The sequence below is a fragment of the Streptomyces sp. NPDC057623 genome (assembly GCF_042800355.1).
GTDB lineage: Bacteria > Actinomycetota > Actinomycetes > Streptomycetales > Streptomycetaceae > Streptomyces.
On record NZ_JBHVGZ010000022.1, the window covers coordinates 42,421 to 92,510 of the forward strand.

The 50,090-nt window shown below is 71.2% G+C and carries 51 protein-coding genes and 1 pseudogene; 31 read left to right on the forward strand and 21 right to left on the reverse strand.

Going from position 1 to position 50,090, the window contains the following annotated elements; all coding sequences use genetic code 11:
* Positions 1-372: 372 nt before the first annotated feature.
* Together ACFU95_RS22850 and ACFU95_RS22855 are read left to right on the forward strand one after the other, a co-directional pair.
* Positions 373-660 (forward strand): DUF3040 domain-containing protein, encoded by a 288-nt coding sequence (locus ACFU95_RS22850; protein ID WP_383830552.1) that lies wholly within the window; start codon positions 373-375, stop codon positions 658-660.
* Positions 661-1,181: 521 nt separating this feature from the next.
* Complete coding sequence (locus ACFU95_RS22855; protein WP_383830554.1) at positions 1,182-2,399, forward strand: cation:proton antiporter; 1,218 nt, start codon at positions 1,182-1,184, stop codon at positions 2,397-2,399.
* Between the two features lie 71 nt (positions 2,400-2,470).
* On the opposite strand, the gene ACFU95_RS22860 is transcribed toward ACFU95_RS22855, so the two are convergent.
* Positions 2,471-2,956 (reverse strand): cation:proton antiporter regulatory subunit, encoded by a 486-nt coding sequence (locus ACFU95_RS22860; RefSeq protein WP_383830557.1) that lies wholly within the window; start codon positions 2,954-2,956, stop codon positions 2,471-2,473.
* Positions 2,957-3,151: 195 nt separating this feature from the next.
* Here ACFU95_RS22860 and ACFU95_RS22865 point away from each other — a divergent pair, with 195 nt between their 5' ends.
* Positions 3,152-3,595 carry a hypothetical protein gene (locus ACFU95_RS22865; RefSeq protein WP_383830560.1) on the forward strand — a complete coding sequence of 148 codons (444 nt, stop codon included), beginning with the start codon at positions 3,152-3,154 and terminating at the stop codon, positions 3,593-3,595.
* Between the two features lie 298 nt (positions 3,596-3,893).
* Here ACFU95_RS22865 and ACFU95_RS22870 read toward each other — a convergent pair whose 3' ends face one another.
* From ACFU95_RS22870 to ACFU95_RS22885, 4 genes are all read right to left on the reverse strand, one after another.
* Complete coding sequence (locus tag ACFU95_RS22870; protein ID WP_383830812.1) at positions 3,894-5,447, reverse strand: MFS transporter; 1,554 nt, start codon at positions 5,445-5,447, stop codon at positions 3,894-3,896.
* Positions 5,448-5,524: 77 nt separating this feature from the next.
* The gene (locus tag ACFU95_RS22875; RefSeq protein ID WP_383830563.1) at positions 5,525-5,983 is read right to left on the reverse strand and encodes an alpha/beta fold hydrolase; all 459 of its coding nucleotides are present in this window, start codon (positions 5,981-5,983) and stop codon (positions 5,525-5,527) included.
* A 63-nt stretch (positions 5,984-6,046) separates the two neighbouring features.
* Positions 6,047-6,700, reverse strand: coding sequence for a response regulator (locus ACFU95_RS22880; RefSeq protein ID WP_383830566.1), 654 nt, complete (start codon positions 6,698-6,700; stop codon positions 6,047-6,049).
* A complete protein-coding gene (locus ACFU95_RS22885) occupies positions 6,697-7,668 on the reverse strand; it encodes a histidine kinase (RefSeq protein ID WP_383830568.1) in 972 nt (323 codons plus the stop codon). Before ACFU95_RS22885 ends, ACFU95_RS22880 begins: the two co-directional genes overlap by 4 nt.
* Before the next feature lie 273 nt (positions 7,669-7,941).
* Between ACFU95_RS22885 and ACFU95_RS22890 the strand changes: the two genes are divergently transcribed.
* Both ACFU95_RS22890 and ACFU95_RS22895 read left to right on the forward strand, forming a co-directional pair.
* Positions 7,942-8,412 (forward strand): cation:proton antiporter regulatory subunit, encoded by a 471-nt coding sequence (locus ACFU95_RS22890; RefSeq protein WP_383830571.1) that lies wholly within the window; start codon positions 7,942-7,944, stop codon positions 8,410-8,412.
* 3 nt (positions 8,413-8,415) lie between these two features.
* Positions 8,416-9,663 (forward strand): cation:proton antiporter, encoded by a 1,248-nt coding sequence (locus tag ACFU95_RS22895; RefSeq protein WP_383830574.1) that lies wholly within the window; start codon positions 8,416-8,418, stop codon positions 9,661-9,663.
* A gap of 27 nt (positions 9,664-9,690) precedes the next feature.
* On the opposite strand, the gene ACFU95_RS22900 is transcribed toward ACFU95_RS22895, so the two are convergent.
* Positions 9,691-10,974, reverse strand: a complete 1,284-nt coding sequence (locus tag ACFU95_RS22900) for a serine hydrolase domain-containing protein (RefSeq protein WP_383830576.1) — start codon at positions 10,972-10,974, stop codon at positions 9,691-9,693.
* 236 nt (positions 10,975-11,210) lie between these two features.
* Between ACFU95_RS22900 and ACFU95_RS22905 the strand changes: the two genes are divergently transcribed.
* Together ACFU95_RS22905 and ACFU95_RS22910 are read left to right on the forward strand one after the other, a co-directional pair.
* On the forward strand, positions 11,211-11,918 hold the full coding sequence (locus ACFU95_RS22905; RefSeq protein ID WP_383830579.1) for a YoaK family protein: 708 nt from the start codon (positions 11,211-11,213) through the stop codon (positions 11,916-11,918).
* Positions 11,919-12,031: 113 nt separating this feature from the next.
* Entirely contained in the window at positions 12,032-13,504 is a 1,473-nt protein-coding gene (locus ACFU95_RS22910; protein ID WP_383830582.1) for an aminotransferase class I/II-fold pyridoxal phosphate-dependent enzyme, read from the forward strand.
* Positions 13,505-13,568: 64 nt separating this feature from the next.
* Here the strand turns inward: ACFU95_RS22910 and ACFU95_RS22915 are convergent, their stop codons facing one another.
* The gene (locus tag ACFU95_RS22915) at positions 13,569-14,969 is read right to left on the reverse strand and encodes an MFS transporter (protein ID WP_383830585.1); all 1,401 of its coding nucleotides are present in this window, start codon (positions 14,967-14,969) and stop codon (positions 13,569-13,571) included.
* Between the two features lie 105 nt (positions 14,970-15,074).
* Here ACFU95_RS22915 and ACFU95_RS22920 point away from each other — a divergent pair, with 105 nt between their 5' ends.
* Entirely contained in the window at positions 15,075-15,290 is a 216-nt protein-coding gene (locus tag ACFU95_RS22920; protein ID WP_030052320.1) for a hypothetical protein, read from the forward strand.
* 59 nt (positions 15,291-15,349) lie between these two features.
* Here the strand turns inward: ACFU95_RS22920 and ACFU95_RS22925 are convergent, their stop codons facing one another.
* Entirely contained in the window at positions 15,350-16,285 is a 936-nt protein-coding gene (locus ACFU95_RS22925; protein WP_383830588.1) for an RNA polymerase sigma-70 factor, read from the reverse strand.
* A gap of 205 nt (positions 16,286-16,490) precedes the next feature.
* On the opposite strand from ACFU95_RS22925, the gene ACFU95_RS22930 reads away from it, so the two are divergent.
* The 3 genes and pseudogenes from ACFU95_RS22930 to ACFU95_RS22940 all read left to right on the forward strand — a co-directional run.
* A complete protein-coding gene (locus tag ACFU95_RS22930; RefSeq protein WP_383830591.1) occupies positions 16,491-16,976 on the forward strand; it encodes a carboxymuconolactone decarboxylase family protein in 486 nt (161 codons plus the stop codon).
* A gap of 192 nt (positions 16,977-17,168) precedes the next feature.
* Positions 17,169-18,470, forward strand: coding sequence for a DUF418 domain-containing protein (locus ACFU95_RS22935; RefSeq protein ID WP_383830594.1), 1,302 nt, complete (start codon positions 17,169-17,171; stop codon positions 18,468-18,470).
* Positions 18,471-18,580: 110 nt separating this feature from the next.
* Positions 18,581-18,948, forward strand: a pseudogene (locus ACFU95_RS22940) (FAD-dependent monooxygenase); the annotation flags it as partial.
* A 49-nt stretch (positions 18,949-18,997) separates the two neighbouring features.
* Here ACFU95_RS22940 and ACFU95_RS22945 read toward each other — a convergent pair.
* From ACFU95_RS22945 to ACFU95_RS22955, 3 genes are all read right to left on the reverse strand, one after another.
* A complete protein-coding gene (locus tag ACFU95_RS22945; protein WP_383830596.1) occupies positions 18,998-19,447 on the reverse strand; it encodes a hypothetical protein in 450 nt (149 codons plus the stop codon).
* A 129-nt stretch (positions 19,448-19,576) separates the two neighbouring features.
* Positions 19,577-20,668 (reverse strand): serine hydrolase domain-containing protein, encoded by a 1,092-nt coding sequence (locus ACFU95_RS22950; RefSeq protein ID WP_383830599.1) that lies wholly within the window; start codon positions 20,666-20,668, stop codon positions 19,577-19,579.
* Positions 20,665-21,183: an ArsR/SmtB family transcription factor gene (locus ACFU95_RS22955; protein WP_383830602.1), complete on the reverse strand. Its 519-nt coding sequence runs from the start codon at positions 21,181-21,183 to the stop codon at positions 20,665-20,667. Before ACFU95_RS22955 ends, ACFU95_RS22950 begins: the two co-directional genes overlap by 4 nt.
* A 98-nt stretch (positions 21,184-21,281) precedes the next feature.
* Here ACFU95_RS22955 and ACFU95_RS22960 point away from each other — a divergent pair, with 98 nt between their 5' ends.
* Together ACFU95_RS22960 and ACFU95_RS22965 are read left to right on the forward strand one after the other, a co-directional pair.
* Positions 21,282-21,866 carry a short chain dehydrogenase gene (locus ACFU95_RS22960; protein ID WP_383830605.1) on the forward strand — a complete coding sequence of 195 codons (585 nt, stop codon included), beginning with the start codon at positions 21,282-21,284 and terminating at the stop codon, positions 21,864-21,866.
* A gap of 181 nt (positions 21,867-22,047) precedes the next feature.
* Complete coding sequence (locus ACFU95_RS22965) at positions 22,048-22,407, forward strand: GNAT family N-acetyltransferase (RefSeq protein WP_383830608.1); 360 nt, start codon at positions 22,048-22,050, stop codon at positions 22,405-22,407.
* Positions 22,408-22,499: 92 nt separating this feature from the next.
* Here the strand turns inward: ACFU95_RS22965 and ACFU95_RS22970 are convergent, their stop codons facing one another.
* Positions 22,500-24,545 carry a spermidine synthase gene (locus ACFU95_RS22970; RefSeq protein WP_383830611.1) on the reverse strand — a complete coding sequence of 682 codons (2,046 nt, stop codon included), beginning with the start codon at positions 24,543-24,545 and terminating at the stop codon, positions 22,500-22,502.
* A gap of 351 nt (positions 24,546-24,896) precedes the next feature.
* Between ACFU95_RS22970 and ACFU95_RS22975 the strand changes: the two genes are divergently transcribed.
* On the forward strand, positions 24,897-25,445 hold the full coding sequence (locus tag ACFU95_RS22975; RefSeq protein ID WP_383830614.1) for a DUF1062 domain-containing protein: 549 nt from the start codon (positions 24,897-24,899) through the stop codon (positions 25,443-25,445).
* Between the two features lie 119 nt (positions 25,446-25,564).
* On the opposite strand, the gene ACFU95_RS22980 is transcribed toward ACFU95_RS22975, so the two are convergent.
* Entirely contained in the window at positions 25,565-26,068 is a 504-nt protein-coding gene (locus ACFU95_RS22980; RefSeq protein ID WP_383830617.1) for a PaaI family thioesterase, read from the reverse strand.
* Between the two features lie 92 nt (positions 26,069-26,160).
* On the opposite strand from ACFU95_RS22980, the gene ACFU95_RS22985 reads away from it, so the two are divergent.
* Positions 26,161-26,628, forward strand: a complete 468-nt coding sequence (locus ACFU95_RS22985) for a winged helix-turn-helix transcriptional regulator (protein ID WP_383830620.1) — start codon at positions 26,161-26,163, stop codon at positions 26,626-26,628.
* 213 nt (positions 26,629-26,841) lie between these two features.
* Here the strand turns inward: ACFU95_RS22985 and ACFU95_RS22990 are convergent, their stop codons facing one another.
* The gene (locus tag ACFU95_RS22990; protein ID WP_383830623.1) at positions 26,842-27,309 is read right to left on the reverse strand and encodes a MarR family transcriptional regulator; all 468 of its coding nucleotides are present in this window, start codon (positions 27,307-27,309) and stop codon (positions 26,842-26,844) included.
* A gap of 132 nt (positions 27,310-27,441) precedes the next feature.
* On the opposite strand from ACFU95_RS22990, the gene ACFU95_RS22995 reads away from it, so the two are divergent.
* The 3 genes from ACFU95_RS22995 (at position 27,442) to ACFU95_RS23005 (ending at position 29,470) form a co-directional block, all read left to right on the forward strand.
* Entirely contained in the window at positions 27,442-28,224 is a 783-nt protein-coding gene (locus ACFU95_RS22995) for an ArsR family transcriptional regulator (protein ID WP_383830626.1), read from the forward strand.
* Positions 28,221-28,598 carry a VOC family protein gene (locus ACFU95_RS23000; protein ID WP_383830629.1) on the forward strand — a complete coding sequence of 126 codons (378 nt, stop codon included), beginning with the start codon at positions 28,221-28,223 and terminating at the stop codon, positions 28,596-28,598. Before ACFU95_RS22995 ends, ACFU95_RS23000 begins: the two co-directional genes overlap by 4 nt.
* A 98-nt stretch (positions 28,599-28,696) precedes the next feature.
* Entirely contained in the window at positions 28,697-29,470 is a 774-nt protein-coding gene (locus tag ACFU95_RS23005) for a DinB family protein (RefSeq protein ID WP_383830632.1), read from the forward strand.
* Here the strand turns inward: ACFU95_RS23005 and ACFU95_RS23010 are convergent.
* Positions 29,392-30,009 (reverse strand): TOPRIM nucleotidyl transferase/hydrolase domain-containing protein, encoded by a 618-nt coding sequence (locus tag ACFU95_RS23010; protein WP_383830635.1) that lies wholly within the window; start codon positions 30,007-30,009, stop codon positions 29,392-29,394. The genes ACFU95_RS23005 and ACFU95_RS23010 overlap by 79 nt on opposite strands.
* 194 nt (positions 30,010-30,203) lie before the next feature.
* Between ACFU95_RS23010 and ACFU95_RS23015 the strand changes: the two genes are divergently transcribed.
* The 3 genes from ACFU95_RS23015 to ACFU95_RS23025 all read left to right on the forward strand — a co-directional run bounded on the left by ACFU95_RS23015 (position 30,204) and on the right by ACFU95_RS23025 (position 33,627).
* Positions 30,204-31,622 carry an MFS transporter gene (locus tag ACFU95_RS23015; protein WP_383830637.1) on the forward strand — a complete coding sequence of 473 codons (1,419 nt, stop codon included), beginning with the start codon at positions 30,204-30,206 and terminating at the stop codon, positions 31,620-31,622.
* A complete protein-coding gene (locus ACFU95_RS23020; RefSeq protein ID WP_383830640.1) occupies positions 31,619-32,791 on the forward strand; it encodes a PP2C family protein-serine/threonine phosphatase in 1,173 nt (390 codons plus the stop codon). The genes ACFU95_RS23015 and ACFU95_RS23020 overlap by 4 nt, the downstream gene beginning before the upstream one ends.
* Positions 32,792-32,964: 173 nt before the next feature.
* On the forward strand, positions 32,965-33,627 hold the full coding sequence (locus ACFU95_RS23025; protein WP_383830643.1) for a hypothetical protein: 663 nt from the start codon (positions 32,965-32,967) through the stop codon (positions 33,625-33,627).
* A gap of 69 nt (positions 33,628-33,696) precedes the next feature.
* On the opposite strand, the gene ACFU95_RS23030 is transcribed toward ACFU95_RS23025, so the two are convergent.
* Positions 33,697-35,289 carry an alpha/beta hydrolase gene (locus ACFU95_RS23030; protein ID WP_383830646.1) on the reverse strand — a complete coding sequence of 531 codons (1,593 nt, stop codon included), beginning with the start codon at positions 35,287-35,289 and terminating at the stop codon, positions 33,697-33,699.
* A gap of 301 nt (positions 35,290-35,590) precedes the next feature.
* On the opposite strand from ACFU95_RS23030, the gene ACFU95_RS23035 reads away from it, so the two are divergent.
* From ACFU95_RS23035 to ACFU95_RS23050, 4 genes are all read left to right on the forward strand, one after another.
* Positions 35,591-36,385 carry an SDR family NAD(P)-dependent oxidoreductase gene (locus ACFU95_RS23035; protein ID WP_383830649.1) on the forward strand — a complete coding sequence of 265 codons (795 nt, stop codon included), beginning with the start codon at positions 35,591-35,593 and terminating at the stop codon, positions 36,383-36,385.
* Positions 36,386-36,797: 412 nt separating this feature from the next.
* A complete protein-coding gene (locus tag ACFU95_RS23040) occupies positions 36,798-37,892 on the forward strand; it encodes a glutamate--cysteine ligase (RefSeq protein ID WP_383830652.1) in 1,095 nt (364 codons plus the stop codon).
* Positions 37,893-37,996: 104 nt separating this feature from the next.
* A complete protein-coding gene (locus ACFU95_RS23045; RefSeq protein ID WP_383830815.1) occupies positions 37,997-39,136 on the forward strand; it encodes a GDSL-type esterase/lipase family protein in 1,140 nt (379 codons plus the stop codon).
* Between the two features lie 86 nt (positions 39,137-39,222).
* Positions 39,223-40,323, forward strand: a complete 1,101-nt coding sequence (locus tag ACFU95_RS23050) for an AI-2E family transporter (RefSeq protein ID WP_383830655.1) — start codon at positions 39,223-39,225, stop codon at positions 40,321-40,323.
* 114 nt (positions 40,324-40,437) lie between these two features.
* Here the strand turns inward: ACFU95_RS23050 and ACFU95_RS23055 are convergent, their stop codons facing one another.
* Positions 40,438-41,247 (reverse strand): calcium-binding protein, encoded by an 810-nt coding sequence (locus ACFU95_RS23055; protein ID WP_383830657.1) that lies wholly within the window; start codon positions 41,245-41,247, stop codon positions 40,438-40,440.
* Positions 41,248-41,535: 288 nt separating this feature from the next.
* On the opposite strand from ACFU95_RS23055, the gene ACFU95_RS23060 reads away from it, so the two are divergent.
* Positions 41,536-43,152: a phospholipase D family protein gene (locus ACFU95_RS23060; RefSeq protein ID WP_383830660.1), complete on the forward strand. Its 1,617-nt coding sequence runs from the start codon at positions 41,536-41,538 to the stop codon at positions 43,150-43,152.
* 23 nt (positions 43,153-43,175) lie between these two features.
* Here ACFU95_RS23060 and ACFU95_RS23065 read toward each other — a convergent pair whose 3' ends face one another.
* From ACFU95_RS23065 to ACFU95_RS23080, 4 genes are all read right to left on the reverse strand, one after another.
* On the reverse strand, positions 43,176-43,886 hold the full coding sequence (locus tag ACFU95_RS23065; RefSeq protein ID WP_383830663.1) for a YoaK family protein: 711 nt from the start codon (positions 43,884-43,886) through the stop codon (positions 43,176-43,178).
* A 44-nt stretch (positions 43,887-43,930) separates the two neighbouring features.
* Positions 43,931-44,323: a VOC family protein gene (locus tag ACFU95_RS23070; protein WP_383830665.1), complete on the reverse strand. Its 393-nt coding sequence runs from the start codon at positions 44,321-44,323 to the stop codon at positions 43,931-43,933.
* Positions 44,320-44,640 (reverse strand): ArsR/SmtB family transcription factor, encoded by a 321-nt coding sequence (locus ACFU95_RS23075; protein WP_383830668.1) that lies wholly within the window; start codon positions 44,638-44,640, stop codon positions 44,320-44,322. Before ACFU95_RS23075 ends, ACFU95_RS23070 begins: the two co-directional genes overlap by 4 nt.
* A gap of 71 nt (positions 44,641-44,711) precedes the next feature.
* A complete protein-coding gene (locus ACFU95_RS23080; RefSeq protein ID WP_383830671.1) occupies positions 44,712-45,146 on the reverse strand; it encodes a hypothetical protein in 435 nt (144 codons plus the stop codon).
* Between the two features lie 246 nt (positions 45,147-45,392).
* Between ACFU95_RS23080 and ACFU95_RS23085 the strand changes: the two genes are divergently transcribed.
* From ACFU95_RS23085 to ACFU95_RS23105, 5 genes are all read left to right on the forward strand, one after another.
* Entirely contained in the window at positions 45,393-46,100 is a 708-nt protein-coding gene (locus ACFU95_RS23085; protein WP_383830818.1) for an FAD binding domain-containing protein, read from the forward strand.
* A 193-nt stretch (positions 46,101-46,293) separates the two neighbouring features.
* Positions 46,294-46,803, forward strand: a complete 510-nt coding sequence (locus ACFU95_RS23090; RefSeq protein ID WP_383830674.1) for an SRPBCC family protein — start codon at positions 46,294-46,296, stop codon at positions 46,801-46,803.
* Positions 46,796-48,415 carry a phytoene desaturase family protein gene (locus ACFU95_RS23095; RefSeq protein ID WP_383830677.1) on the forward strand — a complete coding sequence of 540 codons (1,620 nt, stop codon included), beginning with the start codon at positions 46,796-46,798 and terminating at the stop codon, positions 48,413-48,415. The genes ACFU95_RS23090 and ACFU95_RS23095 overlap by 8 nt, the downstream gene beginning before the upstream one ends.
* Positions 48,416-48,478: 63 nt before the next feature.
* Positions 48,479-49,360 carry an SDR family oxidoreductase gene (locus tag ACFU95_RS23100; RefSeq protein WP_383830680.1) on the forward strand — a complete coding sequence of 294 codons (882 nt, stop codon included), beginning with the start codon at positions 48,479-48,481 and terminating at the stop codon, positions 49,358-49,360.
* Positions 49,361-49,387: 27 nt separating this feature from the next.
* Positions 49,388-49,873: an MSMEG_6728 family protein gene (locus ACFU95_RS23105; protein ID WP_383830683.1), complete on the forward strand. Its 486-nt coding sequence runs from the start codon at positions 49,388-49,390 to the stop codon at positions 49,871-49,873.
* Positions 49,874-50,090 lie beyond the last annotated feature (217 nt).

The following is a 50,090-nucleotide window of genomic DNA, read 5'->3' on the forward strand; positions in this document are numbered from 1 at the left end:
ACCCCCTTCTTCCCCTTTCCCTCCACCCGCAGATGCCTGGGTGGCTGAGCGAAACCAGGACGTTCTTTGGGTCTTTTTGTCCCAGGGCCGCCGCATGCCGTCGGCAGGGTTCGTGCAGGTCCTCCGTCGAGCGTTTGTGCGTGTCCGCAGCCAGGAAGGATGACTGGAGGGCGTGATGGGCGGGAGTGGGCGGGAGAGGCGATGCCGGGCTGTGCTGGGAACCGGTGACGCGCTACCGACCGGCAGACGCGTGGTACGCCGACAGCCTGCCCGACCGTGCACGACGCCCGGCGTCAAAGAAACCACCCATGGCCCATCGGCCCACCGTCTCACCCGTCCCCGGACGGTGACGGGTCCCGGGAAGGAGGAGCCATGCCCCAGTCCGACGACGAGCGTCTGGTCGCTCTCGAAGCACGACTCGCACGGGACGATCCCCGGTTCGCCGAGGCGCTGCGCGCCGGACGCCCCGCCCCGCCCCGCGAGTACCGCCGTACCGGCGCCTGGTGGATGCTGCTGACCGCCGTGGCCGTACTGGCCACCGGCATCGCGCTGGCCGACGGCCTGCTCATTGCCACGGGCCTGGTCCTCGCCGGTATCGCCGTGCAGTTGCTCGACCCGCATCGCGAGCGACCGGAGCGCCGCCTGCCGCCCTACCTCTGAGCCCCTCCGCATGACGGCAAATCAATGTCCGTACGATTATCAGCTGTTGGGGTGCGCTAGAATTTTTTACCGAGCCCTTACGCTCCGCTGAGCGAGGGTTCGCTCAGTCGTTGGGTGGTCGTCGCCGGTTTCCGGCGGACGTGATGGGGGGCGTGAGATGAGCCGAGCCATCTCTGTGCGCGTCAACGTCCCTGTGCGCGTCGAGAACGCCGCCCGCGACGGCGTTCCTGATACCGACAGCGCCGCCGACCCGAACAGGCGCTCCGCGCTCTGACGAGCGCCCCACCCGAGCCCGCTGCCAGGGCTCGGCCCCGTCGCACCGCCCGCTGAGCCGTTGAGCTCAGCCCCGGGAGACGAACCTCAGCACCGTCTCGCCGAGAGACGCCGCCAAACCGACCGGCGCCGGCGAGTGTGCGCGTACCGGCGACAGCACCCAAGGGCCCGTCCGGAGCTCAAGCCCGGCTGCCTGCACCCGCAAAAGGCACAGACGCCGCCGAACCGATCACGGAGGTCCGACGCCCGTGCACAACACCGCTGCCATGCTCATCGAACTCGGAGCGATCATCCTCGTCCTGGGGTTGCTGGGCCGCCTCGCCGGCCGGGTGGGCTTCTCGCCCATACCCCTGTACCTGCTCGCCGGACTCGCCTTCGGCCACGGCGGCTTCATTCCCCTCCAGGCCAGTGAGGAGTTCGTCGCGACCGGCGCCGAGATCGGCGTCATCCTGCTGCTGCTCCTGCTCGGCCTGGAGTACAGCGCCTCGGAACTGGTCGCCACCCTCAAGACCCAATACCCCTCCGGCGCGGTCGACTTCGTCCTCAACGCCGCGCCGGGCGCCGCGATGGCCCTGCTGCTGGGCTGGGGCCCGATCGCCGCCGTCGCCCTGGCCGGTGTCACCTGGATCTCCTCGTCCGGCGTCATCGCCAAGGTTCTCGGCGACCTGCGCCGGCTCGGCAACCGGGAGACCCCGGTCGTGCTGGGCGTGCTGGTCCTGGAGGACCTCTCCATGGCCGTCTACCTGCCGATCCTCACCGCCCTGCTGGCCGGGGTGAGTCTGGCGGGCGGCGCGGTGACTCTGCTGATCGCACTGGGCACGGTCGGCGGCGTGCTGTACGTGGCTCTGCGGCACGGACGCCTGATCAGCCGCGCGGTCTCCTCGGACAGCGCCGAGATGCTGTTGCTGGTCGTGTTCGGACTCACGCTGCTCGTCGCGGGCATCGCCCAGCAGCTCCAGGTCTCGGCCGCCGTGGGCGCGTTCCTGGTCGGCATCGCGCTGTCCGGCGAGGTCGCCGAAGGCGCGGGCAACCTCCTCACCCCGCTGCGGGACCTGTTCGCCGCGGTGTTCTTCGTCTTCTTCGGCCTGCACACCAACCCCGCGGACATCCCGCCCGTACTGGCGCCCGCCCTCGCGCTGGCCGTCGTCACGACCCTGACGAAGATCGCCACCGGCTACTGGGCCGCCCGCCGTGCCGGGATCTCGTCCAAGGGGCGCTGGCGGGCCGGTGGAACCCTGGTGGCGCGGGGCGAGTTCTCCATCGTCATCGCCGGACTCGCCGTCGGCGTCGAACCGCGCATCGGCTCGCTGGCCACCGCCTACGTCCTGATCCTGGTCGTCCTCGGCCCGCTCGCCGCCCGCTGGACCGAGCCCCTGGCCCGCCGCCTCTCCCGCCGCCCGGCCCGCGAGTCGCCGGACGCGACCACGGTGGCCGAGCCCAACGAGGTCGCGCATGCGAACGGTTGAGCCGCGCGGCGCGGGGCGGGCCGGCGCGCAGCCGGACCTCCACCGCCGCTCGGCCGCGCCGGGCCGGTCGGTCACTCCAGGGCGAGGATCCCGGCGGCCGCGTCCACGCCCTCGCGGGTGCCGATCACGATCAGGGTGTCGCCGCCCGCCAGCCGGAAGTCCGGCCCGGGGGAGGGGATCGCCTCGGCGCGTCGTAGGACGGCCACGATGGACACGCCGGTCTCGGTGCGCATCCGGGTGTCGCCCAGCACCCGCCCGTTCCAGTGCGAGACCGACGACAGCTCGATCCGCTCGGCCACCAGGCCCAGTTCGGTGGTGGACAGCAGGCTCGGGCTGTGGTGCGCCGGCATCAGCGCGTCGATGAGGGCCTCCGCCTCTCCCGAGGTCATCCGCACCGACATCGCGCACTCGTCCGGATCGTCCTGCCGGTACGCGTTCAGCGTCCGCGCCCCGTCCCGGTGCGCGACGACCGACAGAAGACGCCGCTCCCGGGTCGTGAGGTCGTAACGGACCCCGATCCCCGGCAACGGCGTACTGCTCAGACGCGGAACGCCCACGACTGTCCCCCTGTCCGGTTCGCGTGTTTCTTCGGACAACCTTTGATGACACCCTAACGAGCGACCGGAGTTGACCGCCGGGAAGGTGGCCGTGGGCCGCCTGGGACAATGCCTGGGCCAGGATCCACGGCGCCGATGCCGGGGGTCGGAGCCCCGCCTCCGTCCGCATCGGAGAGATGGGGAGGAAACGTCAGCATGATCGAGTGGGTGTCCCTCAGCAGCGGTGCCAGGCCGGTCCCACGGCCCGTTGCCACCCCGCTGGTGTGGGCCGGAGCCTTCGGCGGGGCCCTGGTGCTGGTGGCGGTCCTCAACTTCCTCGTGGGCACCGACCGCCCCGGGCTCGCCCTGGCCGTGCTGTCGCTGCTCGCCGCCCTGCTGGGCCTGTGCGCGCGCTTCACCGCGGCCCCCGGCACCGCCCTGCTGTGCTGGCTGTTCCTCAACGGCTTCGCCATCCCGCCCGCCGGCATCCTCACCTGGGTCGCGCACCGCGACACGTTCTGGCTGACCTGCCTGCTCGTCGCCGCCCTCGTCGGCACGGCCCTGGCGCGCCTGCTCCACGCCCGCGCCGCCTACCGCCGCCTCACCGCCGACACCGGGCCCAGGCCACTGGAGCCCGGCGACATGCCGTACGACACCTGACCGGGACGGCGTCCCGTACGCACCGCGAAACCCGCTCGCGAAGCCGTCCGGCCGATGTGAGTGACCCGGCGAACTCGCTCCACCCACCCCGTGGGAACGCCCGCCCATGTCGCCTACTACCTGGCGGCTCCCTCGGGCGGTCGAAAGCGGCCAAGTCCAGGATGTCTGCGGCTGGTTCTACGAGAGCGGCGGTCGTGTTGCCAGGATCGGTAGCCCTGAGGGGCTCACCCCTCTGGTGCGTCGCGTCCGCAGCTGAGTCCGCGGCGACAGCGCCCGCCCGGGGGCCCGCGTCTGGCGGTCATGCCCCTGTTCGTTGGTCGGGCCGGTCCGCGAACGTCTTGGAGTCCTCCGGGTTCTCGGGCGTCACCGCGCGGCCGCCGGGATGGCGCAGGGCGCACAGGAAGCCGATGCCCAGGGCGATGGCCATGCCGTAGAACACCCACTGGTTGGCCTCGGCGAAGTCCATGCGCACCGCGCTCATCGCGTCCCGCATCGTCGTGGCGACAGGGCCCGTGCCCGTGGGCGAGCCGGCGTCGCCGTTGCCCGTGATGGACTCGGTGATGTCACGCGCGACGTCGTCCGCCACGTTCGGGGGCAGACCGCGGCCTTCCAGGGTGTTCACCACGTTGGTGTTGGTGACATGCGTCAGCACGGTGCCGAGGACGGCCAGGCCCACGCTGGCCGCGAAGTTGCGCACGGTCTGGGTGATGCCCGTGACCTCCCCGTAGGACGCGCCGATGGACCGGTTGACGGCGTCCGTGGAGGCGGGTGCCAGGATGAAGCCGATGCCCGCACCGGCCAGGGCGGCGTACGGCCACTGGTCGTGCATGCTCAGATCGGTGAGTTCGCCCGCCCACAGGGCGAACCCGACACACCCCAGGACGGTGCCGATCTTCAGAGCCGGACGGGCACCCTGCTTGTCGAGGATCCTTCCGCCCCACTGCGAGGCGATCGCGAAGCCCGCGAAGAAGTACAGCAGGAACAGCGCGGCCTGGTTGGGGGAGGCGCTCAGACACACCTGGGCGTAGACGGAGGCGAAGAAGAACAGCGGTACGAAGGCCAGCATCGAGAAGAACAGCACCGCCGCGTCCACGGTGAACGCCCTGTCCCGGAAGACCCGCAGATCGATCAGCGGATGGCGCACGCGCCGCTCGTATCCGACGAACACGCCCAGCACCGCGAGACCGCCCGCGATACAGGCCCAGGTCGCCGCGCTGTCCCAGCCCCACGACCACGCCTGCTGAAAGCCGAGGACGCTCAGGCCCATGCCGACGGCGATGAGCACGGCACCGCGGACGTCGAGGGTGCCGGTGCGCCGCCGGTCCGAGACGTGGGCGAACGCCGTGAGGACCAGCGCCACGACTGCCACGGGCACGTTGACCCAGAACACGGCGCGCCAGGTCCAGTTGGTGAGCCAGCCGCCCAGGAGCGGCCCTATGGCGGTCAGCGCGCCGGAGAGCCCGAAGAACAGGGCGAGGGCACGTCCGCGTCGGTCGGGTGGGAACACCGCGACCACCACGGCCAGCGCCGCGGGGAAGAGCAGAGCCGCCCCGAGGCCCTGGGTGGCCCGGAAGGCGATCAGCCAGCCCTGGGCCGCGTCACCCTTGGGGACACAGCCGCACAGCACCGACGAGACGACGAACACCAGCGTGCCGATCACGACCACCCGGCGCGGCCCGTAGAGGTCCGCGAGGCGGCCGCCCAGGGCGAAGAACGCGGCCAGGGCGAGCAGGTAGGCGTTGACGACCCACTGCATGCCGGAGGCGGACAGGCCCAGTTCACGGACGATGTCGGGGGCGGCGATGGCGACGATGGTCTGGTCGATGAACGTCATCGCGACCGCGAACATCATCGCCGTGAGCGCCACCGTCTGTCGCGGTGCCGACCGGGGTGAGGACGCGGTGTCGCCATGCCGCAGGTTCGTGTCACTCACCCGTCCAGTCTGCGCCCGACCGGACGACGCCGCATCACCAGCGGGCCGGGCCCGCGCAGTGGCCGCAGCCGGCCTTGCCGGCCCCTTGCCTCGACCTGGCGCCAGCGTTCGCTCGGCGCGCGCTCGACCATCCAGGCCCAGAAGTCCGTCATGGCGCGAAAGCAGGCGTCCACGCGACCGATCGTGCTCATGAGGACCAGGCTGCGCACGAGTTGGGGGTGACGGAGCGCCAACTCCTGGGCGATGAAGCTGCCTCCCGAGAATCCGGCCACGTGGGCGGCCGGTATGCCGAGCGCACGCAGCGGCGCGGCGGCGTCGTCGGCAGGCTCCTCGGGCGACGGCGTGCGCCCGGCGCCGCGGTTGTCGAAGGCGGTGAGCCGGTAGCGGTCCGCGAGTCCGTCGAGCTGCGCCTGCCACGCTTCGGCCGGGTATCCGAGCCCCGCGATGAGCAGCACGTCGGGACCCTGGCCCCGGCGCTCGACCCAGAGGTCGACACCCTCGGCTGCGCGGACCCGGCCCTACGGCTCGATGAGGCCGACGCGGATGGCGTAGCGGGTGAGTTCCAGGCGGTCGCGCAGGCCCAGTTTCTGGAGCAGGTTGGCGCGGTGCCGTTCGACCGTCTTGACGCTGATGACGAGAAGACGGGCGATCTCCTTGGAGGAGTGTCCCTCGGCGACCAGTTTGAGGATCTCCTCCTCACGTTCGGTGATGGGGCGCGCGGGCAGCCGGTCGCCCGCGCGGGCGCGGTCGAGGTAGGTGCGGATGAGGGCGGACTCCGCGCCCGGGTAGATGAAGGGTTCGTCGCGCAGCGCGGCACGGCAGGCTTCGACCAGGTCGCGGTCGGCGACGGATTTCGGGACGTAACCCGAGGCCCCGGCCTTGAGCGCTTCGAAGAAGAACTGCTCGTTGTCGTACATCGTCAGCATCAGCGTGCGCAGTTCGGGGCGGCTGCGGGAGAGCTCGCGGGCGGCCTGGAGACCGGTCTGACGGGGCATCGCGATGTCGAGGATGGCCAGGTCGATGTCGGTGCTGCGGGCCAGGGCCGTCGCCTGCGCGCCGTCGGATGCCTCGGCCACGACGGTCAGGTCCGGCTCGGCGTCGAGGATGAGGCGGACCCCGCGGCGGACGAGCGCGTGGTCGTCGGCGAGCAGGATGCGGGCCGGTGCCGTCATCGCGTGTGCTCCCGGGGACGGTGGCCGGCGGTGCTGTCGGTCACGTGCAGTCGTATCTCGGTTCCGCCGCGCGGGCCTCGGCCGACGGTGAGGTCGCCTCCGATGAGGAGGGCGCGTTCCCGCATGCCGCTGATGCCGGCGCCCTCGGCGGCGGTCCCGATTCCCCTGCCGTCGTCGCGGACCAGCAGAGCCACCCGGGCGTCCGGCAGGGGGGCCAGGCGGACTTCGACGCGCGTGGCACCCGAGTGGCGTGCGGTGTTGGTGAGCCCTTCCTGGGCGATGCGGTAGAGGACGAGCTCGGTGGCCGGGGCGAGGGGCGGCAGGCCCGGCGCGATCCGGGCCGTCGCACTCAGCCGGGAGGTCGTGAACTCGGTCGTCAGGGCACGCAGGGCGCTGTGCAGGCCGAGCTCCTCCAGCACACCGGGGCGCAGCCGGCGGGCGATACGGCGGATCTCCTCCAGGCCCGCGCGGGTGGTCTCCTGCGCCTGGCGGAGGTCGGCCCGCACCGTGGCGGGGGCGTGATCGGCAGCGTGCTTGAGCTGGAGCAGGACGGCGGTGAGGGTCTGCCCCACCTCGTCGTGGAGCTCCTGGGCGAGACGTTGCCGCTCGGCTTCCTGCGCGGACAGGGCCCTGCCGGAACTGGTGGCCCGTTCGGCCTCCAGCCTGGCGAGCATGGCGTTGAAGGTCTTGGTGAGCTCGGCGATCTCGCCGGGGCCGGTCACGGTCGTACGGCTGCCGGGCCTGAGCAGATCGGCGGTCGCCATGGCGCGGGTCAGCCGGGCCAGCGGCGCGAGTCCGAGCCTCAGCAGCAGGGCGTTCGCGATCAGCATCACCACGAGCCCGGCGAGCAGGACCAGCGCCTCGCCGAACAGGACCGGGGTGGAGACGGTGACCGGACCGAGCAGCAGCAGGACCGCGGCGACGAACACCGCCGCGTTGAGCAGGAAGATCCGCCAGTACAACGTCATGATCGCGTTCCCTTCCCGGTGACCCTCACCTCCACTGTCTCCTGCCGGCCCGCCCCGGTCCCACGCGGGTACGACCTGCGGCGGCGCCCACGGGCCCCCGCACCACCCTGACCGCTGGTGCCGGGGCACGTCCATCCGTGCTGACACCCATGTTCCCGGCCCGTTCGCACCTGGCACGATGACCTTCGCGGCGGCGGAACCGGCAGGCCGGTCCGCCGTGCGCGCACCACGGTCGCGACGAACAAGGAGGGAGGGGTTGTGCCTGCTCCGCGGATGAGCACCACACCCTTGCCGGGTATCGGTGTCCAGTACGACCTCACCACGCGGGAACATCGCCATCTGTCGGTGATCGCGCACCGGGACGGAACCCGGACGGTGAACGTCTACCGGCCCGACGACCCGGACGCGTGTGCGCAGTCGCTGCATCTGACCGAGCCGGAGACGGCCTCCCTGATCGATGCGCTGGCCCCGTCCCACCACAGCCCGAACCTGCTGTCCACGACCGACCTGGGACTGGTGGCGGAGCGCATAGAGCTGTCCGCGGCCTCCTACTGGAACGGGCGGGTCCTGGGGGACACCAGGATGCGCACCGAGACCGGCGCCTCGCTCGTCGCGGTGCTCCGGCGCGCGCAGGCGATCCCTTCGCCGACCCCTGACTTCCGGCTGGCCGGCGGCGACATCCTGATCGTGATCGGCACCCGCGAGGGTGTGGAGGCGGCCGCCGAGATACTCGGGCGGGACTGAGCGATGCACTCCTCCGCGATCTTCCTGATCGAGTTCGGCGCGATCATCCTCGGACTGGGGCTCCTCGGCCGGCTGGCCGGGCGGCTGAAGTTCTCCCCGATACCCCTCTACCTGCTGGCCGGACTCGCGTTCGGCGAGGGCGGCCTGCTCCCGCTGGGCACCAGCGAGGAGTTCGTCGCGATCGGCGCCGAGATCGGCGTCATCCTGCTGCTGCTCATGCTCGGCCTCGAGTACACGGCCAGCGACCTCGTCTCCAACCTCAAGACCCAGTACCCGGCCGGTCTCGTCGACGCCGCGCTGAACGCGCTGCCGGGTGCCCTCATGGCCCTGCTGCTGGGCTGGGGGCCGGTCGCGGCCGTCGTCCTGGCCGGCGTCACCTGGATCTCCTCCTCGGGCGTCATCGCGAAGGTCCTCGGCGACCTCGGACGGCTCGGCAACCGCGAGACCCCGGTCATCCTCAGCATTCTGGTCCTCGAAGACCTCTCCATGGCCGTCTACCTGCCGATCCTCACCGCCCTGCTCGCCGGAGCCGGGCTCGCTGCGGGCAGCCTCACCCTGGCCATCGCCCTGGGCGTGGCCGGCGTCGTCCTGCTGCTGGCCGTGCGCTACGGGCGCCACATCTCCCGCTTCGTCTCCAGCGACGACCCCGAGAAGCTGCTGCTCGTCGTCCTCGGCCTGACCCTGCTGGTCGCCGGGATCGCCCAGCAGCTGCAGGTCTCGGCTGCCGTGGGCGCGTTCCTGGTCGGCATCGCGCTGTCCGGCGAGGTCGCCGAGGGGGCGCACAACCTTCTGGCGCCGCTGCGGGACCTGTTCGCCGCGGTGTTCTTCGTCTTCTTCGGCCTGCACACGGACCCCGCGAGCATCCCGCCCGTGCTGCTGCCGGCCCTCGCGCTGGCCGTGGTCACGGCTGCCACGAAGATCACCTCCGGCTACTGGGCCGCCAAGCGCGCGGGAGTGGGTCTCAAGGGCCGCTGGCGGGCCGGTGGCACGCTGGTGGCCCGCGGTGAGTTCTCCATCGTCATCGCCGGCCTCGCCGTCACCGCGGGCATCGAGCCCTCCCTGGGCCCGCTGGCCACCGCCTACGTACTGATCCTCGTCGTCGTCGGCCCGCTCACCGCCCGCTTCACCGAGCCGGCCGCCGCCTGGTTCGCCCGGCGCCGCGCCCTGTCGGTACCGCGCCCGGCGGAGGTGCCCACGCCGGACGAGTCCCCGAAGGCGATCCAGAGCAACGGTCCGGCCGGTCCGGTATGAGCCCGGCATGAGGGGGGGCACCCGGTGTCACCGGGTGCCCTGATCCCGCGATCGGCCCGTGCAGAGCGCCGTCTGGACGGCCGCCTTCATGTCGGCGCTCTGCGCGTCCGGTCCACCCGGGCCGAGGTTCACCATGACCGTCGCCTGCCTGCCGTCGAGGGTGGCACCGGCCGCCGTCTCGAATCCGGGGAAGTCGCCGGTGTGCCCCCAGTAGAGGCCGCCGCAGGGCAGCGGCCTGCTCTCCAGCCCGAGGCCGTACGCCCGGCCGTCCGGGTTGCCGGTCGGGCGGGTGCGCGTCATCTCCCGGAGCTGGGCCGGGCGCAGCAGCCTGCCGCGCAGGAGCGCGTCCAGGAAGCGGTTGACGTCGGTGCCACTGGAGATCATCTCGGCGGCCGGGCCGCCGACCGAGGGGTTGATCGCGGTGATGTCCCTGAGGGGCGCGCCCTCGCCCGGCCGTAGATACCCGCGCGGATGCGGTCCGGGAATCGCCGAGGCGTCACCGGGCAGATACGTCGCGCGCAGGCCGAGCGGAGCGATGACGCGCCGGCGGATCTCGTCCCCGTACGAGTGCCCGGTCACCCTCTCGATGATCATGCCGACCAGCAGGTAGCCGGTGTTGGAGTAGCGCCACCCGGTGCCCGGCTCGAAGGTCGGGGGGTGGGCCAGCGCTATGTTCACGAGGTCACGCATGTCGTGGTGGGCCAGCGGGTCCTCGACGATCTCCTGCGGGCTGAGGTGGTCGAGGACGTCGGGGATGCCGCTGGTGTGCTGGAGCAGCTGACGGACGGTCACCACCCGGCCGTCGTTGCCGTGTCCGCGGACCACGCCGGGCAGGTAGCGCTCCACCGGCGCGTCGAGGGCGACGCGGCGCTCTCCCACCAGCTGGAGCAGCACCGTCGCCACGAACGGCTTGGTCATGCTCCCGATCCGGAACCTGCTGTCGGGGCGCACCGGCGCGTGGCTCGTCACGTTCGCGACACCGCTGGTCAGCACCGTGCTGCCGCGCCGGTCCCGCATCTCGACGAGCGCTCCGGGCCCGCCGTCGACGGTGGTCAGCCGCCGAAGGAGCGCGCGCAGACGCGCGTGGTCGGACGTCCGGGCGGCGGACTCGGCGGGCGTGACCGTGGCGGAGGTGTTCTGCCGGGGCACGTCGTCCTTCGGGGCCGCCCCCACCGCTACGCCGGCCGCCACGGCCAGGGTGAGTAAGCCGCCCATCGCACGCTTCTGCTTGATCACGTGTGCTTCCTCGGTCGTGAGAGCCGTCGTGGAGTGCGGGGAGCGCTGCTTGCCGCCCTCCCTGTGCTGTCCCACGATGCCCGCGGAGTGCGCGTCGCCACGATGGGGCGGTCATCCGGACCTGTGGTGGGGTTAACCCCCTGTGTCCGGCAGGGGGCGATCCCCATCGCCCGCCGAACGGGATCCTCGACGCCGCGGTACGGAAGGCCGACCGAGCGAATCTCGGTGACCTCGGCGCCGGGTGAGCGACGGTGGGCCAGGTACTGCGCGACGGTGGAAGGGGCTACGGCCGGCGGAGGAAGGGATCACCCATGTCTGCACCGGTGTCTGCGCCGGCTCGATCCGATCCGCTGCTGCCGAAAGTGCTGATCGTCCTGACCGCGGTCACCGGAATCGTCGACGCGGTGGCCTTCCTGGGCCTCGGGCAGGTCTTCACCGCCTTCATGACGGGCAACATCCTCTTCCTCGGCTTCGCGGCCGCCGGCGGCGAAGGGCTGACGCCCCTCGGCTCGCTCACGGCACTCGCCGGGTTCGCGGTCGGCGCGGTGGCCGGCAGCCGCCTCGGCGCAGCCACGGCTGCCCGCCCGCGCCGGTGGCTGCTGGCCTCCGCCGTCATCGCGTCCGCCCTGCTCGCGGCCGCCGCGCTGGCGGCGATCGGGCTGCCGACGGTGCGGGGCGACCTGGTGCCGAGGCACTACGCGGTGATCGCGCTGACGGCGCTGGCCATGGGAGTGCGCAGCGCGACCATGTGGCGGCTGGGGGCGAGCCTGAACACCACACTGGTGACCGGCACCCTCGTCACCTGGATCAGGGAGTCGGCGGCGGGCGGCGGCACGCCGGACACCTCTCAGCCCTACCGTGTCGCCGCGCTCGTGGCGGTGTTCGCCGGCGCGGCCATCGGCACCCTGCTGCTGCGTGCGGGCCTGACCACGGCGTTGTCAGTGGCCGCGGCGGGGGTTCTGGCCGGCATCGGGGGATACGTGGCCCATCCGGCGTCCCGACGGACGCCGAGCGCCTGAGCAGGCCGCATGACGTCCATGCCCGTCGCCGGTGACCCGTCTGCCAGGAGGACCTGCGCGCGCCGCCGGACGGAGTGAGGCATGCGCATGCTCATCCTGGGAACTCCGCAGGCATGCGTCCGAACCACGACGAGGCGCCCGTTTTGGACGCCCTCTCCCGCTACCACGAGGCCGACGAGCTGGGTTTCAGCCCACCCGGTCACAAACAGGCACGCGGCGCGGACCCGAGGGCACGGGCCGTCCTCGGCGACGCCGTGTTCCTTGGTGACGTACTGGCCAACGGAGGACTGGACGACCGCCTTTCCCGGGGAAATGTGCTGGAGCGGGCCGAAAAGCTGATGGCGGACGCCGTGCACGCGGAGCACACGTTCTTCTCCACCTGCGGCAGCTCCTTGTCCGTGAAGGCGGCCATGCTGACGGTGACCTGCCCGGGCCAGAGCCTGCTGGTCGGGCGGGACGCCCACAAATCCGTGGTCGCCGGTCTCATCCTGTCCGGCGTCCGACCGGTGTGGGTCGAACCGGAGTGGGACGCGCGACGCAACATCGCCCATCCTCCGTCGGCCGCTTCCTACGACAAGGCGTTCACCGCGTATCCCGACGCCGACGGTGCCCTCGTCACCAACCCGACCCCGTACGGTTCGGCGGCCGGCCTGCGCGGTATCGCCGAGGTCTGCCACCGCCGGGGCAAACCCCTGATCGTCGACGAGGCTTGGGGAGCGCACCTGCCCTTCCACGAGTCGCTGCCGTCGTGGGCCATGGACGCGGGCGCCGACGTCTGTGTCACCAGCATCCACAAGATGGGCAGCGGCCTGGAACAGGGTTCGGTCTTCCACCTCCAGGGCGATCTCCTGGACCCCGCCGAGCTCGCGGCGCGCGCCGAGCTGCTCGGCACCACCAGCCCCAACGTCCTGCTGTACGCCGGAATCGACGCGTGGCGCCGACAGATGGTCCAGCACGGCCACGCACTCATGGACCGGGCGCTGGAGCTGGCCCACCGCACCCGTGCCGCGATCGAGGACATCGACGGCCTCCACGTCAACGACGCGGCGGACTTCTGCGGTCCAGGACTGGCCGTCGAGTTCGACCCCCTGCCGGTCGTGATCGACATTGAAGCCCTGGACACCACCGGCTACCGGGCCGCCGACCGGCTGCGCGAGCGGCACCACGTCGACATGCACCTCTTCGACCACCGGCGCGTCAGCGCCCAGCTCACCCACGCCGACGACGACCGGACCACCGCCCGTCTGCTCGCCGCCCTGCGCGAACTGGCCGACCACGCGGACGAACTGCGGGACGCGCCACGTGTCGACGTGCCGTCCCCGGCCGACCTGCGCATGCAACAGGTCCGCCTGCCCCGCGACGCCTACTTCGGCCCCCATACGGACGTACCCCTGGAGAAGGCCGCGGGGAGGGTCGCCGGCGAGATGGTCACGCCGTATCCGCCCGGTATCCCCGCCGTCCTCCCCGGCGAACTGCTCACCGAGCCCGTCCTGCGCTATCTGCGGACCGGTGTCCGGGCCGGCATGAATCTGCCCGACGCGGCCGACAAGCGGCTGAGGACGATCCGGGTCGTGTCGGAGGACTGATCGAACCGGAAACGGGCCACTTGCCGAGCCGGAACAAGAGGTCGGCCTGCGCTGCTCGATGGCCTCAAGCGCCCTGCGTTCCCCTGGGCTTCGGCGGCACACATCGCCACGCGAGGACGGCGGCGGTGAGGTAGGCGAGGGCGCCGATGGCCATGCTGGTGCGCAACCCGGTGTCGTAGTCGGTGGCCGAGGCGAGCAGGCTGCCGCCGAGGGCGACGCCGGTGGCGCTGCCGATCTGGCGGGTGGTGTTGAACAGGGCGGAGGCGGCCCCCGAGTACGCCGGGGGAGCGGCACCCATCACGGTGGCGGTCGACCCGGTGAGGGCGAAGGACGTACCGAATCCCGCGGCCATCATCGGGGCCACCAGCAGCACGTAGGCGGGGTCGGCTCCCGCCGCGGCCCAGCCGGCCAGCCCCAGGGAGGCCAGGAGCATGCCGGAGACCACCAGCGGACGGTCGCCGGTGCGGCCGGACAGCCGCCCTGACAGGACGGAGGCGAACATGGTCATCGCCACCGCCGGGAACAGCGCCAACCCGGTGCCGAGGGCGCTGAAGCCACGATGGTGCTGGAACGCCAGGCTGGCGGTGAACACCATGCCGTAGAAGCCGAAGTTGAACAGCAGGCCGATGACCGCTCCGCCGCTCATCGCACGAGAGCGCAGCAGGTGCGGCGGAAGCACAGGAGACCGGGCCAGCCGCTCGCGCACCCCGAACGCCACGGCTGCCAGCACGGCCAGTCCCAGCCCGGCGAGCACGGCCGGGTCGGACCAGCCCCGACGTCCGGCCTCGTTGAGTGACGCGGTCAGCAGCGCCACCGCCGCCACGACCGCGCACTGCGCCGGCCAGTCCAGGGCCCGGTCGGCGCGCCGGGGCGAGCGCGCCACGTGCCGCAGCGTCAGCACCAGGCAGGCCGCCCCGACCGGCAGGTTGATGAGGAACACCCAGCGCCAGCCCACCGTGGAGACGAGCAGCCCGCCCAGCAGCGGCCCGGCGGAGGCCGCGATGCCCGCCATCGACCCCCACAGTCCGAAGGCCCTCGAGCGTGCGGCCGCCCCTGGGTACGCCTGCTGGAGCAGGGCCAGGGAACCGGGCACGATCAGCGCCGCACCGAGCCCCTCCACCAGCCGGGCCACCACCAGGAAAGGGGCGTTGGGCGCGAGCGCGCAGGCTGCCGAGGACACGGTGAACACGGCCACGCCCGCGCAGAAGACCCGCCGGTTGCCCAGCCGGTCGCCCAGCGCACCGCCGGTCAGCAGGAACCCGGCGAAGACCAGGGTGTAGCCGTCGGTGATCCACTGGATCCCGGTGAGCGAGGTCGACAGGTCGCGGCCGATGACCGGGACGGCGACGTTGAGGACCGTCACATCCAGGATCACCATGAAGTACCCGGCGCACACCGCCAGCAGCGGTGCCCAGGACCGTCGCTCGGACGGGGATTCCGAGTCCGACTCGGGAAGACCGTACATCCAGAGTCACATTAAGTGAGGTACAGGGTGTATGCCCCCAAGTGGGACGTGGGGCGGCCTCGTGCCCCACATGCGGGTGAGCGCCACACGCCCCACCCTGGTCCCATGGCAAGTACGCAGCCCGTCGTCGTGTACCCGCCCGCCGAGGACGGTGGTCGGCGGGTGCGGGTGGACGACCAGTTCCTGGGGATGGCGTACGGCCTTCTGGACGTCGCCGAGTTCCTGCGCCGGGCCGGGATCGAGGACGCGGATCCGGAGTACGTGCGACAGACAGGGCTGATCGAGTGGCGCGGCGGCGGCCCGGAGGCGTGGAATCGCTGAAGGCGACGAAGGGCCTCCCGGTGCGGGGAGGGGTCGGACCGCCGTCCCTGTCGGCCGATTCAGCGGCTCACCTTCGTCTCGTGTTCGACGCGGGACAGCTTCTCGGGGTTGCGTACGGCGTAGAGGCCGGTGATGAGTCCGTCGTCGATGCGGAGGGCCAGGACGGTGTCGATCGCGCCGTTCAGGTGGAGGATCAGCGCCGGATGGCCGTTGACGTAAGCCGAGCGCAGTGACGCGGCAGGGCCGAACCTCGTCAGTCCGGCGACCAGCGGGGCCACCTCGCCGACGCCCACGACGGGCGACAGCACGGCCTGCACGACTCCGCCGCCGTCGCCCAGCAGGACGACATCCGGCGCGAGGACGTCGAGCAGCCGTTGCAGATCGCCCGTTTCGACCGCTCGCCGGAAGGCGTCCAGCACGCTTCGGGCCTCGGCCGGGGAAACGGCCCCGCGGGGTCGGCGCGCCGCGACGTGGGTCCGGGCCCGGTGGGCGATCTGGCGGACCGCGGCAGGACTCTTGCCGACGGCTTCCGCGATCTCGTCGTACTCCAGGCCGAACACTTCGCGCAGCACGAACACCGCCCGCTCGGTGGGGCGCAGTGTCTCCAGCACCAGCAGCATCGCCATCGAGACGCTGTCCGCCAGCTCCACGTCCTCGGCCACGTCGGGTGCGGTCAGCAACGGCTCGGGCAGCCAAGGGCCGACGTAGGACTCCTTGCGGCGGCGGAGCGTACGCAGCCGCATCAGCGCCTGGCGGGTGGTGATGCGGACCAGGAACGCGCGCTGGTCGCGCACGCTGCCGGGAGCGACCCCCACCCACCGCAGCCAGGTCTCCTGAAGGACGTCCTCCGCGTCGGCGGCCGAGCCGAGCATCTCGTACGCGACCGTGAACAGGAGATTGCGGTGGGCGACGAACGCCTCGGTGGCTGAGGGCGCCCCGACGCCCCGGCCAAGTGGCTCGCCCGTGCGCTCTGTTCGCTTCCGGCTCCCGCTCATCACTGTCTCCCACCCGTCGCCCGTTCGCTCTCGACCCTCCACACGCACCAGATGCCGATGGCCGCCGTTGTGTGACATGCGATCCCGGTGGCGCAGGTCACACCATCGCCGGTGTCACACGGAGCGAGGCACCGGCATCCGGTGGTCGTCCGGACATCGCCCGGACGATCCGGGCGGTACGTATCGCACACGTGAGGACGAAGCCATGGAACCCCGTATCAACCTGATGACGAACGCGGTCGGCGCCAAGGTCGGCAAGCGCATCCACCACGTGAGCCTGGCGATCAGGGAGTCGCCGCTGCCCGTGGCCCTTCAGGAGTTGGTGGAGCTGCGTGCCAGCCAGATCAACGGCTGCGGCTGGTGCGTCGACGTGCACACCAAGGAAGCCGCGCTCGCCGGTGAGAGCCCGGTCCGGCTCCACCTGGTCGCCGCCTGGCGGGAATCGACCGTGTTCACCGACGCCGAGCGGGCCGCGCTGGCCCTGACCGAGGAGGGCACCCGCCTCGCCGACGCACATCACGGCGTGTCCGACGAGACCTGGGCACAGGTACGCAAGCACTACGACGACGATCAGATTGCCGCGCTGGTCTCCCTCGTCGCCATGATCAACGCGGCCAACCGGCTCGGCGTGATCACCCGCATGCGGGGAGGTTCCTACGAGCCCGGCATGTTCGCCGGCCTGTCGAACTGACCGTGTGGCTTCGAGGCACGGCGATACGCAATCCAGTCCGGCGGCCTCGCGGCGTTCTGTCTTGGACGAGTGGCCCCGCGAGCCTGAGTCGATCCCTCGGGGCCTTTTGGCGCGCGGGCACCATACTTTGGTCACGCGCGGCGAGACCGATGGCGGATGTCCCGGTACCGGCCGCCTTCTTAGCGTGGCGGTGTGACGACGACTGATGCCGACAACACCAAGAACGCCGGGAACTCGGTGGACTCCGAGAAGGTGTGGCTGCCGCGTGGGGCCGTGCGGAGTGGGGAGCGGGCGCTCACGCCCGATCTCGCGCGGGGGTTGATGCTCTTGCTGATCGTGGTGTCCAACACGGCCTTCCACCTCTGGGCGGCTCGCCACGGCCCGTCGGGGTGGCAGCCGGTCGACGGCTCGTGGGTCGACCGAGCGGCTCAGTTCACCATGATCACCGCACTGGACCTGCGGGTGTATCCGCTCTTCGCGTTCCTCTTCGGCTACGGCATGACGCAGCTCTACCTGCGTCAGGTCGAGGCGGGGGCCTCGGAGCGTGCCGCGGTGGGAATCCTGCGACGGCGCAGCCTGTGGCTGATCGTCATCGGGCTGTCGCACGCCACCCTGCTGATGGCGGGTGACATCGTCGGCTACTACGGACTGCTGAGCCTCGTACTGGGCTGGCTCTTCGTCAGGCGCAGCGAGCGTGCGTTGAAGTGGTGGATCGCCATCGCGGCCGTCCAGCTGCTGTTGTTCTCGGTGCTACCGGTCGTCATGGCCCTGCTGCGCGGCGAGTTGGGTTCCCTGGGGGAGTCGGGAGCGGAGCCGGGCTTCGAGGCATACGGGTCGGGTGAGGAGAGCTACCTCGCGGCGCTCGGCACCCGGCTGACGACCGGTCTGTTCGTCACCTTCGTCGGCGCGCCGCTCGCGCTCGTCGGCGGCGGCTACCTGGTCTTCCTGCTCGGCTTCTGGGCGGCCCGTCGTCGCGTCCTCGAGGAGCCCGGACGGCATCTGCGGCTGCTGCGCCGCACCGCGGTCGGGGGAATCACCGTGGGCTGGCTGGGCGGGCTGCCGGCCGCGCTCGCCCACGTCGGCGTGCTGAAGGTGCCGGACGAAGCTCAGAGCGAGGAGGGGGCGCTCACCATCCTGCGGGATGTCACCGGGAACGCCGCCGGGATCGGCTATGTCGCCGCAGCAGCGCTGTTCGCGCACTGGTGGACCCAGCGCCGGGCCGGCCGACCCGGCGGGTGGGGCGGCAGGGCCGTCGTCGCGGTGTCGGCGGTCGGCAAGCGGTCGTTGTCCTGCTACCTGGCCCACTCGCTGATGTTCTCCCCGCTGCTCGCGGCCTGGGGTCTCGGTCTCGGCGAGCATCTGACCAGCGCCACCATGGTGGTCTTCGCGGTCGCTGTCTGGTCGGTGACCGTGGCCGGGGCGTACGCCCTGGAACGCGCCGGCCGACGCGGGCCGGTCGAGACGCTGCTCCGCAGACTGGCGTACCGCACCTGAGACGGAGACGCGGGCGCACGGCCGGCCCGGCAGGCGCCTGTGCCCGTCAGCGCAACGCCGCCGCCACCAGTCCTCGGATCTCCTGCTCCGAGACCGTGCCGCCGCCCACGAAACTGGCCACACCCCTGCCCACCTTCACCGTGGGCCGGATCGCCCTGCTCGGTGACGCGGCCCATGCCATGACCCCGAACCTCGGCCAGGGTGCCTGCCAGGCCGCCCTGGAGGACGCGGTGACCCTCGCCGCGGCACCCGCCACCGAGCCCACCGTCTAATCGGCGCTGGCCCGTTACGACGCCGAGCGGCGCCCGCGCAGTCAGTCGGTCGCGCGCGCCGCCGGCAGGCCGGCCGTATGGGCCAGCAGCTGAGTCACCCCCTGGCCGTCGCCGCCCGCAACACCGCGCTCCGGCCGGCGCCGTCCCGTACGACGGTCAGCGCCGTCCTGCGGCACGCCGACTGGACGGCGCCGAGCCTGAGTTGAGGTACTCGTCCTCCCCCGGCCCGCAGCCGGGGGTGGACGGGGGCGGTGTTCAGCCCGCGTACACGCGGCCTTCCTTGATGACGAAGTTCGTCGGTTCGGAGCAGCCGATGGACGGCGTGCGCAGCAGGCTCACCGTCAGTGGTGCGGGCTCGGTGCTCGCGGTGGAGAGCTCGCAGACGGCTTCGCTACCGGTGAGGGGATACCAGAACCAGCCGTCCACGTCGCCCACGGTGACGCGGTCCGACTCCTTCCAGGCGCCGTTCGCCTGCGTGTAGACCTGCAACCGCACGGAGGCGGCGTACTCGTCCTCCGTCGAACGCAGCGCGGTCAGCGTGATCTTGTAGTCGGAGCCGAGGACGGAAGAGGCGATCTGCCGCGTCTGCGGCGCGGCGGTGCCGGCGTTCGAGGATCCGGCGCCGGCGGCACCGAGAGCGGCCGCCATCAAGGCGGTGAGGACTGCGGCCGTGCCACGGCGCGTACGAATGCGGGCCAAGCTCATGTGTTCCCCCGTTGGAACGAGTTGGATGGGGTGCTCTGAAGAACTGCGGTCAGTGATGCGGTCAGTGGTGAAGACACGCGACCTGGATCAGGGGTTGTACGGCCACCGCCCGGATCACGTGGTCGAAACTCAGACCTCGTCGAGTTCGGCGAGCAGCGCGAAGGTCAGCGCGTCGACCGGGCGGGGCGCGGTGTCGGACTCCTCGCTGAAGGTGTTCACCATCATGACCACGGCCGTCATGCTCTGCCTGCTGAACGCCGCACATGTGCTGAATCCACCGGTGCCGCCGTTGTGCCAGGTCATGGTCCGGCCCCCGGCGAGCGTACTGAGGTGCCAGCCGAGCCCGAGCCGCAGGTTCTCGTCGACCGTGAAGTGCGGGCGCTGGGTCAGTGCGATCGCGTCCCGCAATGACGAGTGCGCCGGGCGCAGTTGCGCGCGGAGGTAGCGGAGCATGTCGTCGGCGGTGCTGTAGACGGAGGTGCCCGCGCCGGCGAGCACCTGATCGTGCCAGTCCGGCACGGGGTCACCGGCGAGATGCCCGACCGCCTTGCGGGAGGCCATGTCCGGCCGCAGGTCCGTCGTCGTGTCGCGCAGGCGCAGCGGCGCGGTCACGCTGCGGCGCAGCATCGCCTCGACGTCATCGAAGGCCAGCGCCTGGGCGAGCAGTCCGAACCCGAGGTTGGAGTAGCCGTAGGTGCTGCCCGGCTCCGTGCTCAGGGTGGTCTCGGCCAGTCCGCCGGCCAGGTCGTCCAGCGTGTAGTGCGCGTACGGGTCGTAAGGATCCGCGTTCGTCAGGAGGTTCGGCGGCAGTGAGGGCAGTCCGGAGGTGTGGGTCGCCAGGTCGGCCAGGGTGATCCGGCGCGGGCCCTTGCGCGGGACGGGGAACCCGGGAGGCAGGACGAGCGGCCCGTCGAGGCGGACCCTGCCCGCAACCACCGCGCGCGCGAGGGCCGTGGCGGTGAGGGTCTTGCCGATCGAACCCAGCTGGAACACCGTGGCGCCGTCCGGTGCCGGGCCGTTCTGCGCCGCGCCCGCCGCGTGGTGATGTGCGCCGCGGATGACTCCGCACACCACACTCGGGCTGCCGGCGGCCAGCGCGCGGTCCAGGTATCGCCGTACCCGCGTGGCGAGTTCGCCCTCGGCTGCCATGGCATGCCGGGGTAACAGCGACAGTCCGGCCCCGGCCGTCGCCGCCGTGCCCAGGAACTTCCGTCGGTTCATGTACCACTCCTTGTCGTCGGGTTCGGTGCCGGCACCACGGCGGACAGCAGCACGAGCAGCGGCACCACTCTCCCCGCGGGCACCAGGTAGTGCCCGCGCCCCTCGGCCTGGAGCCAGCCGGCGGCGGTGAGTTGTTTGAGGTGGTGGTAGAGCTGTCCGGTGGTATTGAGTCCGGCTGTCTCCTGCAACTCGGCCGACGACCGGGTTCCGCGCAGTACCGCGCGCAGCAGGGTGAGCCGCACCGGATGCCCCAGGGCCGCGTACGGCGCGGCGTGATCCGCCCAGTCCGCATCGAGCAGGTCTGTCGCCGCCGCGCCTTGCTGCCATTCGTAGTGTTCGCCCGTAGGCAGGTCGACTGCGCCGGTGAAGAGGACTTGCCCGTCCCCCGTGAGCCGCTGGCGCAGCCCTTCAAGCGCCCAGAATACGTCGTTCCGGGGCGGGTTCGGTCCCGACTCCAGCCGCGACACACGTTCTTCGAGCGCGGCGACCCGCTCCAGCAGGGAGTCGTCAACCATGCGCTGGACACTACGTTATTCCGTAATTACGGAGCAAGTCTCGGGATCGCAGAGTACGACCCGGGGCCTTGCCGGACGTCGCTGGCATGATCGGTGGCATGAAGGTACTTGTGATCGGGGCGACCGGAACGGTCGGCACTGCCGTCGTCGGCGCGTTGGAGGCTTCCCATCAGGTCGTCAGGGCCTCACGCAAGGGCCCGGTGAAAGCCGACCTGGACAACCCGGCCTCCCTGGACGCGCTCTTCGCCGAGGTGCCGGACCTCGACGCGGTGGTCTGCTGCGCTGCCGGCGGCCCGCTGGTGGACCTGGTGGCGGCACCGGACGACGAAATCACCGCCGCGGTGCGGGGCAAGCTTCTGGGGCAGGTCGCGCTGGCCCGGCGCGCCGTACGCCACCTGCGCGACGGCGGCTCCGTCACACTGACCGGAGGTACCTTCCCCGCCCCGCTGGCCGGTGGTTCGCTGGGCGCCCTCATCAACGCCGGACTGGAGGGCTTCGTCCGCAACGCCGCTGCTGAACTGCCGCGGAATCTGCGGATCAACGTCATCAGCCCGGGGTGGATCAAAGAGACCCTGGAAGGCATGGGCATGGACCCGGCCGGCGGTACCCCCGTCACCGAGGTCGCCCGTGCCTATGTGGAGGCGGTGGAAGGCGCCGCACAGGGCCAGACCATCCATCCCTGACTGCTGGACGGGACGGTTAGGATCGGGAGCCCACCCCCCCGTCAGAGCTGGGATCTCCGTGTCGACCGGACAACACCTCCCCGCCGTCCGACCTGCGAACGGGGCGGACCTCGATGATCTCCAGGTCCTCGCGCGCCGCACGATCGACGCCTGTTACCGCACGTTCCTCGGTGCGGAGAGCGTGGACTGGTTCATCGGCAGCGGGGCTTCGGACGCTCACGTCAAGAGCCGTCTGGAGAAGGGCGGCGTGCGCTGCCTCAGCCTGGAAGGCCGGGTCATCGGCCTCTCCATCCTCGATGGGGCCACGATCGACCTGATGATGATCGACCCGGATCATCATCGTCGAGGGCTTGGCCGGCTCCTGCTTCGTGATGCGGAGGAAACGCTTCTCGCCCGGTACGCGGCCATCCGGCTGGAGAGCTTCGCGGACAACACCGTGGCCAACTCGTTCTACGAGGCGTGCGGATGGCGGCACGGGGATCGGCTGGAGGGCGAGGGGCCGACCAAGGTCGAGTACGTCAAGAAAGCGAGAGGCGACTGACGGCTGACGGTGACTATGTCGACCATGCGATGTCTGCCCTGTTGACGACGGCGCGGCGCACCGCGACAGGGCAGACGTCGCCCGATCCGGCACTAGCTCTTGACGGCCACCGTCTCGTCCGGCATCCGTGTCGGCGGCCCGCCCGGACCACGCCCGGCGAAGCGCATGGCGACACACGCCCCCAGGTACAGCAAGGCGACGATCAGCAGCAGAGCCTGATAGCCCGTCATCAGGGCCAGGTACTCGAGCGCGCCCCCGGTCAGCGCGCCCAGCAGGTTCGCGCCGAACGCCGATGTCGGGTCGGGGGCCAGCGCGAGGCGGTCGGAGAAGATGAGGTTGGCGCAGAAGATCGGTGCGAAGGCCAGGGCGATGGCGGCGGCGAGCCTGCCCGCCGGCGGCAGTGACAGCACGGCCTGCACCGGAACCAGCCAGGCCACGGCGAGTGAGCCGAAGAGCATGAGCTGGAGTACCAGTTGGTTCACCCGCCGCAACCTGCGCCGGACCTCGACCGCGGCGAGGACGGAGAGCAGGACACCGAAGAAGACGAGCGCGTTGACCAGCCAGGTAGTACCGAAGTACAGCGCGAAGCCGATCACGTTCTTCGTTTCGAGCAGCATGAAGGCCGCGCCCAGCAGGAACATGTCGGTGTAGCGGAGTGTGCTGCGGATTCGGACCCCGGTCAGGCGCACCGACAACAGCGTCACCAGCAGGATCGCACCCAGGGCGCCCAGGTAGATCGTGGGAATGCTCCGGTGCAGCAGGTAGGGGAAGGGATGGTCGTCGGTCGCGGCCGCCGGGACCGGGCCGCTGGGCTCCCAGATCTGCTTGCAGGACTGGTCGGCGGGGGTCATTCCGGCCACCAGCACGGCCGCGTTCCGCTTGAACGTCGTCATGCAGGGCGGGTGGCCGTACAGCTTGTCCAGGTCACCGGCGAACCGGTCCACCAGCCAGCTCTTGCGATAGTAGTTGTACATGGCGAACGCGCCGTCCGGCGTCAGGTGATCGCGGGCCGCCTCGAACGCCTGCCGCGTGAACAGGTAACTCTCCAGCCGTAGGTTGCTCGCGCCCGACACCAGTGTCAGAGAGTCCGGCAGCGCCAGGATGATGAGGTCGTACTTGGCCTTCGTCCGCTCCAGGAACGCTCGTCCGTCGTCGATGTAGACATGCACCCTTGGGTCGTCGTACGGCCTGGCCGGGTGCAGGTCCGCACCGATCTCCTGGAGGCGGGGATCGATCTCGACCGCGTCCACCCGCTCCGCTCCGTGCGCCAGCGCGACCGCGACGTCATTGCCGTTGCCGGCCCCGATGACCAGCACGCGCTTGTGCGGGTTGCGGGGCGTCTGGTCGTACGCCTGCCGGTAGGGCGAGTTCTCCCGCATCAGCACCGGCAGTGGCGCGGTGCTCTGGTGGGGGACGCCGTTGGCCGAGATGTAGTAGGTCCGGGTGGTGGTCGGCGATTCCTTGAGCTCGATCTTGTAGTACGGCGACCAGGACACGCCCGCCGTGGTCGACTCCAGGAACAGCGCGGCGACCATCGCCGTGAGGGGGATGCCGTACAGCAGTGTGTTGCGGCGCCCGCCGAGGACCAGCAGGGCCACGGCGGCGAGTACGCCCCACGCGACCGAGGGGGCGCGGAGCCAGGACAGCGCGGCGAAGGAGACCGAGCCGGTGATGCTGCCGATGAGGTCGTAGCGGTAGGCGTCGAGCGAGGGAAGCTGGCGGAAGAGGTCGGCGGTGATCTTGCCGATTCCGGCCATGATCACCGCGGTCAGCAGGAAGATGGCCGGCAGCGTCACCCACTGGGGCAGGCCGGTGGTCTTCACGGCGGTGAAGTAGATGACCTCGCTGCTGCTCTGGCGCACCTGCACCGGATAGGTGCGTACGAGGATGACCAGCAGCGCGAGCGGGATCGGCGTCCAGCGTTTGAGCCACTGTCCGCGCTCGGCGGGGATCAGGAACCCGATGCCGATGCCGAGGAACGATCCCAGCAGGATGAAGTTCGAGAAGTAGCTGAGGTGGACGACATTGGCGCCCGCCCATCTGATCAGCGCCAGCTCGACGAAGAGCATGGTGGTGCTGGCCAGCACGAGCCTCCAGCGCACCGAGGTTTCTGATTGCCCGGTTTTGGTCAGCTTCATGACGGTTTACGGTGCCAGTTTCAGGTCGGTGAGTCGAGATGCCTTGCCGGTGTGCACCGCGGACATTGATGAGCGGTCAGCTCACGAGCCGGGTGCGCTCCGACCTGGTCGGGGCTGTCTCCCACGCCCGGCACGGCCGTTTGTGGCCGCCACCTCGTCGGAGAGGTGCCCCGAAAACCACTGGAGCGGCGCCGTCGTGCGCCTCTACTGTGCTGCCGACCCAAGTCGTCTGGTCAAGGACGTGCCGTTGTACACCCTGTGAGACCTCCCGAGCGCTGATCTGTCGCGCGTCGCGTATGTGCGCCGCGCTGCCTTTTGCTGCGGACTTCTCACTGAAACCGGTGTACTTCTGTGCTCAAAACCTGGGTGGTCGCGCCCACCTGCCTGCCGCTCGTCCTCCGTCGTTGCCACGCGTGTGCGTCCGAGAGCTTCCGGGCGAGCGGCAAGTTCCGCGTCAACGCCCACCACAAGCTCATCGACGCCTGGCTCCTCGTGCTCTGTACCGCTTGCGGGGAGACGGCGAAGCTCACGGTCCTGGAACGGATGAACGTGCGTTCCGTACGACCTGAGCTGCTGGACCGGCTGCATGACAACGACCTTGGTCTGACCGCTGAGTTGCTCCAGGATCCGGTCGTGCGGCGCCGTAATCGCATAGCCCTCGACTGGGACAACGCGTGGCGTCTCGACACCGGCGGATCGGATCACCTGGACCGCGAGGTGATCGACGTCTCGGTCCGTTTCGCGGCTCGGATCCCGGTCCGGCCGGTGCGGCTGATCGCCGAAGGCTGCGGTCTTTCGCGGGCCGAGGTCGAGAGGCTGATCGCGGAGGGGAATCTCGTCTCGGCGGTCCGGCTGAGCGGCAAGCTCTCCGGCGACTTCACGTTCACGCTCAAGCGCTGAGCGCTCCGAGCTGAGCGCTCCCAGCCGACCGCTCCGAGCCGAGTGCTCCGAACGGATCCCCCCAGAGCCGGGAGCCTGTCCGGGCATGATCCCCGCACCTGGCTCCCGGCGCCCGCCCCTCAGGCCGTAGAGGCGGCGGGCACCGGGAACAGCATGCAACTGCTCGTGGCGTGGGCCAGCAGGCGGTCCTGCGCGTCCAGCAGCCTGGCTTCGGCGAGTGCCGTCTGCCGGCCTCGGCTGACGACCGTTCCGACGGCCCGGACCCTGCCCGTGTCCGCTGTGATCCGCTTCAGGAACTTCACGGTCAGGTCGAGTGAGGTGTACCCCATGCCGGCCGGGAGGGTGGACTGCACGGCACATCCCGCCGCCGAGTCGAGCAGGGTGGCGTAGACGCCGCCGTGCACGCTGCCGATCGGGTTGTAGTGCTCCTCGCCCGGCGTGATCGAGAAGACCGCCCTGCCCTCGTCGACCTCGTCGAGTGTGAAGTCGAGGGTCGCCGTGACGGGCGGCGCGGGCAGCAGGCCGGCCCGCATCTCACGAAGGAAGTCCAGGCCGGAGGTCCGCCCCGCGGCGGCGGCGGTGATCGAGGGGTCCTCCCACTCGTACGTGCGTGTCCGTCCCATGGTGTGGCACCCTCCCGGCTGACTTCGTCGACTGAAGCTAGCTCGCGGCCCACCTGGCTGTCAAAGGTGAAGCCAGCGCTTAGCATGGTGGGATGGAGTGGCTTGAGGTCAGCACGGACAACTGTCCCGTCCAGCGCACACTGGATCTGGTCGGGGAGAAGTGGACGCTGCTGATCCTGCGGGACGCCGCCGGCGGCGTACGCCGGTTCGACGACTTCCGGCGTCATATCGGCCTGTCGGAGGCCGTCCTGAGTGATCGGCTCCGGAAGCTGACCGCGGCCGGCGTCCTGAGGACCGTCGCCTACCGGGAGCCGGGCAGCCGCTCCCGCAACGAGTACCGGCTGACCCGCAAGGGGTGGGACCTGTGGCCCGTGCTCGTCGCTCTGCGCCAGTGGGGCGACACGTACACCCCGGATCCCGAGGGTCCGGTCCTGGACATGCGCCACGCCGAGTGCGGGGCGCCGGTCCGCGTCGTCGTCGAGTGTGCCGGGGAGCATGCCGCCCTGACCCCCAGGGAGGTCTCGGCCCAGCCGGGCCCCGGCGCGCGCCGTCGGGTGTGAGGCGCCTCGCACGGGGCGGGCTCGCACAGGGAAGGTATGCGGTCCGGGACTCGGCGGCGATCGTAGGCGTGCTCAGGTGTCGCGTCACGCGAGTGCCCCTGTAGTGGTGCGACCGACGGATGGGCGCCGGGGTGCCGTCCATGGCAGCGCGGTGTCCTTGGTGCGGTCTGCGGTCTGCGGTCTACTCTCACCCGGCGACCTCGGTGCCCGCTCTCAGTCGGGGAGGTCGCCGTCGCCGCCCAGGTTGGCGACCATGCGACGCAGGACGTTGATCGTGGTGACGAAGTCGGCCGTGGAGACGCCTTCGTGCGTCTGGTGATGCACGCGGAGGTTGCGCTCCCTGGCCCGGATGCGGCCGGCCTCTCCGGTCTCGGTCAGTGTCATGGCCCCCGTGGCGTCCTCCGTCAGCCATCCGCGAGCGACGAGGTCGTCGAAGACGCCGGCGAAGTCGAGGCCGAGGTCCTCGTACTTGGCCAGCCGCTCGATCAACGTCGTGCGGGTCCATCTGCCCGGCTCGCCGGCGACGTGGTTGAGCGTCCACCAGTGCGGCTGCGTGAGGTCCTCCACCGCCAACTGCGCACGGAGAGCGCCGACCACCAGCCGGTACGCCTCACCGCTCCACGCGCCGATGGGCTGAGCCGCCAGCACTTGCCGCGAGTACTCCTTGAGCGTCACGTCCACGCACCTCCCGTAAGCGATCACCAGAACCCGATCACCGTAAAACCTCAAGTCAACTTGAGTTCAAGGGGCTTCAAGCGGTCGTCCGCGCCTTTGGGAAAGCACATCAATTTCAGTTGATGTATTCTGGTGGTCATGGTGTCCTCCGGCGATGCCGCTCCGGCGTTCGTGCGACTGGCCGCTCACCCGCTGCGGTGGCGGTTGCTCACCGAGCTGGCCGTGAGTGACTACCGGGTCCGTGAACTGGTGGAGCGGGTCGGTCAGCCGCAGAACCTGGTCTCGTACCATCTGCGGCTGCTGCGCGGCGGCGGGTTGGTCACCGCCCGGCGCAGCAGTTTCGACGGTCGTGACAGCTACTACCACCTGGATCTGGAGCGTTGCGGGCACGGGCTCGCCGATGCCGGTCTCGCCCTGCACCCCGCGCTGGGATTCGATCCCGCTCCCTCGCCGCCGTACTCCACACCGCTGCCTGCGAAGTCCGCCGTGCTGTTCGCCTGTACCGGCAACAGCGCCCGCTCGCCGATCGCCGAGGCACTGCTGCGGCACCGCACCAACGGTCAGGTCGAGGTGACCAGTGCGGGCAGTCACCCCAAGCCTCGCCTTCACCGCGACGCGGTGCGGGCGCTGCGCGAGAGCCATGGCATCGACATCTCGCATCGGCGTCCGCGGCACCTGGACACCTTGGCCGGCCGCCGGTTCGGCCACGTGATCAGTCTGTGCGACAAGGTCCGCGAGGTCTGTCCCGACTTCGGCGACCACCCCCGGCTGGTCCACTGGAGCATGCCCGACCCCGCCGGCGTCGGCGGCGAGGACCCGGTCGGCTACCCCGCCTTCGTCCGCACGGTGGCCGAGATCGACACCCGCGTCCGCTACCTGCTGCCGGTGCTCGCCCGCATTCCACAGGAGGTCAAGCCGTGACAACGCCCGAGCAGTTCGCCAGTGTCCGGTACCTCGTCGACGACGTCGAGGCGGCCGTCGACTTCTACACCACCCACCTGGGCTTCACCCTCCGCAGCCACCCTGCCCCTGCCTTCGCCGACGTGGTGCGCGGGCCCCTGCGGTTGCTGCTGTCCGGACCGGCCAGCTCCGGCGCCCGCGTAACCCCGAGCGGCACCGGACCCGGTCGTAACCGCATTCACCTCATCGTCGATGACCTCGAAACCGAGATCGACCGGCTCCGCGGTGCCGGACTGGCCTTCCACAGTGATGCGGTCTCCGGCCCCGGCGGACGTCAGATCCTGCTTGCCGACCCCGCGGGCAATCTCATCGAACTGTTCGAGCCCGCCCGCTAGTTGAAGCGTGGTACCAGGGGTCGCGCCCCCGAGGCCGGGTCGTTGGCTTGGGTCTGGAGCGCAGCCTCGTGCGAGACGCGACGGTGAAGGAGGCCGGCATGGCGCCGGAGGGACTACGGACGGACCGACTGGGCGTGCTGGTCGACCAGTTCGACCGTGCCAGGGAGATGGCCCAGGTGCGCCTGACGGGGCTCGGCGACGACGAGTTTCTGTGGGAGCCGGTGCCCGGTTGCTGGTCGGTCCGACGCCGGGGCGACGCGGTGACGCCCAGGGCGTTCGGGCCGGGGGAGTGGGTGCTCGACCAGGGCGGTGCGGAGATTCCGGCCAGTGAGTACGCCGAGGTCGCCCGGCAGGTCGCCGGCGGGATGACGGTCGCCAAGGTCGCCGAGGACTGGGGTGTGAGTGTCGAGCGGGTCGAGCAGGTCCTCGCCCACACCGGTCCGCCGGAACCCGACGAGGCACCGGTCACCACGATCGCGTGGCGGCGGGGGCATCTTCACTTCTGCCTCGCGGGCGGATGGGAGTGGACCTTCGGCGAGCGGCGCCGGGAGCCCAAGCTCCTCGTGGACTTCACGCCCTGCGCCGCGCCGGCACTCGAACGGTTCTGGGCGCTGACCGACCGCTGGCGAGACAGTGTCGCCGCCGTGACCGACGAGCAGCTCGACACGGTCGGCTTCTCGCAGTACCCGTACGGATCCGACCCCGACGAGCCGTTCATCTCGGTGCTGTGGGGGGCGAACCTGGAGTTCATTCACCACATGGCGGAGATCGCGCTGTTGCGCGACCTGTGGCGTCACAGGCTCGCGAGCAGATTGTCGAGGGGAGCCGGGACCCGCTCCGGGGCGAGTGCCTCGACGAGGAGACGGCCGTAGCGGATCTTGCGGCCCCTCTTCGTACCGAGGAAGCGCCGCATCTGCTGCTCCGGGGGTCGGCCCTGCTGTGCAGGCTGGCGCACGAAGATCTGCCAGGCCAGAAGATCGCCCTCAGCCTCGACGATCTCCTCGACCCGCGGCACGCCCAGGGCGCGGATGAGTTCGTCCTCCAGGTCCGTCACGCACACGAAGAATCCATGGCGCGGCACACGGGCCCGTTCAAGGCCGCGGTCGTAGAAGCGCTGCTCGCCCTCGTCGCACAGTCCGGCGAGGCGCAGCCCCAACCCCGGCGGCCCGAGGAGGCCGACGTAGCGGCCGATGCTCATGGCCCCGCCCATGGGCATGGCGCAGACCCCCTCGGACGGAAGGTCCCGGCCACGGCGCGCGGCCAGCGTCTCGACGGCCGCGAGGTCGCTCGGCCCTTCCAGCAGTACGGCGGTCCGCACGCGCAGCCGCTCGGCCAGCTCAGTGGCCGGTTCACCGGAGCTGCCCGCGGCCCAGCTGGTGACCGCGTCCCGGAACGCTCGCATGTCCGCCATGGGGCCGATTCTGCTCCTGCGGACGCGGACGCGACACGGTGTTTTCCGCGGGCGCGCTCCTGGGCGGGGGGAACGGTCGGGCTGCGGTCCCCACGGGGTCGGCCGAGAATGGGCAGTGGATGGCATGTCCGGCCCGCCCACGACGCCACGACGCGACGAAGCCGCGGCGGCGTCGGCCCGAGAGGAACGTGCTCATGCGCGCTGAGTCTTCGCCGGCCGCGCGGACGGGAGCCTTCATCGCGGTGGCGGTCGCGCTGTTCTGCATCCAGCTCGACTTCTTCGCGCTGAACCTGGCCGTCCCCGGAATCGCCGACGAGTTCGGTGTCACCCCGGCGGCCGCGCAGTGGACGCTGTCCGCGTACATGCTCGCCATTGGCTGCTGCTTCATCGTGGGCGGCCGCGTGGGAGACGTTTTCGGGCGCCGGGGCGCCCTGCTCGCCGGGATGGCACTGTTCGCGGCCGGGTCAGTGGGCTGTGCGCTCGCGCCGGGGCTCTGGCTGCTCGTCGCGGCGCGGATCGTGCAGGGCGTCGGGGCGGGTTTCGTCTTCCCGGTGTCGGTCTCCGTGATCACCAACGCCTTCCCGGACACGACCCGGGCACGGGCGCTGGGAGCGGCGTTCGGGATCGCCAACGTGGGCACGGCGCTCGGCCCGTTCGTGGGCGGCGGCTTCACCGAGGGGCCGGGCTGGCGCTGGATCTTCTGGCTCCTCGCACCGTCGAGCCTGCTGGCGCTGATCGTGGCGTACGTGTACGTCCCCGACTCCCGCGATCCCACGGCCCCACGTCAGCTCGACCTCACCGGCTGCCTGACCGTCGTCTGCTCCCTCGCGGCGCTCACGCTGGCCGTGGAGCGGGGCAGCGCCTGGGGCTGGGACCACGCCCGCACGCTCACCCTGCTGGCGATCGCCGCCGTGGCGGCCGTGCTGTTCGTGCGGCGGGAGCGGCGGGCCCGGCATCCGCTCATCGATCTGCGGCTCTTCCGCAACACGCCCTACGTCCTGGTGACAGGCGCCGGAACCGTCACCAACATGGGCTACGCCGTCACCGTCTTCGTCTCCACGCTGTACCTCCAGCAGGTGCGGGGGCTGTCACCGCTCGACGCGGGCGTGGTCTTCCTGGCGCCCGCCGTCCTCGTCGCGCTCAGCGGGCCGCTCGGCGCCAGGCTGTCCCCGCACATGCGGCCGACGGCGGTGATGGCGCTGGCGGGGGCCGTCGCCGGTACCGGCATGATCGCACTCACCCACGTCACCGCCTGGTGGCTGTACGTTCCGGTGTTCGCCTGGTGCGGACTGGGCCTCGGCCTCGGCTGGACCTTCGCCAGCGTGGCCACCCAGCAGGTCGTTGCCCCCGAACGGGCCGGGGAGGCCTCCGGCGTGCTCCTGACCTTCCTCGTCACACTGGGCGGCGTGGCACTGGCGGGTGCCGCGGCCGCGATCACGGCGATGGTGCCGGAGCGTTCGCCGGAGGCCGCCTATGACACGATCCTGCGCTTCGGCGGCGCGGTGATCCTGGCGGCGTCCGTCGTCGTCATGGCCGTACGCCACCGGCTCGTGGCCCTCGGCCGGGTCCCGCCGCTCGGCTCGCGTACGTCACGTGACGGGCGGTTGCCATGAGCGGCCAGAACCCGCGCCCCGAACTGCGACCGCCCTCCCTGCGCGGCTGGGTGTGGTGGCTGCCGTTGGTCGCGGTCGTCGTCGACGTGCTCGCCGAAGTGATCGTCGGGGGCCGTGAACCGGTGAGCTTCATGCTCATCGCGGTGCCGCCGCTGGCCGCCGCGACACGTGGCCCACGAGGCACGGCCATGTCGGCCGTGGTGTGCCTGGGCCTGCAGATGTGGATGGCCGCACGGCGCCCCGGGCACTTCGACGAGCAGCACCATGTCGCCATGTACATCGCGACGGCCCTCATCGGCGTCGCCAGTGTCGCGTTGGCCCGGCAGCGGGAGCGGGCCCGGCAGCATCTGATCCGGGCCAACTCGGTCGCGGAGGCCATGCAGCGGACCCTGCTGCGTCCCGTACCGCGCAGGCTCGGCCCGGTGCGCGCCGCGGGGTTCTACGAGGCGGGGGAGGGCGGCACGCTCGTCGGCGGGGATCTCTACGACGTGTGCGAGACGCCCTTCGGGGTGCGGGCGATCATCGGCGACGTCCGCGGCAAGGGGCTGGACGCGGTCCAGACGGTCGCGGCGGTGCTGGGCAGCTTCCGGGTCTCGGCGCACGAGTGGCAGAGCCTGAGCAGTCTGGCCGAGCGGCTGGAACTCAGCATCGCCCGCAACAGCCCGGCCGGCGACGACGGCGACCCCGAACTGTTCGTGACCGCACTGGTGCTGGAGTTCCCGCCGGACGGCGGCGAGGTACGGATCGTCGACCGCGGCCACCCCACGCCCCTGGTGGTCGGCCCGCACGGTGCCCGACGGCTGGTCACGGCGCCCGGACTGCCGCTGGGGCTGGGCCGGCTCGCGCCGGACGGGGTCGACACGACGGTGCACGCCCTGCTGCCTTCGGAGGTGCTCGTCCTGCACACGGACGGGGTGAGCGAGGCGCGCGACGCGGACGGCGTCTTCTATCCGGTCCAGGAACGGCTCGGTGAACGCTTCTCGGGGGAACGCTTCATCCGCCCGGAGACCGTCGTGTCCTTCGTACGGACCGACGCGGAGCGCTGGGACGCGCAGCCGGACAACGACGACCGCGCCGTCCTCGCCCTGTCCCTGGAGGCCACGGCATCTCCGCGACAGGACACGGGGGATACCGGCGCCGTCGTCCGGAAGTCGCCTTACCGGCAATGAAATTGACTGTTCATCATTTTTGAAAATCAAATACAACTTTGCGAGTTCTTGGTGTAGCTCCGCCGTCGATTACGTGAGCCTCGTGGGCATCACACGGTGACTGCGGCCCCTGCCGTAACAGGGGCCGCTGTTCGCCGACCCCCCACGTACGGTGAGAGGCAACAACGATGACGATGAGCCGCACACTGCGGTACGGCGGCCGCACGCTGGCGTTGACGGCGTCCGCGCTCGGGACGCTCGCGGTGACTGCCGTGCCCGCCGCGGCCGACGATCAGCCCACCGCGGAGCAGATCGTGGCCGACTGCGCTTCCGGAGCAGGCAAGTGCAGCTTCAACTCCCCGGAAATCGGCCAGGCTTACCTCGGCAAGCCCCGCCAGGTCTCCGAACTGCTCTACAACTGCACGGCCTCGCCCGCCTCGCAGTCGATGTCGTGGGCCGACACGGTGGGCTCCTCCCACTCGGTGGGCGGATCGGTCACGGTCGGCGGCGGTATCGAAGGCATCATCACCGCCAGTGTGACCGCCACGTACAACTACACGTGGCAGAGCTCGCACACGGAGACCAGCACCTTCACCGTGACCGTGCGGCCCGGAGAAGTGGGCTGGATCTCCCGCGCCCAGGTGATGCAGCAGATATCGGGCACCTGGCAGACCCACTACGACGACCCCAAGTGGGGCCACTACTACTGGTTCGTCCCCGACGTCGTCACCGGCCCCGCCCCGAACGGCACGGACGGCAAGCACAACGCGGTCGTGGTCGAGTCCCGCAAGATGACGGCCGACGAGAAGAAGCTCTGCTCCACCGGGTCCACCAGGAACGACGTCTTCACCCGGTAGTCGCCGATCCGGCCGGCCTGCGCGAGGGTCCCGGCCTCCGCGGGAGTCCCGACTCACGACGCCGCCACGTCACGACGTGGAGCGGGAACGCTCGCAGGTCACATCGCGTCGTGGCAGCTCACCTGTGGCGAGGTAGGCGTTGACGGTGCCGTCCACGCAGGCGCTGCCGAAGACGCCGTACACGGCGTGCTGGTCCGCGTCGCGCAGGGTGAGCAGCCGGGAGCTGGGCCACGCACGGCGTACCGCGGCAGCGCTCCGGTACGTCGTGCGCGGGTCTCCTGTCGCGTTGACGAGGAGGGCCGGCAGGTCGTCCCGGATCACGGTCGGCCGCTCGCGCGGTGTCTCCCAGTAGGCGCACGGCCCGACGGAATGCGTGACCGGGCCGAACAGCGCGTCGCGCGCCCGTGCCCGCTGGACGTCGCGCCAGTAGACCTCCTCGTCGCGCGGCGCGGCCCCGTCACCACACAGGATCGCCGTCTGCACGCTGCCGTAGTGCGAGTCGGACGACGTCAGCAGAAACGTGAGCGTGTCGGCCAGCCACGGCGAAGGGGTGACCGTGTGGCCGTCCGAGGCACGCCGCAGGTCGCGCACGGCCTCCGCGAAGGCGGCGAAGGCAGGGGCGTTGTCCTGCGAGAGGCCGTTGAAGACGACGAGGGGCAGCACGTGCGCGTCCACCCGGTGGTCGCCCAGCCGCACAGGGGTGCGGGCGACCGCGGCCTGGACGCGGCCCACGGTGGCCAGCACCGCGTGCCGGGTGCGGCCCAGGCCGTACGTCGTGTCGCGGGCGGCGGCCCAGGCGGCCCAGTTGCGCAGGGCGTGCCGGTTGGCCGGTTCCGTGCCGCGCAGCAGCCGGGGCCCGTAGCGGCCGGGGTCGACGACCCCGTCGAGTACGACCCGGTCGACGCGGCCGGGGAACATCGTGGCGTACACCGAGCCGAGGTAACTCCCGTACGAGTACCCGAGATAGGAGATCCTGCGCTCACCCAGCGCGGCGCGGACGACGTCCATGTCCCGCGCGGTGTTCCGGGTGCTGACGTACGGCAGCACAGCGCCCTCGTGCGCACGGCAGCGCCGGGCGAGCTCCTCGGCGAAGACCGCCATGCGGTCGAACCCGGCCCGGTCGGTGCCCGCGCCGCGGAACGCGGAACCGGTGGGCCACTTGCAGTCCAGCGGGGTGCTGCGGCCGACGAAACGGGGGTCCACTCCCACGACGTCGTAGCGCGCGCCGACATCCCTCATCGCCTTGCGCACCCATGGCGGATCGCCGAGCGTCTGCCCGCCGGGCCCGCCGCCGTTGAGCAGCAGGGGACCGACGCGGTGTGCCGTGTCGGTGGCCCGGATCCGGGAGATGGCGACGGTGATCGTACGTCCGCCGGGATCGTCGTAGTTCAACGGGACGCTGACGTCGGCGCATCGGGCACCCGCCTGCTCCAGCTCCTTGCCGATCGCGTCGCCCGAGCCCCGTACGCAACTCGTCCAGTCGAGGCGCTGGTGGTGATAGCGGGCGAGGGGGTCTGGGGGCGCTGCGGCGGAGGCGGGTAAGGCGGTGACCGCGAGTGCGCCGACGACGGACAGGGCAGTCGCCCCTGCGCCCCACACGGAGGTCCGAGAACGCCTGTACCGCTCGGGGGAGTTGGCAGGGCGCAAGCCGAATCCGGCCATGGGCGGTGTTCCTTTCGCGGGGGCGGTCGCGCGGGGTGGGTCCTCGCGCCATCACGCTAGGCACGGGCGGTGCCGCGCTCCATCCGGCAGGCAGGCGGTTCTGAGGTGGGGAGATCCCCAGCGAAAGGGGAGGGGAGGTCCCGACATCGGCGGACACCGTTCCCTTTGTTGCTTGCGTACGCCTGATGCAGGTGGTTGCATGCAGAGCGCGTGTGCAACTGATTTGCTGGGTACCCGGCGATCCAGTGCGCCGGGCGATACGCGCAGGGCGAGAGGGCACAGGAGAGAGGGGCTGCCAGGCATGCAGATCGATCTGAGGGGCCGTACCGCCCTGGTCACCGGTTCCACTCAGGGCATCGGCGCGGCGATCGCCGCCGGTCTGGCCCGCGCGGGGGCACGTGTCGGCGTCAACGGCCGTAGTGCGGAGCGGGTGGAGCGCAGCGTCGCCGAGCTGGCTCAGGAGGTGCCTGGAGCGTCATGGGTGCCGGTGGCGGCGGACGTGACCACGCGGGAAGGTGCGGACCGGGTGGCCGAGATGCTGCCGGACGTGGACATCCTCATCAACAATCTCGGTGTCTTCGGTGCCGCCGACCCGCTGGAGATCAGCGACGAGGAATGGCGGCACTACTTCGAGGTGAACGTGCTGTCCGCCGTACGGCTGACGCGGCTGTTCCTGCCGGGCATGACCGAGCGTGGCTGGGGGCGCGTGCAGTACATCGCCAGCGACTCGGCGATCGTCACCCCCGCCGAGATGATCCACTACGGCATGTCCAAGACGGCGCTGCTCGCGGTCAGCCGGGGGTTCGCCAAGCAGGCGGCCGGCACGGGCGTGACGGTGAACTCCGTCATCGCCGGTCCCACCCACACGGGCGGCGTGGAGGACTTCGTCTACGAACTGGTGGACCGCGGTGTGCCCTGGGACGAGGCCCAGCGCGTCTTCATGCGGGAGCACCGCCCGCAGAGCCTGCTGCAACGGCTGATCGAGCCGGAGGAGATCGCCCACATGGTGGTCTACCTCAGCTCTGATCAGGCCTCGGCCACCACGGGCGGGGCATTGCGGGTGGACGGCGGGTACGTCGACTCCATCCTGCCCTGACGGGTGGTGAGCGGTGCGGGGGAGATCGACGCCGTCTACCTCCTCGGGCCTCCAGATGCGGGCGGCCGGTGTCGAGGCCGAACCGGCCTCCTGGTCCGTGACCGGGGCGAACTCGGCGAGGCCGAGAGCTGGTTCTGCCGGTCGGCCGAGGCCGGCAACCCGGTCGCGGCCGGCAATCTGAGGAGTCTCCGGTCCGAGCGCGAACGACGGTGGTGGCGCCGCCGCTGACCGGGCTGGTCGGCGACGCGTGCCGTGAGCCCCCGACTGTCCCATGGTTTGTCCTGCCGTGGGCGCGGCTACTCGGGGAGCCATGTATGTGCCGCCTCGCGCGGTGATCATCGCTGGGTGAGGTGCGTCGGTCCGACGCATCGGGAGCCGGCCCGGCAGCCGGGCGGAAGTAAGAGGGCGGTCGATGACGACGATCGGCGTGGAAGAGGAGTACCTGCTGCTCGACCCGGCCACCGGCCTGCCGGTGGCACAGGGGGGCGAGGTGCGGGTCGCGGCGGGCCTGGGGCGCCTCGCGGCCGACCGGGAGGTGCAGCGTGAGCTGCTCCAGTCGCAGGTCGAGGTGGCCACCCCCGTGTGCGACACGCTGGAGGAGGCCGGGGGACACCTGCTGCGACTGCGGCAAGCCGTCGCCGTGGCCGCCGAGGACCACGGCTGCCGGGTCGCGGCCTGCGGGGCCTCGCCCCTGCGCCGCGGTCGTCCCGTGGCCGTCACCGACGAGGCCCGTTATCGCGCCATGGTCGCCAAGGCGCCCCAGCTGGTGGCGGAACAGCTGGTCAACGGCATGCACGTACACGTCGCCGTGCCCGGGCCCGAGGAAGGTGTGCAGGTCCTGAACCGGATCCGGGCATGGCTGCCGACGCTGACCGCCATGTCCGCGAACTCCCCGCTGTGGGACGGCCAGGACACCGGCTTCGCCAGCTGGCGCACGGTGATCTTCAGCCGCTGGCCGGTCAGCGGCATGCCCCCCTTCTTCGCCGACGCCGCGGACTACGACCGGCGCGTGCAGCGACTGCTGGACGCCGGACTGCTCGCCGACACCGGGCAGGTGTACTGGCAGGCCCGCCTGTCGCCCCGCTATCCCACCGTCGAGATACGGTGCGCGGACGTCCAGCTGAGCGCGGACGAAGCGGTCGTGCTCGCCGGAATCATCCGCGCCCTGGTGAAGACCGCTCTGACCGAAACGGCAGCCGGGGACCCCGTGCCCGACCACGACCCGGAGCTGCTGCGCGCCGCCATGTGGCACGCAGCCCGCCACGGACTCTGTGGCACGCTGGTCGACCCGGCCGGGACGTCTCGCTCCGCCCGCGACATGCTGCACCAGCTCCTCGGGTACGTCGCTCCCGCACTCGACGCATCCGACGACACCCGGCAGGTGACGGCCTTGGTGCACCGCCTCCTGCGCAACGGGACCGGCGCCGAGCGCCAACGCGCCGCGCTCGCCGACGGGGGCCTCCAGGCGGTCACCGACCTGATCGGCGTCCGGAGCGCCGTGCCGTGACCGTGGGACGGGGTGCTGGTGTGTCAGGGTGAGGTGGCTGTGGGGCAGGTGCGGGAGCCCCGGAGCGGGAGTCACGGGGCGGGAGTGGAGTGGTGACGGTGGGGATGCGAGTGGTTCCGCTGGTGGGCGGGCCGGTGGAGCTACGGGGTGCGCTGGACGTGGAAACCACACAGGCGGGGATCATGCCCCGCCGGTTGCCCGCGTGGACCAGGGAGCAGTACCAGGACCCGTCGGTCTACGGGGTGACCCTCATGCCGTCGGGGGTGCGGCTGGTGTTCCGCACCGACGCGCGTGAACTGGAACTCGACGTCCTCACCTCCACCGGCCAGCTCGACACCGACCCTCACCCGCGCCCGACCGGAATGCTGGAACTGCTGGTGGACGGAGCCCTGGCCGGACGTCGACAGGCCCCGCTGGGCAATGTCCTGCGCATGGCGGGCCCCGGGAAGTCCCAGCGACTGATCCCGGGCGAGCCGGGGACCGTACGCTTCGCCGGTCTCCCCGCGGGCCTGAAGACCGTCGAACTGTGGCTGCCGCAGCAGACGCCCACGGAACTGGTGGAACTGCGCGCCGACGGCCAGGTACTGGCACCGCAGGCGGACGGCCGGCGCCGCTGGGTGCACCACGGCAGTTCCATCAGCCACTGCATCGAGGCGGACGGCCCGACCGGAACCTGGCCGGTGGTGGCCGCAGCGCTCGGCGGTGTGGAGGTGATCAACCTCAGCCAGGCGGGCAACGCGCTGCTGGACCCCTACGTCGCCCGGACGATCCGTGACACGCCCGCCGACCTGATCAGCCTCAAGGCAGGCATCAACATCGTGAGCCTGTCCGCCTTCCGGCTGCGGACGTTCGGACCGGCGGTCCACGGATTCCTGGACACGATCCGGGACGGACACCCGGACACCCCGCTCCTGCTGGTCTCCCCGGTGAGCTGCCCGGCCCTGGAGGAGACACCCGGCCCGACCGCGACGGACCCGGACGGGAGGATCACCGCCCTGGGCGACCCGGCCGACGTGGACCGCGGGGCACTGACGCTGACGGTGGTCCGTGCCGAACTCGCCCGGATCACGGCAGCACGGCAGGCGCACGATCCGCACCTGCACTACCTCGACGGACGCGAGCTGCTCGGCCCGGAGGAGACGGACGACCTGGCGGACGGCCTCCACCCCACCGCCACCGCGTACCGCCGGATGGGCAAACGATTCGCGGCCCACGCCTTCGCGGACGACGGCCCCTTCCACTGACGGGACCGGCGCGGCGGGTACCGGCCTTCGGGGGAATTGAGGGTCGGCCGCGCGGTCAGCGGGTCGGAGGGTGGTAGGGGCATGAGATGGCCACGCCCCCCGATCCCCCCGCCTCGCCGCTCGGACGCCTGAGCGGCGGCGAGTCGCGCGTGCCGGACGCGCTGCGGACGGTGGCCGCGTACGCATGGCGGATCATCGCCGTCGGCATCGTCGTCCGGGTGGCCTTCTCCGTGCTCGGGCAGTTCCACCGGATCGCCGTGGCCGTCTTCCTCGGTCTGGTCATCACATCCGTGCTCCGTCCCGTGGCCGGCCTCCTGGCCCGGTTCATGCCCCGTCCGCTCGCGGTCGCGGCCGCACTCATCGGTGGCATCGTCCTGGTCCTCGGTGGGCTGGCCCTCGTGGGTGAGGTCGTGGCGGAGCAGCGCCGGGGGCTGGAGAAGGAGTTCGTGGCGGGCGTCGACCGGATCGAACGTCAGCTGGAGGAGCCTCCCTTCCGGCTTCCGGCGGACGCGTTCGACGATCTGCAGTCCCGGATCGGCAAGCTCCTGTCGAGCCACCGCTCCACCCTCATCAGTACGGCACTCAGCGGCGCGAGCCGACTCCTCGAGGTGCTGACCGTGCTGGCGCTGGCCCTGTTCTGCGCGGTGTTCTTCACGCACTCCGGTGAACGGCAGTGGCGGTGGCTGTGCGACCAGCTGCCCGTGGCGGCGCGGGAGCGCCTCACGGTCGGCGGCACGGCCGCGTGGCGGACCTTCACGGGGTACACGCAGGGCATCCTGCTGGTGGCCGGGACCAACGCGGTCCTGGTGGGGATCGCCCTGTTCGCTCTCGGGGTGCCACTGGCTGTGCCGTTGGCGCTGCTGGAGTTCGTGGCCGCCTTCATCCCGCTGATCGGATCGCCGATCGCTCTGGCGGTCGCGGCCGTCGTCGCGCTGGCGACGAAGGGACCGCTGATCGCGCTGCTGGTCGTGGCCCTGATCGTGGTCATCGGACAGATCGAGGGCCACCTTCTGCACCCCATCGTGATGAGCTGGGCCGTCCGCCTGCACCCGGTCGTGGTCGCGCTGGCGGTGGTCGGCGGAGCGGTCGCGGCGGGGGTGATCGGTGCCGTGGTGGCCGTACCGCTCGTGGCCGTGGGGTGGTCGGTGTACCAGGCGCTGCGGGTTCCGGCGGCCGACTCGGAGTAGCCCGGGGCCCACCGGGGCCGCCGAAGTCCTGGATCCGCGGCGACAGCAGCAGGGCGGGAGCGTGAGGGAGACCGCGTTCCCTCACGCTCCTGACGACCCTGAGGTCTGGTCGTTCTAGTCCTGGTAGACCTTGTCGGTGCCCGGGCCGCCGGAGAGCGTGTCCGTACCCGTGCCTCCGTGCAGCAGGTCGTTGCCGCCGTCGCCGTACAGCTTGTCGTTGCCCTTGCCGCCGTAGACGAGGTCGGAACCGGAGCCGCCGTGGACGACGTCGTCGCCGTCGTCCCCGTACAGGCCGAAGTCCTGCCCCGAGGCGGTGCCCGTGAGGCTGTCGTTGCCGGGACCGCCGTGGCACTCGGCGTCGCAGTTGGTGATCGTGTCGTCGCCCGCGCCGCCGAACGGGCCCATCGCCCAGACGCCTCCGCCGCCGTCGAGGCGGTCGTTGCCGTCGTCCCCGTAGAACACGGCGGAGGTGCTGCCCTTGAGGACGTCATTGCCCTTGCCGCCGTGGACCGAGGTGTACGCGGAGCCCGTGACCGTCGCGGTGTCGTCGCCGTCACCGAGATCGACGTCGTAGTCGTCCGAGTCGTCGGAGCCCAGGGGGATCGCCACCGTGCACTCGGCGACCTTGTGGTCGGACACCGACGGGTAGCTGCACGCGTCCGTGGAGAGGGTGATGTCGAACGTGTCGCGGAAGGTGAGGAGGTAGTCCTCCCCGAACTGCGAGGGGTCGACGTCGACGACCTTCGCGGTGACCGTCAGGTTGTTGGCCTGTCCGGCACCGGCCTTGTACCAGAGCTCGCCGTCGGCGTGGACGAGAGAGGCCGAACTCGCCGTGGCCGCCTGGGCGGTGGACGCGACGAACACGCCTGCGCCGAGGGCGAGAGCGAGTGAGGTGGTGGCGGCGATGGTCCTTAACGTGCGCATGCAGAAATAGCCCTTCGCGGAATAAGTATTGTCTTCGATTTCGTTTTCGATCACACGTTTAGACACCGCACCCCGGGCGGGGGTTGCACCCGAATTCCACTCAGTTATCGCGGGCGGCCTTGCTTTTCCTGCTGTTAACCTGCGCGACATTGCGATGTGGCATTTTCTTCGATTCCGTTTCTGGAACCGAGTTGCCAGGGATGAGGGAATGAGGAGCCGCGAACCGGGTACTCACGTGTGGTGTCTGGATGACCAGGTTCTGGGTGCCTGGTCCTGGAGGACCTGGTTGTGGAACTCACCGACTGGCTGCTGACCCCGGGCGAACGCGACAACAGCGCCACGCGTCTGGACAGTCGCCGATCGGATCGAGCGGCCTGGTCGCACGGGAACCTGGTGCGGCCCCTCGTCCATGGCGCGACGTACTTCTCGGAACTCCTCGGCGCGATCCGGGCGCAGCGGGCAGGAGACCTGCTGCTGTTCACCGACTGGCGTGGCGATCCCGACGAGCGCCTCGACGGCCCCGGCACCGAGATCGGCACCGTCCTGGGCGAGGCCGCCGCGCGCCGGGTGATCGTCAAGGGTCTGCTCTGGCGCTCCCACCTGGACCGCTTCCAGTTCAGTGAGGCCGAGAACCGCCACCTGGGCGAGGCGGTCGAAGCGGGAGGCGGCGAATGCCTGCTCGACATGCGGGTACGCCCCGGCGGCTCCCACCACCAGAAGCTCGTCGTGCTGCGGCATCCCCACCGCCCCGAACTCGACGTCGCGTTCGTCGGCGGTATCGACCTGTGCCACAACCGCCATGACGACGCGACGCACCGCGGCGATCCGCAGTCACTGCGCATCGCCGCCGCGTACGGACCCCACCCACCGTGGCACGACATCCAGCTCGCGATACGCGGGCCGGCCGTCGGCGACCTCGAGACCTGCTTCCGCGAGCGCTGGAAGGACCCCGCGCCGCTCACCCGCAGCCCGTTCGTCCGCCTACGGGAACTCGCTCACGGCGAGGACACGCGCGCCGACACGTTGCCGGCCCAGGCACCCGACCCCGCGCCCTGCGGCACCCACACCCTCCAGGTCCTGCGTACCTACCCCAACCGACTGCTGCGCGGCTACGACTTCGCCCCTGACGGCGAGCGCAGCATCGCGCGCGGCTACCGCAAGGCACTGCGGCGGGCCCGGGCGCTGATCTACCTGGAGGACCAGTACCTGTGGTCTCCGCACGTGGTCGAATCCTTCGCCGAGGCACTGGCCGCCAACCCCGGCCTCCGCCTGATCGCGGTCATCCCCTCCGTCCCCGAGCAGGACGGCCGGCTCACCCTGCCGATGAACCTGATCGGCCGGATCACTGCCCTGGACAGACTGCGCCGCGCCGCCGGCGGACGTGTCGCGGTGTACGGGCTGGAGAACCACGCCGGGACGCCGGTGTACGTCCACGCCAAGGTGTGCGTGATCGACGACGTGTGGGCCTCGGTCGGATCCGACAACATCAACCTCCGCTCGTGGACCCACGACTCGGAACTCACCTGCGCCGTCCTGGACGAGAGCACGGACCCACGCGAACCGCGCGACCCGGGCGGCCTCGGCGACGGCGCACGCGGCTTCGCCAGGAATCTGCGTCTGGAACTCGCGCACGAGCACCTGGACCTGGACGCACTCCGGAGCCCGCGCGCCCCGGACCCGCTCTGTGACCCCCTGACTGCCTTCGACGCCTTCGCGGCCGGCGCCGCCGCACTGGACGACTGGCACGACCACGGCTGCCGCGGCCCCAGGCCACCCGGACGGTTGCGCACCTATCGCCCACCGAGTCTTTCGCGTACGACCAAGACCCTCTGCACGCCTCTGCATCGCCTTCTCGTCGACCCGGACGGCCGGCCCTTCGGGCTGCGGCGCCGCAACGAGTACTGAGTGCGGAGACTTCCCCGGCCCGCTCAGCCCCGGCGAGCGGCGGAGCCGGGACGGCGGGCGACGAGGGGCACACTGGCGCTGCCGATCGCGCAGAGGATCAGGACGACGGGCGGCAGCGCGGCCCATGGGGGCGCCTCCTCCAGCAGTACGGCGGAGGTGGCGGCACCCGCGACGAGCCCGACGAAGCGCAGCGGCACCCACACCCCCGGGCGGCCGGTACTGACGCCCTTGGCGATGTGCGTGGCCAGCGTGCCGGTGAGATACGTGGTCGGAGCGGCGGCCCGTCCGGCGGCCACCATCGCGGCGGACTGCGTCCCCATGGCGAGCCCGGCCCCGAACTGCATGACGTCCCGGAGCGTTCCGCCGGGGGCTCCGCCGGCGGATCCCCACACCAGCGCACCGACCGCCAGGAGGGCGGCCTCGGCGTACAGGAAGAGCATCACGCGCCGGTGCCAGTGGATCATCGGCGTGGTCTGGCCGCGGGTGCACCAGGCGACGATCAGCGCGCCCACTCCGAAACCGGCCAGCGCCAGCAGCGCCGCCGTCACGTCGACGGCTTCGCCCCGGCCGGCGGCCATGCCGAGCAGCGCGAGGTTGCTCGTCATGACACCGGCGAAGACGTGGTCGAGCCCGAGGAAGGAGACGGTTTCCACGGCCCCCGCGGCTGCCACGAGCAGCACCACCGCGATGTGCAGGGAGGCAGAGCCCTGCCTGCCGGAACGACCTTCACTCACGGTAGAAGAGGGTAACTCTGTGTCGTCGGGGCCGCTTCTGGCGCCTACTCCGGTTGCGTCGCGATCTGGATCAGGTTGCCGCACGTGTCGTCGAAGACGGCGGTGGTCACGGGGCCCATCTCCAGGGGGTCCTGGGTGAAGCGGACGCCGAGGTCGTGCAGGCGCTCGTATTCCGCGTTCACGTCGTCCACGGCGAACTGGGCGAGCGGGATGCCGTCCTGGACCAGTGCGTCGCGGTAGGTTCTGGCGGCCGGGTGGCCGAGGGGTTCGAGAAGGAGTTCGGTGCCGCCGGGCTCGTCGGGCGAGACGACGGTGAGCCACCGGTCCGTTTCGCCCACCGGGACGTCGTGCTTCTTCAGGAAGCCGAGGATCTCGGTGTAGAAGTGCAGGGCCTTGGCCTGGTCGTCGACGAAGACGCTGGTCAGCTGGATCCTCATGGGGCGCTCTCCTCGGGTCCGGACGGGTCGGATGGCTCGGGTTGCTCGGACACGGGCCATCGCTCGGTGATCTGCCGTAGCGGGGCCGTGTTCAGATCGTGGAACTTGTAGCGTCCCTCCCGCCTCACCTCGACGAGCCCGGCTGCTTCCAGCACAGCGAGGTGCTGGGAGACCCCCTGGCGCGAGATGCCGAGCTGATGCTTCATGCTCAGTCGCGAGCAGATCTCGAACAGCGTCTGGCCGGATTTCTCCGTGAGCTCGTCGAGGATGGTGCGGCGGGTGGGGTCGGCCAAGGCTTTGAAGAGGTCGGCGGCCACATCCACAGCATAGGCAAGTGTTCACTTGCCTATCAAGTCGAGCCGGGGTGCTCGTCGTCGCCCACGGCAGCTCAGAAGTCGGTGGGCAGCCCGCTCGCCTCGGCGATGCCCCGGAGCTCTTCGGTCTCCTTGTGCCGTTCCCTGATGTAGTCGGCGATCTCGCCGAGGCGTTCGGGGTCGGAGGCGGTCGTGGCGTCAGTGACGATCCTGACCGGGCCGGTCTCGTCGACGTCGAGCTCGACCACTTCGTTGTCCAGGCGGCCGGTGACGGCCGTGGCGATGACGAGGGCTGCCTCGTCACGGACCTCTTGGGGCAGCTCGTCGACGGCCCCTGGGTCGAGTGCGAGGTCGGAGCTGGAGAGTCGCTCCTCGTCGATCGCCTTCAGAACCGGTTCCACCGCGCGCAGCAGGAGGCGGTAATCCTCCGTGTCCATCCGGATGCGCAGGAGGTCCAGGTACACGTCCACGGCCCGGTCGTCGCCATGCGGAATCTCGGAATCGCTCATCCGCATCGTGTTCCCCACAGCGCGCGGCTCAGACCAAACAACTCAGATCCGTCCGCCCGGACCGCCCGGACCACCCGGACCCGTCAGGGCCGAGCGGCGTGCCGGCGAAGGTGACGTAAGCCGCGTGTGCTTGCGTGAGCCCTGTACGCGCCCCCCGGCGGAGAGATTGTCTTACCGCGGGGCAGGTGGCCGAAACACACCACCTGTCGCCTCTCTCCGACTCTTGAGGAAGGCAGGGTGGTGTCCGTGCTGTTGCGTCTGCCCACATCTGTGTCCGAAGCGCAGAAGTGCCTGGCCGAGGGGGCTGTGCCGATCGGCGGGGCGACGCTCCTGTGGGCCACCTGGCAGCGGGACGGATTCCCTGAAGCGGCCATGTCGCTGCGCGAGGTGCCCGAGGCCAATGTCCTGGGGCGCACCACCGTGGGCGGCGCCGTGGTGCTGCATCGAATAGACGACCGGGTTCCGGACGCGTTGCGCCTGGCCGCGGCCCAGGTGGGCACCGGGGCGGTACGGCGGAGTGCGACCGTCGGCGGAAACCTCGTCGGCAGCACGCTTCGCTGCCTGCTGCCCGCGGCCATCGTCCTGGACGCCAGGGCGACCGTGCTGGAAGGCGACGGGGTCCACGAGACGGACCTGTCCGAGGTGGTGGCCAAGCGCCCCGTCCTGCTCAGCCTCCGCTGGCGTGAGCCGGTCGCCAGCACCTTCTTCAAACTGGCCGGCGAGGCAGGTGGCTCCCCGCCCCTCGTGGTCGCCGCGGCGGTACACGCCGACGATGACGGAAACCGCAGCGTCCGAGTCGCCGTCCGTGACGGCTACGACGTGCTGACCGGCACCGCCACCCGCACCGCCGACGCGGCGCAGACCCTGCACGCGCTACGGGGCACGGAACTCATCGACCTCTCGTCCGCCGCATGGGACGTCGTTCGCTCGAAGGTCGCCGCCCTGTTGAGGTGAGAGCGACGTGACCGCTCCGGGACGTCACCGTGGGCCTGATTCATCCCGACGGGGTCGATCGATGCCGCTCATGCTGGTTTGACCTGTTCTGCGAGGGCACTCGGGCCTGACCGACGGGCTCGGGCAACAGACACAGGCAGCGGGCCCCCGCCGTGCCGTGCACCCCGGTCGCGGCAGGCACCTGGAGGTCTCCGTGGCCGTTCGCCATCGTCTGATCCAAGCCAGCCCGAGCGTCGTATGGGACGTCCTCGCCGACGGTCACCGGTACGCGGAATGGGTGGTGGGAACCTCACGGTCGCAGCCGCTCAGCGGGCGATGGCCGCGGACCGGCGCGGTGATTCGCTACGAGGTCCGGCTCGGCCCGCTCCGGCTGGTCAACGAGACGGTCGTCCGCCGCTGCGAGGAAGGCGTGTGCCTGGAACTGGAGGCTCACGCCGGTGTGCTGGGCACGGCACGTATCGCGATCGAGCTGCGGCCGTGGGGCGAGCGGTGCCTGGTGATCGTGGACGAGCATCCCCTCCAGGGAGCGGGCGGCCGCTTGCACAACGTGGGCTTCGAGGCGGTGATCCAACTGCGTCACCGCGCCATGCTCGCCCGACTCGCCCGGCTGTGCGAGAGCGAGGCACAGAACACCGTCGGCAGCCTGCGCAGGGCCCCGGTCGCGTCGGCGGTGTCGGGCGAGGACGGCGTCGGCCATGCCTGACGCCGTGGTGATCGGCGCGGGCCCCAACGGGTTGGTGGCCGCCAATGTGCTGGCGGACGCCGGGTGGAGCGTCGAGGTGCTGGAGGAGCAGCCGGAGCCAGGGGGCGCCGTACGCCATGACCGGGGCGTCGACCCCGCCTTCGTCAACGACCTCTTCAGCTCCTTCTACCCGCTCGCGGCGGCCTCGCCGGTCCTGGCCGCGCTGCGGCTGAAAGACCACGGGCTGCGGTGGAGCCACGCGCCCAGTGTGCTGGCGCACCCCCTCACAGACGGCCGCTGCGCCGTGCTGGACCGCGACGTCGGCATCACCGCCACGTCCCTCGAAGCCTTCGCGCCGGGCGACGGGGCAGCTTGGCGGCACCTGCACGGGGTGTGGCAGCGCGTGTACCCCGACCTCCTGGGCGCGCTGTTCACGCCCTTCCCGCCCGTTCGGGCAGCGGCGCGGCTGGCGTTCCGACTGCGGGCCGCGGGCGGACTGCGCCTGGCACGCTCCCTGGTACTGCCGGTGCGCCGCCTGGGCGAGGAGGAGTTCCACGGTCAGGGTGGCCGTCTGCTGCTGGCCGGCAATGCCCTGCATGCGGACCTCGCCCCGGAGTCGGCGGGCAGCGGCGGCTTCGGCTGGCTGATGGCCATGCTCGGGCAGACGTACGGCTTCCCCGTCCCGGTCGGGGGCTCCGGCGCCCTGACCCAGGCGCTGGTCCGGCGTCTGAGGACACGAGGGGGCTGGGTGCGCTGCGGCCAGCGCGTCGAACGGATCGTGGTCCGCGGCGGCCGGGCCGTCGGCGTACGTACGGCCGCCGGTGACGCGGTGTCGGCACGCCGGGCGGTACTGGCGGACGTGTCGGTGCCGGCCCTGTACGGCGAACTCCTCGAACCCGAACACGTGCCCACGCAGCTCCTCACGGACCTGCGTCGTTTCCAGTGGGACTTCGCCACCTTCAAGGTGGACTGGGCGCTCGACGGCCCGGTGGCCTGGGAAGCCGAGCAGGCGGCCCGGGCCGGCACCGTGCACCTCGCCGACGGCATGGACGAACTCACCCGCTTCGCCGCGCAGATCGCCATGCGGCAGACACCGGACCGCCCCTTCCTGCTGTTCGGCCAGATGACCACCGCCGACGCCTCCCGCTCCCCGCTGGGCACCGAATCGGCCTGGGCCTACACCCATGTTCCCCGCGATATCAGCGCCGACGCCGCCGACGAGGGAGTGACCGGGCGCTGGGACACCAAGGACCAGGAGCTCATGGCGGACCGCGTCGAACGCCAGGTCGAACGCTTCGCTCCCGGCTTCCGCTCTCTGATCCGCGCCCGCCGCATTCTGGCACCCCCTACCCTTGAGGCCCTCGACAGCAATCTGTGCGGCGGAGCCATCAACGGCGGCACGACCGCCATCCACCAGCAGCTCGTCTTCCGTCCCGTGCCCGGCACCGGACGCCCGGAGACCCCTGTCCCCGGGCTCTTCCTGGCCTCCGCGGGGGCCCACCCGGGCGGCGGCGTACACGGCGCACCGGGAGCCAACGCCGCCCGGGCCGCGCTGCACCGCCACCGTCCCCCCGGCCTCGCTCGCGCCCAACGGATCCTGACCCGGCGTGACCGGACCGGAAGCACACCCTGACCCACACCTCCGGCAGCCAGGACCCGCATCCGAACACCGCCTCCACCACAGGAGGGACAGCCCGTGCGCAGCAGCCCGCTCGCCGACCGAACGGTCGTCGTCACCGGAGCCGCCCGTGGCGTGGGCGCGGCACTGGCCCACGAGATCGCCCGGCGCGGTGCCCGGGTGGCCCTGCTCGGCCACGAGAAGGCATCCCTGGAAGCGGTGGCCGCGTCCCTGCCGGGCCCGGCCCTGGCCGTCGAGGTCGACGTCACCGATCCTGCCGCCCTGGCCGCCGCGGCCCACACCGTGCGGGCCGGCCTCGGCCGCCCCTCGGCCGTGGTGGCGAACGCGGGCATCGCCGAGGGCGGCCCGTTCCTCGCCTCGGACCCGGCCGCCTGGCGCCGTGTCATCGACGTCAACCTCACCGGCAGCGCCCACACGGCCCGGGCGTTCCTGCCGGACCTGTTCGACACGGCGGGCTACTTCCTCCAGATCGCCTCGCTGGCGTCGATCGGCGCCGTCCCTCTGATGAGTGCCTACTGCGCCTCCAAGGCGGGTGCCGAGGCCTTCGCGCACTCCTTGGCCGCGGAGGTGGCGCACCGCGGGGTCGGCGTGGGCGTCGCCTACCTCAACTGGACGGACACCGACATGATCCGTGACGCCGACCGGTACAGGGCCCTGCGCGAACTGCGCACCCACATGCCCCCGCCGGCTCGCCGGGTGCACACCGTGGACATGGTCGCCGTCCGCCTGACAACGGGGCTGGAGCACCGTCGTACCGCCGTGTACGCGCCGGCCTGGCTGCGCCTGACCCAGCCCCTGCGCGCAGCCCTTCCACCCGTGGTCCTGCGCGTGTCGCGCCGCGCGCTGCCCCGTATGCAGGACACGGAACCCTTCGAGTACACCGGACCGCTCGGCGCCGGTGGCCTGGCCGACCGCGCGGCGTCCGAGCCGCGGGCCTGAACCCGCGACGGTGACCGGGAGAGAGAAGTGCAGACCTTCCTGCCCCACCCCGACTTCCGGCAGACGGCTCTGCTCCTGGACCGGCGCCGACTGGGCAAGCAGCGCGTCGAGGCACTCCAGGTCCTGCGGGGCCTGACCGTGCCCGGCTACGGGTGGCGCCACCATCCCGCCGTACGCATGTGGACCGGATACGAGGAGGCACTCGTCCGCTACGGCCTGGAGATCTGTCGGGTCTGGCGGGAACAGGGACACCAGGACAGCTGCGCCGCCTCCCTGGTCGCGGGGCTGGCCGCACACCGGCCGGGCACCGCCGTGCGCGACCAGGCGGAACTGGCCGCCGTCGGCGAGCTGCCGCCCTGGCTCGGCGACGAGGCCTTCCACGAAAGTCACCGCTCGGCACTGCTGCGCAAGGACCGCGACGTGTACGCCGGCCTGTTCCCCGGCGTACCCGACGACCTGCCCTACGTATGGCCGACATCGGACCGCGGCCCACGGCATGCGACCGCCCGGTGAACGACCTCGCCATGCCCGGAACCGGGCCCGCATCGCGGACACTGGCCACAGGAGACAGCAGAGGGGAGGCCGACCGTGCTGACCGCAGTCCGTGAACAACTGGGCCAGGCCCTGTTCCGGCGTGGGGGGCGCACCGAAAGGGCAGGGGGGCAGGGATGGAGCGACCATACACCCAGAGCGTACTGGGGTGGGGGGGAGTAAGACGTGCGCACCGTCC

Bases quoted from the DNA above. Each gene is read 5' to 3' on its own strand.
- ACFU95_RS22850 (WP_383830552.1), top strand. From the start codon at position 373: ATGCCCCAGTCCGACGACGAGCGTCTGGTCGCTCTCGAAGCACGACTC.
- ACFU95_RS22865 (WP_383830560.1), top strand. From the start codon at position 3,152: ATGATCGAGTGGGTGTCCCTCAGCAGCGGTGCCAGGCCGGTCCCACGG.
- ACFU95_RS22870 (WP_383830812.1), bottom strand. From the start codon at position 5,447: ATGATGTTCGCGGTCGCGATGACGTTCATCGACCAGACCATCGTCGCC.
- ACFU95_RS22880 (WP_383830566.1), bottom strand. From the start codon at position 6,700: ATGACGGCACCGGCCCGCATCCTGCTCGCCGACGACCACGCGCTCGTC.
- ACFU95_RS22885 (WP_383830568.1), bottom strand. From the start codon at position 7,668: ATGACGTTGTACTGGCGGATCTTCCTGCTCAACGCGGCGGTGTTCGTC.
- ACFU95_RS22890 (WP_383830571.1), top strand. From the start codon at position 7,942: ATGAGCACCACACCCTTGCCGGGTATCGGTGTCCAGTACGACCTCACC.
- ACFU95_RS22895 (WP_383830574.1), top strand. From the start codon at position 8,416: ATGCACTCCTCCGCGATCTTCCTGATCGAGTTCGGCGCGATCATCCTC.
- ACFU95_RS22905 (WP_383830579.1), top strand. From the start codon at position 11,211: ATGTCTGCACCGGTGTCTGCGCCGGCTCGATCCGATCCGCTGCTGCCG.
- ACFU95_RS22910 (WP_383830582.1), top strand. From the start codon at position 12,032: ATGCGTCCGAACCACGACGAGGCGCCCGTTTTGGACGCCCTCTCCCGC.
- ACFU95_RS22915 (WP_383830585.1), bottom strand. From the start codon at position 14,969: ATGTACGGTCTTCCCGAGTCGGACTCGGAATCCCCGTCCGAGCGACGG.
- ACFU95_RS22920 (WP_030052320.1), top strand. From the start codon at position 15,075: ATGGCAAGTACGCAGCCCGTCGTCGTGTACCCGCCCGCCGAGGACGGT.
- ACFU95_RS22925 (WP_383830588.1), bottom strand. From the start codon at position 16,285: ATGAGCGGGAGCCGGAAGCGAACAGAGCGCACGGGCGAGCCACTTGGC.
- ACFU95_RS22930 (WP_383830591.1), top strand. From the start codon at position 16,491: ATGGAACCCCGTATCAACCTGATGACGAACGCGGTCGGCGCCAAGGTC.
- ACFU95_RS22945 (WP_383830596.1), bottom strand. From the start codon at position 19,447: ATGAGCTTGGCCCGCATTCGTACGCGCCGTGGCACGGCCGCAGTCCTC.
- ACFU95_RS22950 (WP_383830599.1), bottom strand. From the start codon at position 20,668: ATGAACCGACGGAAGTTCCTGGGCACGGCGGCGACGGCCGGGGCCGGA.
- ACFU95_RS22955 (WP_383830602.1), bottom strand. From the start codon at position 21,183: ATGGTTGACGACTCCCTGCTGGAGCGGGTCGCCGCGCTCGAAGAACGT.
- ACFU95_RS22960 (WP_383830605.1), top strand. From the start codon at position 21,282: ATGAAGGTACTTGTGATCGGGGCGACCGGAACGGTCGGCACTGCCGTC.
- ACFU95_RS22970 (WP_383830611.1), bottom strand. From the start codon at position 24,545: ATGAAGCTGACCAAAACCGGGCAATCAGAAACCTCGGTGCGCTGGAGG.
- ACFU95_RS22980 (WP_383830617.1), bottom strand. From the start codon at position 26,068: ATGGGACGGACACGCACGTACGAGTGGGAGGACCCCTCGATCACCGCC.
- ACFU95_RS22985 (WP_383830620.1), top strand. From the start codon at position 26,161: ATGGAGTGGCTTGAGGTCAGCACGGACAACTGTCCCGTCCAGCGCACA.
- ACFU95_RS22995 (WP_383830626.1), top strand. From the start codon at position 27,442: ATGGTGTCCTCCGGCGATGCCGCTCCGGCGTTCGTGCGACTGGCCGCT.
- ACFU95_RS23005 (WP_383830632.1), top strand. From the start codon at position 28,697: ATGGCGCCGGAGGGACTACGGACGGACCGACTGGGCGTGCTGGTCGAC.
- ACFU95_RS23010 (WP_383830635.1), bottom strand. From the start codon at position 30,009: ATGGCGGACATGCGAGCGTTCCGGGACGCGGTCACCAGCTGGGCCGCG.
- ACFU95_RS23015 (WP_383830637.1), top strand. From the start codon at position 30,204: ATGCGCGCTGAGTCTTCGCCGGCCGCGCGGACGGGAGCCTTCATCGCG.
- ACFU95_RS23020 (WP_383830640.1), top strand. From the start codon at position 31,619: ATGAGCGGCCAGAACCCGCGCCCCGAACTGCGACCGCCCTCCCTGCGC.
- ACFU95_RS23025 (WP_383830643.1), top strand. From the start codon at position 32,965: ATGAGCCGCACACTGCGGTACGGCGGCCGCACGCTGGCGTTGACGGCG.
- ACFU95_RS23030 (WP_383830646.1), bottom strand. From the start codon at position 35,289: ATGGCCGGATTCGGCTTGCGCCCTGCCAACTCCCCCGAGCGGTACAGG.
- ACFU95_RS23035 (WP_383830649.1), top strand. From the start codon at position 35,591: ATGCAGATCGATCTGAGGGGCCGTACCGCCCTGGTCACCGGTTCCACT.
- ACFU95_RS23040 (WP_383830652.1), top strand. From the start codon at position 36,798: ATGACGACGATCGGCGTGGAAGAGGAGTACCTGCTGCTCGACCCGGCC.
- ACFU95_RS23045 (WP_383830815.1), top strand. From the start codon at position 37,997: ATGCGAGTGGTTCCGCTGGTGGGCGGGCCGGTGGAGCTACGGGGTGCG.
- ACFU95_RS23050 (WP_383830655.1), top strand. From the start codon at position 39,223: ATGGCCACGCCCCCCGATCCCCCCGCCTCGCCGCTCGGACGCCTGAGC.
- ACFU95_RS23055 (WP_383830657.1), bottom strand. From the start codon at position 41,247: ATGCGCACGTTAAGGACCATCGCCGCCACCACCTCACTCGCTCTCGCC.
- ACFU95_RS23070 (WP_383830665.1), bottom strand. From the start codon at position 44,323: ATGAGGATCCAGCTGACCAGCGTCTTCGTCGACGACCAGGCCAAGGCC.
- ACFU95_RS23080 (WP_383830671.1), bottom strand. From the start codon at position 45,146: ATGAGCGATTCCGAGATTCCGCATGGCGACGACCGGGCCGTGGACGTG.
- ACFU95_RS23095 (WP_383830677.1), top strand. From the start codon at position 46,796: ATGCCTGACGCCGTGGTGATCGGCGCGGGCCCCAACGGGTTGGTGGCC.